Here is a 57,671-nt window from a genome sequence, read left to right on the forward strand (position 1 = left end):
TCAAATTAATTGGATAAACTTTGAACTAGTCAGTCGGTAATACCTCCGTATCCCTTAAATATAATTGATTTTCTGAATTTCAACGTTTCTTTTGTTTCATAAAACGATAATTCTGCCTGAACACCGTTCCGCCATAAAACGTTAAACAAACCAGTTCGTCGGTTCTGTAAAAAATACTAGTTCATAATTTGTAATGAACTTTTTAGGCCTACGACCAAACCCAAGTATCCTTTTTATCGTAAGTTTACCTAGACAAGCATAAATAAACCTGTTGTATCACACTAAGAATACCGCCATTCTGGTTTTTGCCAATTCCGCCCAAACAGAATTGGCACACAAAGCGATTCCAAAAGGCGAACTTTTATTTGAAGGGCTTACCCGAGATACCCTTCAAAAAGTAAAAGCAACAGGACTGCCCTTCTTCCATATTTCAGACAAAGAGCAACAAGGGTCTTCTTTTGGGGAGCGATTCACAAACGCTATACAAGAGGTTTTCCAAAACGGTTTTGAGAATATCATTACTATAGGTAATGACACGCCTCAACTACAAACAGCGCACTTGCTCAAAGCAAATGCTGCCTTAAACGAAGGAAAAACAGTATTAGGACCGTCTTTAGATGGTGGTTTTTACTTAATGGGTATCCATAAATCTAACTTTGACCAGGAAACCTTTAAAAGATTACCCTGGCAGCGATTTAGCCTATTTAATAGAGTTTCGACACTTTTAGACCTAGCGGATAGGATTCTACATCAATTACCTAAGCTTAGCGATATTGATACTTTTAAAGATGTAAAGCGACTCGCATCTTTCAGAAAATCCATTTCGTATACCCTATTATACTTGTTGACGCTATTGCTACAGCTAAAAAAGAAGCATCAAACGGTTATAATTTCTATTCTCTATATCATTTTTCTTCGACGATCTTTTAACAAAGGGTCACCACTACTACTTCATTATTAAGTTTTATTGAAACGATGGACAACTCCATCTAAAGAACTAACACATTCTATACGACTACATGAAGTATTCATTGTTGGCTATAACTATATTTATAGCGACTATTACAATTGCACAAGAAACTATTTCTGGTACCATTACGGAAGCCAATGGCGTACCGATTCCCTTTGTTAATGTACAATTGATTGGCACAAATAAAGGGACCCTATCAAATGATGAAGGAAAGTACAGCTTAAACATCCCCAACTCCTCAGGCGTTTTAAAATTTTCGGTTTTAGGTTATGAAACACAAAATGTTCCTATTAATGGCAAATCTGTTATAAACGTAAGCTTACTGGAATCCTCCGAACAATTAGATGAAGTTGTGTTAACAGCTTTAGGCCTAAAAAGAGAAACTAAAGAACTAGGTTATGTGGTACAAAGCCTCGATGCTAAAGGAGTAACCGAGGTAAAAGCGGTTAACTTTTTAGATAACTTGACTGGAAAATTAGCAGGTGTAACCATCAACCAAGGAGCAACTGGTGTAGGTTCATCATCTAAGATCACCATACGTGGGGAATCTTCTTTTTCCAACAACAACCCTTTGTTTATAGTAGATGGTGTGCCTATTAATAATAATTCCGTCTTCAACTTTACCAATGAGGCGGCAGCAGGTTTTCAAGCCATCGATTTTGGAAACGGTGCCATGGAAGTGAATCCTGATGATATTGCAGCAGTATCTGTTTTAAAAGGGCCCAGTGCCGCAGCACTCTACGGTACACGCGCATCTAACGGTGTTATCGTTATAGAAACCAAAAGCGGTAAAAATACGAAAGGCCTTGGTATTAGCTACAATACCAGTTTTTTTGTAGACTCTGCCTTCCGTTTACCCGATTTTCAAAATGAATATGGACAAGGACAATCTGGCGTATTCGAGTTTGTTGACGGACTTGGTGGTGGAACCAGTGATAACATTACCTACAGCTGGGGACCGCGATTGGACGCAGGCAACTTAATACCCCAATTTGACAGTCCGGTTACTTTAGCCGATGGTACTATGGTGCGTGGAGGAGATACCGCATTATATAGTGGTTTGCCCATTACCCCAACGGAGTTCCGTTCCAATCCTGATAATTTGAAGGATTTTTATAATACTGGGACTACATTCATAAACAATATTGCGATTTCCAACGGATTTGATAAAGGAAATTACCGGCTCTCTTTTACAGATTTACGAAGCGAGTCCATTATTCCCGGGGTAAACCTAGACCGGCAATCCGTAAGTGCGCGATTAGGGTTTATGCCAACAGATAAACTAAGTATCAACTCGGCTCTTAGTTATGTGAATTCGCAAAGCGATAACCGCCCTTCTAACGGGTATGGATCGGAAAACGTTAATTACTCCTTAGTAGCATGGGGGCCACGTTCCCTTAACATAGATAGCCTCCGTGATTATTGGCAACCAGGTTTAGAAGGCGTACAACAATATTCCTATAACTATACCTTTTTTGACAACCCTTTCTTTATATTAAATGAAAACCGTAATTCATTTAACCGAGATCGTGTTTTCGGAAATATATCCGCAAGTTATGACATTACAGACCAAATAACGGCAACCATACGCTCTGGAATGGATTACTCCAGTGAGTTACGTCAACTGCGCCGAGCATTCAGCTCTAATCGTTTTCAAAATGGGGGTTACGCGGAGCACAATGTGTTTTTTAGGGAAATAAACACGGATTTTTTATTAAACTATACCAATCAGTTCAATGATTTCAAGGTTGCTATTTCTGTAGGAGGGAATAGATTAGACCAGAAAGCTTTTACGTCACAGGCACAAACCACAAGTTTAGCACAACCAGGTATTTTTCGCCTCTCTAATGGTGCATCCCCAATTGAAGTCTTCGAGTTTGAATCTAATAAACGTATCAATAGTTTCTATGGCTTAGTAAAGTTTGGCTACAAGGATTTTCTGTTTTTAGACATCACAGGAAGAAATGATTGGTCTAGTGCTTTGGCCACCCCTTTTACGGTAGATAACACGTCATTTTTTTATCCGTCATTTTCCAGTAGTTTTATTGTATCCGAAATACTTAATCTACCTCAGGTAGTTTCTTTTGCAAAACTTAGGGCCAGTTGGGCCCAAGTAGGTAACGATACAAATCCATATCAAACCACAGGTGCTTTTGTGGCACAAACACCTTTTAACGGTCAGCCTACCTTTAGCAATCAAAACATTATTGCGAATCCCAATTTAGTACCAGAAACTACGTCTTCTTTTGAGATAGGTGCAGATTTACGATTTTTCAGTGACCAATTACGTTTTGATATTTCCTATTACAACGCCATAACGGAAGATCAAATTATTTCACTGCCCATTGGAATATCTTCTGGCTTTAACCAACAAGTTGTAAATGGCGGAAAGGTAAAAGCAAGGGGCATAGAAATCATAGCAGGCATTTCCCCTATAATTTCAGAAAATTTTCAGTGGAATAGCACCCTGAATTTCAGTACAAGCAGAGCCACCGTAGAGGATTTACCGCAAGACGATGGTAGACTTACATTGGCTTACTCCAGAATTTATGACAGCCAAAACCAAACGGTATTTTTACAGGTTGAAGAAGGAGGTCGTGTCGGAGACCTTTATGGAACGGGGTATTTAAAAAATGATGCTAGTGATTTTATCCTCACTGATGAGGGCAGATTCATTCCAGATAATACTCTTCAAAAATTAGGGAACTATAACCCTGATTTTATGTTAGGGTTTAGTAATCAATTTGCCTACAAAAATTGGAATTTAGGATTTCTATTAGACTGGCGTCAAGGCGGCATCGTTGTTTCGCGTACAAGAGCTTTAGGAAATGTGGGTGGTCAACTGGCAGAAACCTCTTTTAGACCAGAAGTCGGTATAGTTCCAGAAGGTGTTGTAAATATAGGTACAGTGGAAAATCCAGTTTTTACACCAAATACTGTTGCCGTAAGCGCAGAAAGTTATTACCGGCAATTTTATGATCGAAACCATGAGGAGAACAATACGTATGACGCATCCTTCCTTAAGCTAAGACAGTTTTCCATAGGGTACACATTTGATAACCTCAGCTTATTTAACCAAGATACAAGCTTAAGCGTATCAATCATTGGCAGAAACTTGTTCGCTATTACGGAGAATCCACATTTTGATCCTGAGCAATTAGCTGTTCAAGGCCAAGGGTTTATTAGTGGTGTAGAAGATATGTCTTACGCCACCACCCGTAGTTTTGGTTTTAAAGCAGGATTCAATTTTTAAGAGAAAGAAAATGAAATGTATATATAGTTTATTTGTTGTTTTACTTCTTACAAGTTGCACACAAGACTTTGAGGAAATAAACACGAACCCAAATTCACCTGTAACCATACAGCCAAGTCTATTAATACGGCAGGTCATTTATGATTACGGGGAACAAATGTCCTATGAAGGGTTTACCGCTGGGAATTTATTAGGTCAATATACCACGGCGTTGGATTTTAATCTTTTTGATAGGCATAATTTAAAATCTCCACAATTAGGAGGAAATCCGTGGCCCATTTTTTATAAAAACTTACGAGACAATGAAATCATTTTAAATCTATCCCAAGAAAACGAAACTTTTGCAGTGTATGAAGGACCTGCGCTTATTCTTAAAGCATACATGAGTGCCGGATTAACCGATTTATTTGGAGATGTACCCTATTCAGAAGCCTTTAAGGGAAATAACGGTACAGTAACTCCTGTTTATGACCCACAAGAATCTATTTATATGGATCAGGGTGGAATTCTAGATAATTTAGAAAAAGGAATAGCAGCAATTGAAAATTACAACGGTAGTATTTCTCTAGAAGGGGATATTCTTTTTGAGGGGGATTTACAGGGATGGATTCGCTTTGCAAATTCCTTACGCATTAAACATTTACTACGGATTTCCAATAAAATGGATGTTTCTTCTCAACTACAAGCCATCTTTGAAGCGGGAAACTTTATTGATGACAATACTGAAAACGCCATTTTTGATTTTTCAGATGGGGAACCAAATAACTTTAGGTTGGCCCGTTTGAGAGTTGGTGATTTCAACAACTTTGTGCTTTCTGAAACTATGGCGGAAATCCTTACGGATTTAGACGATACTAGAATTTCCACATTATTTAGGCCGTTCGGCAACAGTGATGCAGGAGAATTTAATGGTTTGTTGAATGGAATCGATGCAACACAAAATGCTGCTACCTTATCTGATTATTCTTTGGCAGGCACCATTTTCCGCGAAAACACGGGGGTTTTGGATGCCAATTTCATGACCAGCATGGAAACACACTTTTTACTCGCCGAAGCTGCACAGAAAGGTTTGATTGCTGCGGACGCCCAAACCCTTTATAACATTGGCGTTTCACAAGCTTTTGATTATTGGCAAGTAGAGCTTCCAACAGATTATCTGACAGGTACTGGAGCCTATACCAACGGTGATGCATTGGAAAACATCATTACCCAGAAATGGATTTCTAATATGATTAACGGATACGAAGGATGGATTGAGTTCCGTAGAACGGGGTTTCCTCAATTAAAAACTATTTCGGCAAGCTTAAATGATAATTTGATTCCAGTACGTATGCCCTATCCTGCAGAAGAAGAGGCGCTAAATAGCACGAATTATAGTGCTGCAGCAGCAAATACAGATGGCAACAGTATAAATATAGCAGTCTGGTGGGACTCGCAAAGCGAGGATTAAGTTATTAAATCGAGTATTGATTTACGAAGTTTTAAAAATGGTAGATATTAAAATTTGGCAATGGGGATTAGTAATAGCATCAAGTTTGGTGTTGTTCTTTATTTCTCCAATGGCCAAAAATACCAGTCAGTTTTTTAAGGCAGTTCAAAAGAGGAAAACCCCCAATACGGTTATGCTTATGGGGAGTTTAATCATCTCTTGGATATTTGCCAAAAGTATTACCAACGCTGCTAATTTAGGACTAGATTATGGGATTGTAGGAGGAGTGGCCTATGCAGGGTACTATGTTTCTTTTGCTGTAGCAGGCGTTATCATTTACAAAATGCGCTTACATGGTAATTACACCAGTATTCATCACTTTCTAAGCTCAAAATTTGGAAAGGGAGCCGTAGCAGTTTTTTCCATTCTTATTGCCATTCGGTTATTCAATGAAGTTTGGAGTAACACTATGGTCATTGGTTCTTATTTTGGGGATATAGGAACCAATTCTTATTACTGGTCCATTTTAGTTTTCACTACCCTTACCCTAGCCTATGTCCTTAAAGGAGGTATGAGCAGCTCTATATTTACAGATGTGTTGCAAATGGGCTTGTTTTCCATATTACTTCTCGTCATTTTAACTGTCATCTTTGGTTCAGAAACTGATTTTACGGTTCATACTGCAGTTCGCTCGGGAGTATGGTCCTTTGATATGGGATTAAATTTGCTTTTTGCCGCAGTCCTCCAATCCTTTAGTTATCCATTTCATGATCCTGTATTAACGGACAGGGGATTTTTAAGCAGTCCAAAAGTGACTTTAAAAAGCTTTGTATTGGCCAGTATTTTAGGAGGTTTTTGTATTATACTTTTCAGTATAATCGGAGTTTATGCGCAATCACAAGGAATGCAAGGCCAGGCCGCAGTTGAAGTTGGCAAAGCTTTTGGGGTAGTAATATTGTTGGTCATAAATTTTATTATGATTACCTCTGCTGCCTCTACTCTGGATTCCACATTTTCGTCCTTTTCAAAATTATTGGCTATCGATTTGAAATTAGGGGATTCGCTCCAATTTGGGCGATGGTCTATGGTCGTTATTGCAGTTTTAGGCACCATTCCCGTATTTTTGGATGCTGAAATACTTTCAGCTACGACCATCAGCGGAACTATGGTTATTGGATTGACCCCAGTTTTTCTGTTTTGGAAAGGAACTGCCCCTAAAATCAGTTTTCATCTCAGTGTTTTTTGTGGGATTTTATTCGGATTTTTGCTCGTTTTCAAAGGATTTCCAAACGCTTTAATATTTACTGATGGAAAATATGGAGATTTACTCTGGATCAATTTCTGGGGAATTCTCAGTTGTATCATACTTTATTTTATACCCAAATGGATGAGAGCATAAAACATATAGGTACTAAAAGCGGAAAGCTATTGCTCTTTGGAGGGGTATATAGTAATCTTCAAGCTTTAAAGCAACTTGTTTCTATCGCAAAGACAGAAGGTATATCACCCGAAAACTGCATTAGTACCGGAGATATTACCGGTTATTGCGCACAGCCAGAAGAAACGATACAACTGTTTCGAGAATGGGGAGCATTGAGCATAGCAGGTAATGTAGAGTTACAACTAGCAAATGATAGTGAAGATTGTGGTTGCGAATTTAAAGCAGGAAGTCGCTGCGATGGCTTCTCCAAAACCTGGTTTCCGTTTACTAAAGGTCATTTATCCCGTGAATCTTTAGACTGGATTTCTGAAATTCCAGAATATCTAAGTTTTGACTATGGTAATAAAAAAGTTACCGTGGTACATGGTAATTATGGAAATACCTCAGAATTTATCTTTAAATCTAACGCCAACAATAGTAAAGAAGAGTGCTTCTTAACTACCAAAAGCGATGTGATTATCGCAGGGCACTGCGGTCTACCTTTTCATCAAACCATAAAAGACAAGCTATGGTTAAACCCAGGCGTTATTGGTATGCCGGCAAATGATGGCACTGCCCGTGTCTGGTATATGCTATTGGAATTGGATAAGGGCAAACTAAATTATACTCATCGGTCTTTTGAATACGACCACTCCACAGCGCAGCAATTAATGTTCAAAAACCATCTACCCGAGGAATATGCCGACACCTTGGGCTCCGGGATATGGGACAATATGGAAATACTCCCTGAGTTAGAAAAAATGGGTCAAGGAATTCCCATTAATTTAGATCATTCACAAAAAGGAACTATAAAACCAAAAATACAGAATAAGATGGCAAATACATATTACGACCCAAAAGACCTAAGAAAATTTGGTAAAATAACCGAATGGAGTGAGGAGCTCGGAACTAAATTTTTCGACTATTATGGTAGCGTTTTCGAGGAAGGCGCACTAACTGCTCGGGAAAAGTCCTTGATTGCACTTGCAGTTTCGCATGTGGTCAAATGTCCTTATTGCATTGATGCCTATACCAAGGATGGCCTGCAAAAAGGAATAACCAAAGAAGAGATGATGGAAGCAGTTCATGTAGGTGCAGCCATTGAAAGTGGAGCGACCTTGGTACACGGAGTACAAATGATGAATAAGTATGATAAGTTGAGTATGTGAATCCCCCTTACTCCCAAAGGGGAGCTTTAAACCTTTCTTATGTTTAGACCTATCAGGTTCTAAAACCTGACGGATCTGAAGAACAAAGAGTTAGTAAAAAGAAAAAATGAATAGTATGCAGTTCAAAGTTGCAGTAGGCAAAAATATATTTTGCTAAAACTGCCCACCGATACTGCTGACTGAAAACTGAAAAAAATGGCTACAAAATCATTAAAAGCAACAGGAAACGAGCTTGCACAAAGCAATACACAGCTCGATATTTTGAACGGAGGTATATTCGCCGATGGTGAACTCCCTTATTTCAAAGACAAGATTTCTGAAATAGGACATTTCCCTTTACGTCCAAAAAAGTTGGAGATTCTACAGCTGAATCTAGGCTATATGTGTAATCAAGTCTGCGAGCACTGTCACGTAGATGCCGGTCCGGACCGTAAGGAAATAATGACCCGGGAAACAATGACCCAATGTTTGGAGGTCATTAAAAATACAGGCGCCCATACTTTAGATTTAACCGGTGGGGCGCCAGAAATGAACCCAGATTTTGAATGGTTTGTAGAAGAGGCCGCAAAAGCAGGTATTAAAGACTTTATCGTTCGTTCCAACCTTACTATTATTAGAGCTAATAAAAAGTACTATCACCTCCCGGATTTCTTTAAAAAACATAATGTGCATGTTATATCCTCCATGCCTCATTGGACAAGAGGTAAAACGGACAAGCAAAGAGGAGAAGGTGTTTTTGATAAATCAATTAAAGCATTACAAGAGCTAAATGAAAGAGGTTATGGCATGCCTGGTAGTTCATTGCGTTTAGATTTAGTTTATAATCCCTCGGGGGCTTATTTGCCAGGTAATCAAGCTGCTATGGAAAAGGACTTTAAAAAGGCATTGAAAGAAGATTTTAATATTCAATTCCATAACTTATTTGCAATTACCAACTTACCCATTGCCCGTTTCTTGGATTATTTGATTGCCTCGGAGAACTATGATGACTATATGTATGCGCTAGTTGATGCCTATAACCCATCTGCCGTTGCCAATGTGATGTGTACCAATACCATTTCCATTAGTTGGGACGGTTGGTTATACGATTGTGATTTTAACCAGATGCTAGATTTAAAAGTGGCCAGTAAGGTAAAACACATTAAAGACTATAATGAGGATTTGTTGAATGATAGGAATATTATCATTTCCCAACATTGTTATGGTTGTACGGCTGGAGCTGGTAGTAGTTGTCAAGGTACGGTGGCGTAAAAAAGCTCCCTAGTCCCAAAGGGGGGAACTTTTACTCCAGTATAAAAATCATATGAATAAACGTAGAACTGTAAATAAATTTCATCAAGAAGCTATCTAAAAACAATTTAACCGACAACGAGTAAAAGGTGGTTTACGTTTCACAAGAATTCCTATTGTCTAAAACTGTGTGTGAAACTTCATAGGAAATTGTACTGGTATTTCTTCCTTTGTTTCTCCTAAGTTTTGCCTTAGGTCAATTTCTATTCCCCGTGCAATGGTAGAAATTGGGACGTCATTCGCCGTTCCTTCAAATGGGTTTTCACCTGTTCTACCTATACGTTCCATGGTATGGAATATCCAAGCTACAATCACATAAAACGGAATAGTGGACCAAACAAAGAACTTTCCTATAAGCGGGCTTTTCTCCGCGATTTCAATACCTATTTCCCCAAATTGAGGGACTAGTGCCAAGGGTAATAAAAGCACGAATACCCACATAAAGAAATGGTTTAGGGTAGCAAATTGCCTGGGATATGGAAAATTCTTTATCCGCTCACTTTGCCCCTGTAACGTAAATAAGTCCTTAAGTACTGCTTCCAATTCCAAAAATGAAAATTCCCAAAGTATGCCCTGCTCCTTCAGCTTTTTTAAGTGATGGGACTGTAAATACAAAAGTGCCGTTTGCTTGTTATCTTTACTCATGACATATGCATAATCCTCTTTGGAGATATAATCTTTTATATCCTCCTCCAAAGTGGAACCTAATTCTGGCGGCTTGTTATCCCACTCCTTATTGGTTCTATGGTTTACAGCCGTTTCCCAAGTTTTTGGCATTCGCATAGCTCGTCTAAGAGCCGTTATCCAAGCAATATGTCTATATGTTAGGGTTTTCATTTCCTGACGTAGCAATTCATCCGACATAGGCTTATCGGTATATTCATTAGTTATCATATCCTGAACGAACATCCCAAAAGTGCGTGAGGTGTTTACAATACCTCCCCATATTTTTCGAGCTTCCCAAATTCTGCCATAAGCCGAGTTATTCTGAAATCCGACCACAAAAGCCACTGCAGTACCTATTAAAGCCAAAGGCGTCCAAGGAATTTTCAACCAGGTCAAATCAAAAAAATGATACAGCGCAACCCAAACAGAAATAATTACTATGAAAAGAAACGTTTCAAAACGGGTCCACCAGGCCAATTGAAAAGCAGAGTAGTTTTTTTTGGTATACATTAAGGTTAGCGTTAGGTATGATTATTCAATAACAAGAGTCCTCTTGCTGGAAAGTTACCCGATTTAGAGATAGAAATCAAACTAGAAAACCATTAACTACTATTTTTAGTCTCCCGTTGTCGTACAATTTTAGCACTTAAACCGACCACTTGGTCGGTTACTCTTTTCTAATTATAGGTAGTACGTCGATATTATACACTTTGACCGATAATTTACATGCATACGTCCAAATATCCTGTTCCAAAATACAATCTGAGGGTTCTTTGTATAGACCACATGGTCGGATTAACCCAAATCTTGAAATTATGGAAAAATCATTAAAACGCATGGCTACCATGCAACGGATGCAAACTAAAGGCTTAGAGTTATTCTATTCAAAAGGATATTATAATACTAGTGTAGATGATGTATTAAAAGAGCTCTCTATGAGCAAAGGAGCTTTCTACTATCACTTCGATTCCAAAGAGGACTTTTTTGTTCAAATTGTGCAAAACCTATTGGCTAGAAAAGTATATAGCACACTTATAGAACCTATAGAAGGTCATGACAACCCTATCCTAAAAATAAGTCAATGTTTTGAAGATGCGCTAGAAACAGCAGTACACAATGAAATGGACTTTGGTTGTGTTCTTAGCAATTTCTTATCCGAATTTAATGGAAGAAACGAAAACATAATGAAGCACTTGAACGATATTCTTTCTATATGGGAAGTGAACCTGGTTTCTACGCTACAAAAAGGAAAATTTAATGGTCACCTGGACCGTCACGTAGATTGCGAGGCAGTTGCCACCTACTTAATGAGCTCGTATTTTGGTATACGAACCCTAATGGCTGGAACATCGCCCAGCGCAAGAAAATATCGTTTTATGGGTCAACTTAAACAATACTTCAGGTTAATTGAGGCAAAACAAATTATGGCATAGATTTAGACGCATACAATACCTCCATGATTTTTTGAATTACTTTTTCCGGAGCTATGGTAACCATGGCCCTATCATAGCCCTCAGGGAATTTATTGCCATAAACTGAGGTCGGTATCAACGGATATTTCTCCCTATCCGATAACAACGCGTTGTTAGGGTCTTGCCCAAAAGGATAGAACCCTGCATATGGATGTGTTACGCCCCAGAGGGTTATCGTTGGAATACCATACATAGCTGCTAAATGTGAGTTTCCGCTATCCATGGCCACCATGAGTTTTAAGTTAGAAATAAGCGCTAATTCTTCCTTGAAACTAATTTTGCCAACTACGCTTATGCAGTTTTCCAGTTCTACTTCCCAGGATTCCAACACTTGTTGTTCCGTTGGTCCTCCTCCAAATAATAAGATTCGATGCGTTCCTAGGGTATTAAGTTCTTTTACGACGTTTTTCATGGACTCCAATGGATACATTTTCCCCTTAAATGCGGCAAAAGGTGCTATTCCAATGTACGGATCTTCAAAAGCGCCAAAAGTCCTTTTTAAGTTCAGCGAAAGATTCTTTTTTGGAAGGACATGTTTCTTACTAGGTTCGATAGGAAAACCCAAGGCTGTAAAAACATCAACATAGCGCAGATGCATTGATTTTAATGGTTTAAACACTTTATTGTTGGCAGCCGTGAGTGCTTTTTTTTCTTTTCTACCCTTGTTCAACTGTAAAACAGGGAAACCCTGAAACCTAAAAAATTGGGATAAAATACTACTTCTAAGGACATTGTGCAGGTCAGCCACGCCACCTAAATTCCTTGATTTCAATTCACGGTATAGTTTCCAAAGCCCTAAGATTCCTTTATGCTTTCCCTTTACCTCAGCTTTATGTACTGTGACATTAGGTATCTGAGCTAGGATAGGTGCAAAAAAAGGCTTGGTAAGTACCGTAAGTTTGAGGTGGGGATATTTTTGGGTCAAAGCAAGTAAAACAGGAACGGTCATGGCCACATCGCCCATAGCAGAGAGTCGGATGACTAAAAGTTCCCTAGCCCCAAAAGGGGGAATACTTACTTCATGTTTTGGCCCCTGTTTCAAAATTAATTATTTTTAAGTGTCAAATAAACTGACAAAACTGGACAGTTGTTTTGCAATCTTTAGGACTTAGGGATTTTTCTTAAAACAGGATTCAGCTCATCATCATTATACATTTTCATCTGCTTATAGACTTTCATGTATTTTTTACCTGATGCTATATCGGCTAACAATTGGTCTATAGCAGTAGATAAATCTACCCGCTGCTCTAATAGTATGTTTAGTTTTGCTTTACACTTTTCTAAATGTCCAGAAGAAGCATCCGTCCGTGTTGCCTCCTCATTCATGTGATAAATCTTCAAAGCCAAAATGGAAAGTCGGTCAATGGCCCAAGCGGGACTCTCTGTATTGATAGTCGCACCGGAAGTAATTTCTACCGATTGGTATTTATTAAGAAAATAGCTATCAATATACTCAACCAAATCTGTCCGGTCCTGATTGCTGAAGTCAATTTTTCGTTTTAAGGTCAACGCTGCATTAGGCTCAATTTCCGGATCACGAATTATATCCTCATAATGCCATTGTACGGTGTCTATCCAGTTTTTTCGATATAACAAATGTTCAATACTATCTGCTGGGTAGGGGTTGGAAAAAGACTGATATACATCATCCTTAACATGATACTTGTCTATACTTTCTTGAAAAATCTCAATTGCTAGTTTGCTGAACATAAGACTACTTTTTTACAAATATAATTCTAATTATCCAACCCAAAGTTTCACTAAAAACGCAAGCAAAGGCACTACAAGACTTAGTACAAGGGCCAATTCCAGAAGGTTTTTCCTTTTTATAGATTCTATATAGTTACAAATAAAAATCACAGACGGGAAGAAGGTAATCATGATGGCAAAAGTACTTTCTGTAAGAACCAATACATTCACCAGCAACCCTATAACAAACGACAACGCGACGAGCCTTATAGTTATAGTTTTACCCGTGCCCGCTTTCCCTAAGGCCAAAAAAGACCAAAATGACAGTATAAGGTTAATGATGATATATGCACTCACCTTAATACTAAAATCCCATCTCGGAAGATAAATAGCAGCATAATCAATAGTAAAAGTATAATGGGATTTTAGAAAATCAGGGTTATTAGCCAGTATCAAAACCATATATGTCACCATAAAATATGAGAAGGTGGCGGAAAAAATTACCAACCAGTTTCTTATGTTCTTTGGCTCGTAAATATAAATGGTCACAAAAGTAAGGAGCATATACAGTATGGCCCAATCATAAAATAGACTAGAAGCTAGAACCCAAAGCGTTGCGTCAAACACCTTTGACTTTATATCTTTTAAGGATTTGATACTTAAAAGTCTCCTGGTTGCCAGCAATAGAAACAGACTACAAAGGATAGCATTACTGTCTGCCAACGATTCTGGAAAAACAACGAACAATAGCGTGTAAAAAAAGATAGCGTAAGAATTTGCTCCTGTTAACTTATTCCTATTTACAATGAAATCAACAACAAAAACGCTGAACAATAGGACACATAAAATTCCTATTTCCAACACCAGTTGGTTGGTCGAAAAATCGGTTTGGAGCAGGTAAATTTGAACGGCCCAATAAAAAAGGAATAAAAAACCCAGTAAAATAATAAAGTTAATAGGTTTTGTTTTTCCAAAAATGCTTGAAATCATCTATGATTTTTATATTTTTGCTGTGTAAATATAGGAATAAGATGAAGTCATTTTTTGAAGGTATTGCCGATTTATTTGTAAATGTATTGTTTGCACCCTTAGATGTTTTACGTTTTATGGAAAGCTGGACACTCTCCAATAGCATCAACTGGTTTTTTATGTTGATAGGGTCCGTTGCCTTTATTTATTGGATGTTACAACTAAAAAAATATAATGATGCGGGTGAGGAAGATAAGTCTAGTACATCTCACTCTTATTTGTAAGGATTTTTATAGAAACTCAGAAGCACCGTTTATACTGGTCATTTATAACCAAGATAAACGGTGCTTTTGTTATTTAACGTTCTAATGGATTATAGGTCGAATCCGATATCTTTTCTGTAATTTATACCATCAAATGAAAGTTTACCTACATTCTTGTACGATAGCTCCAAAGCCGATTTGAAATCTTTCCCAAAGGAGGTGATTGCCATTACACGACCGCCATTTGTAACTGTTTTCCCATCTTTCTGTATTGTACCTGCATGAAATACTAAGGAATCGGTAATCGTGTCAATTCCCGTAATTTCCTTTCCTTTCTTATAACTTCCTGGATAGCCACCAGAAACGGTCATTACCGTTGCAGCAGTTCGTGGGTCTATCTCCAGGTCTACCTCATTCAACGTGCCGTTAGCAACAGCCTCAAACAACTCCACCATATCATTTTTAATACGCGGAAGCACCACCTCTGTCTCTGGATCACCTAAGCGAACATTGTATTCTATTACCTTCGGATTATCCCCAACTTTAATAAGGCCTATAAATATAAAACCCTTATAGGGTAATTTGTCCTTTTTAAGGCCTTCTACCGTAGGTTTTACTATTTGCTGCTCTATCTTGTACATTAGCGCGTTATCACCAAAGGGAACAGGGGAAATAGCGCCCATACCTCCTGTATTGAGTCCAGTGTCGCCCTCACCAATCCGTTTGTAGTCTTTTGCGGTAGGCAGTATTTTATAATTGACACCATCGGTCAGGACAAAAACACTTAACTCGATACCGTCTAAAAACTCTTCTATGACAACGGTTGCACTAGCCGTGCCAAACTTCTCATCTAACAGCATCGCTTTTAGCTCTGTCTTAGCCTCTTCTATGTTATTTAGGATTACTACGCCTTTGCCAGCAGCCAAACCGTCTGCCTTTAATACATAAGGCGGACTCAGCTTTTCCATGAACTTAAAACCTTCCGACAGGGTTGCAGCTGTAAAACTTTCGTACCGCGCCGTTGGAATACGGTGACGCATCATAAATTTCTTTGCAAATTCCTTACTACCTTCTAAGGTAGCGGCCATTTTTTGTGGGCCAATTACAGGAATTGATTGTAGCTGCTGATCCTCAAGAAAATAGTCATGTATTCCGTTGACCAAAGGGTCTTCTGGTCCAACAACTACCATACACACTTCATTGGTCAGCACAAACTGCTTTATCTCTTCAAAATCATTTACACCAATTGGTATGTTTTTTGCGATTTGGGCAGTACCGGCATTTCCTGGCGCTACAAAAAGCTCTTGTAGTTTTTTACTCTGCGTAAGTTTCCAAGCCAAGGCGTGTTCACGACCTCCAGCGCCTAAAATTAGAATATTCATTTGTTTTTTGGATTTTGGCAAAAGTTTTCTTGCCAAGCGTTAATAATTTATCTTTTCGAAAAATTTCTATGTTCTTTCCGTTGTAATTCTTCCTTACTCAACGACTTGAAATAATCGTATACGATTTTAAGTCCTTCTGAACGGTCTACTTTGGGCTCCCATCCCAGCAGTTCCTTTGCCTTTGTGATATCTGGTTGTCGTTGGGTAGGGTCATCTGTTGGCAACGGCTTAAAACTAATCTTTTGATCGGCCCCTGTTAATGCTAAAATCTCCTCTGCGAACTCTTTAATTGTTGTTTCATGGGGATTTCCAATATTCACTGGCTCTACATAGTCGCTAAATAACAATCGGTATATACCTTCTACCAAATCATCTATATAACAGAACGAGCGTGTTTGTACACCATCTCCAAAAACAGTTAAATCTTCCCCTCTTAAAGCCTGTCCCATAAATGCAGGAACCACCCTACCGTCATTAAGTCGCATTCTTGGCCCATACGTATTAAAAATACGTGCAATACGCGTTTCTAAACCATGAAACCTGTGGTAAGCCATGGTAATGGACTCCATGAATCTTTTGGCCTCGTCGTACACTCCTCTAGGCCCAACCGGGTTTACATTGCCAAAATACTCCTCGGTCTGTGGGTGCACTAATGGATCACCATAAACCTCAGAAGTAGACGCAACTAAAATTCGCGCACCCTTTTGCTTCGCTAATCCCAATAAATTGAGGGTTCCTAAAGACCCTACTTTTAATGTTTGTATTGGAATCTTCAGATAATCAATAGGACTTGCTGGAGAAGCGAAATGTAAAATGTAATCTAGATTTCCGGAAACATGAACAAACGTGGACACATCATGATGATGAAACTCAAAATGTTCCGAAGGGAAAAGGTGTGCTATATTCTTTAGGTCCCCTGTGATAAGATTGTCCATGCCAATAACATGATACCCTTCTTTTATGAATCTGTCACACAAATGTGAGCCTAAAAAACCTGCTGCGCCTGTTATTAATATTTTTTTCATCTTACATTCCTCTAGAAAACAGCACTGTTGTTACCGTTTTAAATACTATTCTAATGTCCAAGGTTATCGACCTATTCTTGATATAGTAAAGGTCGTACTCCAATTTTTTGATTGAATCGTCGAGGTTCTCACCATACTTATATTTTACCTGTGCCCAACCCGTAATACCAGGCCTAATTAAATGTCTAGCAGCATAGAAAGGCACACGGTCATTAAGTTGGTTTACAAATACTTTTCGCTCTGGCCTTGGCCCTATAAATTGCATATCACCTTTTACCACAGAAATAATTTGAGGTAACTCGTCTATCCTGAACGCCCTTAAAATTTTTCCAAAAGGTGTAATTCTTGTATCATTTTTTGTTGCCATTTTAGCACCAGTCTTTTCTGCATCCACAACCATGGACCTAAACTTGTAAATCTTAAACTCCTTCCCATGTAACCCTACTCTTTTTTGGGTGTAAAACAAAGGCCCCCTGTTAAACATTAAATTACATAGCCATACAAATGGCGTACATACTAAAAAAACAACCCCCACGACTAATGCTAAAGTAAAATTAATACCAAAGCCAAAAATAGTTTGCAAATACCTAATCTTTTTATTTCTAAGTTGAAGTATTTCATAAAAACTATCGTTATGGGATTGGATAGGCAATGCCTCATAGGTGTTTTCATAAAATGAGGTAAACGATATCACTTCTTTCCCTTTTAGAATACTTCTTAACATCATCTTCTCAATATCTTCTGGGAGATCATTATAGTTCTTAACATTAATAATCCAAGAGTCTATCTTGTCCGTTGCTTTTAAAAAATTCTTTCTTATAAGAATATGCTGATTGATATTATAGGTTAATTTTACCCTATAAAAAGTCTCCTCATCACCACCATCAATAATATTTGTGACATCCTTAACTTCTGACTGATTATCGATATCATATATAAACAAAACATTTTTAGTAGTAGGAAAAATTCTAAAAACATTTACGAAAAAAAGCCGCCATAACGCAACTTCGATAGGTGTCAACAATAAAAATATTAGCAAATATTTTATCCAAAAACTCGCGTCAAAAAGTATCAGAGTGAAGATAAATACAGTTAATACAAATAAAGCGGTAATATATAAAGCTTGAGATACTACGTACTTACGCTTTAATGTTCTTTGTAAATTATAAAAATCTAAAATATAGGATAACGCAAAGAAAGATAAGGTTCCAAAGCTAAATACTACAACATTTAGCTTAAGGGAAATAAATTGTATATCTATAACGTCTTGTACAAAAAAATTGAGACTAGCTATTACTATAAGCAAATCTCCTATTAAAAGAATGAATTTACGTTCTAGTGGGTTTAATATAGAGCGTCTAGCCATTTAAATTATTTTAAACTAATTGTTTCAAAAACGATTGTAATTATTTACGTTAAAAAACTACTAGGGGAATCAATTTTTAATTGAACCTTATCGATTGTGAAGTTTGAAACAACTCATCGAATTATCCTGTTTTACTGCGGTCGTTTTAGTATTTATTTTTATGATAAACACTTACGTTATAATTAAAAATCTAATGCCTGTTGAACGACTTGCTTATCTTTACCATTCCTGTCCTCGATTAGGACACCTATCGTTAGATGTATCTTCTTTTTAATAAATTATCGTCATCAAAGTTAAGTCTTATTTCAATAACAGCTCCATTGTTTCTCTAGTGTTTGGGGAGACTTCTCACGCCTTTCCACCAGATAACCTTATGAAATCATTACTTTCTAAAAAGAAAAATAAACTCTGGAAGAAAAAAAAGAAAACAATACCAAGTTGCCTGCTCAAGATATTTTCAGTTAACATACAAGTTAGCACTAAAATCAAAAACATCAAATATATCAAATTAGCGGTGTCAACAGCCTTTTTAACATAGGCGTAAAAGCAAAATACCAGTACGGCAAAACCAAACATTCCAAACTTAATCAAATAGTCTAAATATTGATTGTGGGTATTAGCATCTTTAGTAGCTAAATAGGGTTGATTATCAAATATGTACTGTTTGTTCAATTCATTACTTATGTCTCCAGTGCCTACACCAAATAAAAAATTAACTTTTAATATGGAGATACTTGAATTCCAAATATGTATCCTATTGGTCTTGTTCCAAGTATCTATGGAATAGGTTGTGCCGTATTGACCATAGTCAAATGCATTTTCCAAATCCCTCTCAAAAAAATAATCATAGTAATTCCCTATATCTTGCTTAATAGCATTAGGTACTTTGTAAACGTAAGTTCCAAAGATCACTATCCCTGCTATTAACAACGCTAAATATCGTTTCTTTCCTCTAACATCAGTTGTTTTATATACATGAAAAAACAACCCAAAAACAAGTGCAAAAATAGTAGCAACGAAAGGCATTTTTGAAGCTAAGGAAAGATTTAAAAAAAGAAATACAAACATGGATATGATCCAAAATACTTTTAGGCCAGAAGATTTTGTCATCCTAAAAAAGTAAAAACAAATAATCGAACAGAAACCTAAATACATAGAAAAATAAGATGGATGTAGCGCTTCTTCCTTGAAAAACTGATTAAACTGAATGAGAATTTCTTTCCAATAATCTAGAATGAATAGGAGCTCAAAATCAAGAAAGCCTACTAAAAAATAGAGATATCTAATAAAGCATGAAGACAAAAAGGCAAAAAAGATATATCGTAAGTCTAGTGCATAATACTTACCCACAAGCGAGAAGAGCAAAGGAAAGAACAATGCCGTTAAAATACGCTCTAAGTATGACCAGCCAGTACCTAGGTCATCCGAAAAAGGAAGCCAAGCAAGCGCAACAAAAAAAATACCGGCACCTATAAAAAATTTCGTCAAATCCAAGCTATACCTTTGCTTCCTAAAGGCAATATCCAACAAAACCCCGGTAAGAAGAACAATTATGCTAATCGTATTCCATTTCTCACTCCATGGTAAAAGGCAAATGCAAAATGCCATTGATAAACTCAATACATCCAATCTGCCTAATATCCCAACACTTTTCATTTTATAATTCTGTGCAAATTTTTAAAAAATACTAATCGATATAAGTGCTAAAAAGCACTGTAGGCTTTCCAGATTCTTCACGTAATAATGCCATTCGTTTGGCTTGCTTTGGAACTTTAATTTTTACTGCTGACACTTTATTGTTAGCTAAGTTTAAACTTAATGTGTTCTGGTTAAAGAGTGGTATTTCATCTAAAGCAAGACCGCCTTCCATTTCTTCAAAAAAACTAAGACTGTAGTTGTACTTGAAAAATTCGGCCTCTAGATTAAACGTAAGATACACCTCAAGACTCTCTTGGCTCAGAAATATATTCAAAGCATTTTTCTCGTTGAAAATAGGAATGGCATCCGTAACCACCAGATGGTTTATAAATGACATCTTATTAGCTGGTACGGCTATCTGCCCTTTGGCATTATTAGGTATTCTTACCTTGTTCTTTACTATTTCGGTGTTTTTTTGCGGGGCTGATTTAATTTGGTGCTTCGCATACCAGGTTCTCTTAGTGCCAATGTATTGTCCAGTACTAAAACCATCTAATTCCCCGTATGAGCCAAGGTCCTTTAGGATATAAAAATTTAAAGAATCCATAACTAGTATATCTTCGTTTTTGATTGAAAGGTTAATGAAGCCATGTTCCTTTCTCGATTCTGGCAAAAGGCCCGAGTCCTTTAAATAAAGGTGTAAGAATAAATCGCCATTTTTATTAAATATTTCCTTCTTCCAAAAACTATAAACCAAAGTTTTGGACTTAGGGAAAAAATTTACTCTTGTCCTTTGGATTTCACTTTTGTACACTTGAACAGATTTCTGGTTTAAAAAATCCGTAATAAATTGATTCGTGGTATCAGATGTTCTTTCACATCCCGAGACCAAAAGGATAGTCAGAAAAGAAACAACGGGACTTAGCCTAAATTTCATAGCACCTAGATTGAAAAACATGCTCCCATGTTAAAAACAATGGATTCATGATTGAATACATAAATCGAGTACGCTAAACTTAAGCCTATCATTACCAAGGTCGCAATCACTTTGTTCTTTTTTAGCGTAAACTGCTGTATGCATCCTACAGCGAGTATCGGAATAAAAATATCGGTATAAAGTACAAGTCGCGAAAACATACCATCAAATCTAAACAACAATAAGGCAGCAACGGAAAAAACAAAGAAAAATGAGTATGCTTTTTCATATGCTACATTGATATTCCTAAAAAACAAGAACAATATATTGAAGCAAATCAATAGTGCTAATTTTATCAAGGAATTTGAGGAAGCCCTTTCAAACGATGAATAAAACTCAAGCTTAGTTGCAATAAATTCAGGTAGCGGGAACAAATTAATGATGTGTACAAAAATCGAAAAGTATCCAATCAAGAGAGCTAGCGATAGAATTAAAATCCGCGTCTTATTCTTGTAATTCAAAAAAACTGATAAAAAAGAGAATAAACTTCCCTTGTGACTAAAAAAGGCCATTGCCTTAAAAAGGTTTGTTTTAGCCCCCGTATTAGCACAAATTCCCAATAACAAAAGTGAGGAGGATAGTCCTTGCCTAATTACATTACCCTGTATGAGATAAAAAGAGGAGCTGTTAAGCATAAAAAATAATGCTAAAAACACTAGGGCCCTTGAGTCTTTAAAAAATAAAAAATAAGCAAGGAAAGTAAGTGTGATACTTAGACTTAACTGAAATGTAATGTAGTCCTCTTTCCCTAAGCCCAAAATGTGGGATATAGGCATTAATCCAAAAAACAAAAAATCTCCTTTCCAAGCGGTCTTAGAGATGAATATGTCAGCGAAGGCAACATTATATTTATAAAAATCCATATAGAGCGGCAAATCAATATTTGCACCATAGTCTCTATTTATAAATACAACAAGTATTAAAATAAGTAATGTGCCTAAAGCAACTGCTTTTAGCACAAATGATTTTTTAAGGACAGAAAATATAAAGAACACCAATAAAGCGCAAGTTGAAATGCCTTGAAGTAGTATTGGTTTATAAATTTCCATTAAACCTTATGGTTTTAGGTTAGACTTGTAATCTTCTCACTAATTATTTCAAAAGGATGTTGTTCTTTATTCTCAAAATAATAGGATATCTCTTTGGAAGCAGAAGATGTTGTGTTTTGCGTTAAAGCGGAGACTAAATCTGACATCGTTGTGAAAATACCATCAGCAGAGTTTTTAAAATATTCAGGGATTTCCTCGTTGTTGATTTCTAGTAGAAACACTTTGCTATTTTCGTTTGCAGCTAATGCAAGTAAAGAAGAATAGTGACCTACATAGTAACCTGATATTGGAAAGTCATAGGTTATCTCACCCCCGTTTTCAATAACTTTTTCAAAAATAGTCTTATCGGATCTTGGGTGAAGTTTTATGACCAATTGTTTCTTAAAAGCATTTGCCAGCTCATCTATTACAGATTTATAATCGGTTTTTTCCATTCTGCCGTCTTCTACAAACGTCTGGGCAATATAACAAACCTGGTTCTTGTTTCTTTCTGCCTTTTTGTTTTTTATAAAAGTATGATAATCAGGGTTGCCTATGGTTGTAAAACTTTCTACAGCACTATAATAATGATTCTTAACAAACCATTCTTTCCAATAATCGCCCCAAACAAATACATGATCGGACTGTACCTCCTCTAATTGTTTCTTTTTATTGCTCTCCAAATACTCGTTAATCTTAAAGGATTTCAAAAAGTCCTTATTAAGCAAATACAAGAAAATAGCTGCTTTACCTTTGAACAAGAACGAAAACATATACTTCAAATAAACTAGCTTTCTATTCATAGCTGAAAAATAGCCTAAGAAGCTTCTTTCCAAAAACTCAGCATACATACCGTGTTGTAGTTGGTATGTACGTATCCCAATTTTTTTTGATCTATAGGTCCAATATAAATCTGTGATTCTATAACTGTAATTAAAAAAACTAGTATTTGAGTTGTCTCTGGCACTTAAGCCCTCGAATTCCTTAGTGACCTCTGCCAGTTGTATTCGCTCGTCGGCCACACTTTTAATTTTTTCATGTTCGGTGAAAGAATCATGAACCATAACAACGTGTTTGGCAATTTCGTTACCAACCAAATATTTAGCTAAGGGAATTACGTATCTATTAAAATTAGAATAATGAACCTCATATATTAAAACCCTATCTATCATAAAATCTTATTTCTTTTTAACAATGATACAAGAATAATCATATCCAACAATGCTTTTACAATAAATGCAATATAATGAAACTCTATTGCTCTATAAATGCCTAAAAAAAGAACAATAATAAGGTAAATAGATGTCGTGCCCAATAACCAAATACTCACTATTTTAATTTTTCCTATAGCTTGTAAAGGTCTAATTAAAAGAATTGTATAATTGATCATCAATGCTCCAAAAAGCAAGTGAAATGCATTTTTATATATAAAATCTGAAAAACTTGCTTTTAACCACCATTTTAAAATATCTTCTAAAAGGTAATTTGAAAACAACATAATAAGAATAAATAAGCCACCCACTCCAACCAACTGTAACCTTAAGCTCTTTTTTATTCTAATCAAATTCTTTTCTTGATACCATACCGAAATCGCGGAAAAATAAACCAAAGATATAGTACCTGTGATAATCGCGACCCTATTGAACAAATCCAACATTGTTACCTGATCTGAAATAATATTGGTGTCAAAGAAAATAGGGTAATAGAACCGATCAAAGAAAAGTACAAATGCTGATGCTAAAAAGAAAATACTAAACCAGAACGTTTCTTTTAGAAAGCCTACTTCAAACTTAAAGACCAGCTGTAATACATTCCAATTTAATGGCCCGTAGATTTCGAACGAGAGCTTTTTCTGATATTTCTTTATTCTATAAAAATATAAAAAACAAAGCAGTACGTATACCATGAAAAGTGACATTGCAATGCCGCTCAGTGAAATTTCGGAAAAGTAGACATAGGCGAAGGGTATTAAAAATAACATTGCCGCCGTTAGCGCCCTAGCAATTGCCAAAAAATAAAAGTCGCTGAAAGACTCCAACAGAGACCTGTAAGGAATAAGGATGAACGCCATTAAAAAAACGCTCAATATAATAAAGAAGAAAGTATAATCGGTGACACTTTGCAAAATACTAAAGCTTTGTGACTTGTACGCCACATACAATATGATTTGAAGAATTATAAAGAAAACAGAGCCCAAGAGATAAGAAAAGGAAACACACTCTTTTAATTCTTCCTTAATTCTATGGTTCTGCTTTAGTCCAATTATTTCGGAAACTCTTCTATTTAAGGTTGGGCCAATACCAAAAGAGAAATAATTGGATAAAAAAATTAAACTTATCCCTATCGAATATTTTGCCCAAGAATCCTTTCCCATAGTTTCTATCAGATATGGTGTGAGAATAAGGGCTGCCGCTATAGGCACTATTTGAAAGCCGATATTGAATAAAGCTTTTCTAAATACTATCTTAGATGTGTAACTATTATTGGACATGGACTAACTATACATATTGATTTAGCATATTTGCTTTTTACAATGTGGTTTCAAAATATTTCTTCCCTTTTGGTTTAAAATGTCCAACTTTTATGTATTTAACTTGATAATCAGGAATGATGTTATTACCGTAAAAAATAACCTTTCCGTTCTTGAACAAGGTAAGCTTCTTGCCCTTAACGTCTAAATTCTCAAAACCATGAACCCTCCTACTTGCAGGAAGATTGTTTATGTCTTCAGGGAACACATGAAAAAAGTACATACTTTCATTATCACTCAATGAATCGAATTCTTTACGAATAAAAATTCTCTTGCTTTTAAAATTGTATTCTAAATGGTAGCCCTTCTCGCTGATGGTGACATTACTCTCACTCATCCCCTGGTTAGTATTGGAAAAGTTAAACAAATCTTGGTGTATCGAAATTGGAGGTTGACTCCATTCTGTAGAGAAAATATTACCATTTACGATGTTATATTCTTCACCTAATCTTGCTCCTACACTTCTAGTTATATGATGTTTATCAAACAATGCAAACTGGTCATGGGACCATAGTTGACAATTAAGGTAATCGCACATTAAAGGTTTAAAATCGACCCATCTTACTTTGGCCCCGAACGTATCGAATAGTTTTTGAATATAAGACAAGTCTGTAATATTTGAATACAGCTTGCTTTTATTGCCTATTTCCTGTACCCTAGCGGTAAAAATCTTTTCTTGGTAAATATGTTTACGAGCTTCCTGTTCGTTCTCCATTTCCAATCCGGTTACATATATAATCGGTTGAACTCCTAATCTTAGTGCTTCGTTTACCATCCAAAAATGCCAATCAATCTCAGAATCGCCCAGTTTCATCATTTTTGGCCTTACCCATAACACTAAAAATTTCTTGTCCTTTAGTAACATCCTGTAAAAATCCTCGGCTCCTGAGTGGCTATATATTTTCGGATTACTTTCATGTAAAACATGACCTACTAGACTTTTATCTTTTAATTGATTATTTATAAATTTTTTAAATGCATGAAAATGTGAATTCGTCAAAATAAGCACCTCTGCGGATTTGATGTCCAGTTCGTTAACACCATGGCTTTTTAATCTTGAACGATAGTCCCCTACAAAATACTCGGAACCCTTATATTTTTTTCTTAATTCTTTAGAATGTGGGCTGTTTCTTATTCTTAAATGCGGGCTGTTTTCAAAACTGAACTTATAAGATGTGTTGTCTATTTCCGATTCATTATAAAAAAAAGAAGGAGTTGACTTCTGCGCCTCTAACAAAATAACCGAAGATAGTAACGGAAGTATTACCCAAAAAACTAATGATGGACCAAATTTGAGAACAAAACGATATCTAAATATATTTTCTACGTACCTCCAGCTCAAATAGGATAAAGGTATCATAACAATGACCAAAAGTGATATTTTGTCAAATAGCGAAAACGAATCCATATCGTATCCAATCTCTACTAATGTGGCAATAATAATCCAATGCCATAAGTACAAGCTATAAGATATTTTACCTATTAACCTAAGCCAATTTAGTTCTAAAACTGCCCTCGCCCTTGAAAATATATGATTGTCTTTACCTAGGTATAAAAGAAATGCCGTGACCAAGGAAACCATCAAGGCGTTAATCCCTGGCCATAAACTACTATCGCCGTAATAAAACGAAAGGTAAAAAATTGCCCCGATTGCAATAATGTAACTAAAGTTTACTTGAAATTTTGAAGGCAATGGAGGCAAGTCCCTGTAAAACACTGCTAGCATAGAGCCTGTAAAAATTTCAAAAAAACGAGTATGCAATAAGTAATAATTGGACTTGGCCTCCGTGGTAAATTCAACAAAGTAAATACTAACGGCAATAGAGGAAAGCCATATCATTATTATCAATATCTTCCTTGAATTAATACTTTTAATTTTCCAGATGAGAAAAAATAGAATCGGCACCACCAAATAAAATTGTTCCTCGACACCTAAAGACCACGTATGCAACAGTTGGTATCGCTCCGCCGAAGCATCAAAATAACCATGAGAAAGATTAGCTGCAGCATAATTTCCTAGACCAACAACAGCAAAAGGAAGAAAATCGAAATAATTCTTTAGTGCATCGGGAAGAAGTACAAATGCATTAAAAATCGATAATAACAGCAGTATAACAATCAGGACCGGTGCAATTCTCTTAATTCTATTAAGATAAAAACCTTTAAACGAAAAGGTGCTCTTAGTTAATTTTTCAGTGATGTTGAACGTAATCAGAAAGCCTGAGATTACAAAGAAAATGTCTACTCCCAAGAATCCTCCTGTAAAGCCATCTATATTCATATGGCAAAAGACTACCAAAAGCACGGCAATAGCCCGCAGACCATCAATGTCTTTTCTATACTTCATTTAATATATGGGCATCTATGGATGATTTGTTTTTATAAAAAGTAGTATGTTCTAATCAAGTAAAGGGCTTTTTTTAAAGTTCAAAAGTAATCAATAGTGATTACATATACCCTACTCGTTTATTTGAGTTAAAAAGTAAGTAATGACTGCAGTATATATTCAAAGATAGCTTCCCTTTAGAGTCTTTCTATTTATATATTTGCCTTTTAGCATTTATAACATGAAAAAACAACACCTTTTAATCCTATTACTGTTTCTTATTCTCGGAGTGTTCTTCTTTTTATATTTTGAATCTGATAGCTTAAGTCAAGCGGTAAGCAATGCTCAACGAAGGAAAATCAATAAGACTTCCCAAGAGTTTTTAGATTTAATACGTCCTACGGTCTTTAATATCGAAGACTTTGGTGCTTCCATTGACAGGGAAGACAACTCAGGTGCACTCCAAGCAGCTATAGATGCTGCCGTAGTAACAAGTACTGAATTACGGTCAGATAATAAATGGGATATTTATGTAGGTAAAGTCTACATTCCTTCTGGTAACTGGAGATTTGAAAAAGGGGTGTTATCAAGTATTGGTGTTGAAATCTACGGTGATGGTGTTGGAAAAACATATTTAGATTATCACGGTGATGGAACTTTCTTAGATTTTAGTTCTCCCGAAGAAAAGTTCGATTTGAAAATCAATGACCTATTTATAAGACAATATCATCCCAATTCTATTGCGTTGAATTTAAACCAAGTAAATAGGAACAGCGGTATATCAAACCTTATTATCGAAGGTGGAGGAATTGGAATACAACTGGAAAACTGTTATACTACCAGCTTTGATTCGTTTTTTATTTATAATGCCTCTCGTTTCGGAATCATAGGATACAACTCTACCAACACGGATTTTAAGAATTTTAAAATAGAAAACTGTACCGTAGGAGCAAAATTCACCAAAAGCAGTACAAATTCCTCCACAGGTTTAAAACTGTTCGGAGGTGTAATTCAAGGTTGCCGTAATGAGGGATTATTGTTGGAGGATTTAACAAATTTTTCGTCCTACTCTACTTTTTTTGAGGGAAATGGAAGAAATAGCGGAAAGTCTCAGATCCGAATCACAAGTGACTTAAGCGGTGATTTTGACAATGACCTTATCGCTTTTTACACCCCTTTTATAACCGGAGGTTTTAGTGCATCCGAAGGTCAAATCGCGGTGGATGTCGAAAACACAACGAATTTTGTTTTCAAAGAAAGTTTTATTAGAGCTAACAACAGGATTTTAACGGGTATTCGCGTTGGTAAAAATGTCATCAATGCCGAAATTATTAACTCTAAGTTCAGTGGCGTCAAAAATGATTTTGAGATAGTAGAGGCAAAAACAAATTTGATTCTTGATCCAGAGATGAAACTAGGCCGTGGATATGGACGGCAAACCTTAGGGCTTGGTTCAGAGAGCGGTAAAACCAACAATAGACACTATATGGAAAGTTACCAAGGTGTTTTTGGAAACCTAAACACTGGCAAAGTAGGTATTGGAAGTTTTAACGGAAAACCTAGTGTACAAGGTTTTGGCAGTGGAAGTGGCTATGATTTCTTTACCAATCCAAAGGTTGGAAACCACATATCCGCACAACAGGGTATTACACAAATGGCAGGAGTTAAATTTGGCACTACAATAACCTCTTCCAATGTAGAAACGAATAAAAAACTACGCAATGTGTTAGTTAATACCGATGAGGGAAAGCGCTTTGTGAAAATTAGCGCTGGTGAAGAGGAAATTAGCAGAGAATTGGTTATCAAAAATACGGGTGTAAATTCAAACGTTCTGGAAATACAGTCAACCTCAAAGATGATCAATAATAAGAAAACTTATGAATTATTAGATGGCGAAGCTATAACTGTCGTTTACGACGGCAATCAGTGGCAGGTTATTTCTAAATACAAGCCTTAATATAGCTTCAAATTTTATTTTAACAGATCGATAAGATTCTGTACCGCCATAGTTCCTTGTCTTTCTACACTCTGAAAGGTCCTAGAGCCTACATGAGGGGTTATAATAACATTCTCAACACCTTTTAGCACCTCGTTGTCCAACATGGGTTCGTGCGCTAGGACATCGGTCAAATAGCCTCTAACCTTCTCTTCCTGTAAGCCTCTAATTAATGCATTCGAATCTACCAGCCTACCCCTAGAGGTATTGATTAGTATTGGATTCCTTTTTAATTTATTGAAAATAACTTGTTCGTTAATCATATGTTCCGACTGCGCTGTGTGCGGTACATGCAAGCTAATTACATCTGCGTGTTCATAGATTTCGTCTAAACTGGACACAAAATTAATATCGCTATGGGAGGCTAGAAAATCCTTATCCTTGAAAATATCATAAGCCAACACGCGCATACCAAGTGCCATCGACTTTTTCGCGAGCTCCTTACCAACAGCGCCCAAACCAACGATACCTATTGTTTTTCCTTGAATCTCATGACCGACCCAGCGTTTCCAACTTCCTTCCTTTGTAGAATTATATTGTAAATGTACATTTTTCTCAAAGGTGAATAACAGTGCCAATACATGTTCGGAAACCGAAACTTGATTTACACCCGGACAATTGGTAACCGGTATACCAAGCTTTTTTGCAGCATCCAAATCAATCCTATCCAATCCTACGCCATACTTAGAAATATATCTGAGCTTTCCTTTAAATCCCGTTTGTAAAACTTTTTCCGTATACTCATCGTCACCGCAAATAACTGCATCATAGTTCCCTATTATCGGTAATAGCTCATCTTCCAATATTGGGCCTCTAAGAGTGTCCAATTCATAGCCTTGCGCCTTTAATAGTTCTTGGTGCTGTCCAGGGGTGTCCTGAAACGAAGTTGAGGTGAGTAAAACTTTCATTACTATAACATTTTTTGTTCTATCAAGACCTTTTCCAATTGTTCAAAACTTCTAAACTCTAAGCCCTTATAATCTGTAAAAAGATTTTTGTTCTCGTCGTTATGTCGCAATGCAAAGTGCAGTTTTGAGAATTGGGCTGCATCCATATCTGTTGTAGCATCACCCAAAAACAAGGTCTCCGCTCTATTTAAATCAAATCTGTCCAACAAATACTCGGACCAATATCTTTTATTTTCAGGAGAACCATGTACACCCTCAAAGAAATGGTCTATTGCTCTTGCTTTAGCTATTTTTTTTATTTCTGTTGTAGGAGTTCCTGTGATTATCCAAAATCGTAAGGTCTTGGCATACTTTGTCAAAAACCCTAAAGAACCGGGAACCTCTTTAGAATCTATAACTTTTTGCAATACCAGTTCAGAAAACCTATTGGCCATATCTTCCAGTTCAACATCACTCAGTTCCTTGTCGAAAAACTGTTTTTCCCAATGCCTAAACTTCTCAAATCTTGAAACTCCACCATGATTGATATGATAATCGACGACACTTTCCGCTATAGCATCGCCATGAGGAAGGTACATTTCGCGAAATGCATCCGTCTTTGCGCTCACCGATTCTGCCAAAACCCCATCAAAATCAAAAAAAATATTCCTTATTGGCATTCGTCCTTTTCTAAAAACTACTATTCATTATTATGTACCGCTCTAATGCATTCCAATAACCCTTGGCCCATGTCTATATGAGGATTGGCGGTCAATTTTTTACTAACACTAGGTTCAAATGAGTATGGTGTAAATTTATAATGATTTTGATATCCAGAATCTTCACAGTTTACGTCTACCTCACCATTTAATATTTCTTTTATCATTTGGAATAGCTCCAAACGTTTCATCCGTTCCGTTCCTGTAAGTATAACATGTAGGTTTAAAAACGAATCGGACTCTATAACATCTACAGACAGCTTTGCAGCATCAGCAGCATGTATATACTCTCGTATTTCCATACCATCACCATGATGGTCTATTTTTTTTTCCTTTACAGCTCCTTTAACAAGATTATAGATGTAATTATTATCATATGCCCTTTGAGAATAAACCGACCCATATCTAAGAATTACAAAAGGTAAATCATATTTTTTATTATACTCTTCAATGATTTTTTCGGATGCTAATTTACTTATCCCATAAAAGGAACCCTTGTTGCTCATTGCATAAGCGCTACTAGCATACACGAATTTTTCAATCTTATGCTTTACACATTGCTCTAGAATGTACATATTGCCGATTACGTTCAAGTTCATCGTTTTTAAAGGAAACCTAATCGCATTGTCTAAATTGGCAAAACCTGCTAAATTATAAACGATATCAAAATTTTCTTTTTCAAAAACAGATGCTACCTGTGTTTCGTCAAAAATATCACAAGATGTATAATTTACTTGGCCTTTAAGCTCCTTGTCTTCAGAAATATCCGCAACGGAGACGTCAAAACCCCTATTTAAAAGTTCTTTTACTAGATAATATCCTAAAAATCCGAAGCCTCCAAAAACCAGTACTTTTTTCATTATTTAAGATTAGACTTTAATAGTTCCATTTGCTCTCTAGCCTTGTCGCCTAAAAAGAAAAAATCCAAACTAAATGCGAGAAAATTATAGTGCATATCTAGCTTATCTATGACCTTTTTATAATCAGATTCAATAACATGGAAACCTAAGTTTTTGGATTTTTCTAAAGTAATCTTATCAATTTTTGCCAAAACCTCCTTAACATCATCATCATAAAACATTCCAGGTTTTCCCATGGATGCCGAAAGATCATAAGGTCCAACAATAATACCGTCAATACCTTCTACATCTAAAATCTCCGCTAAATTATTTACTCCTTCTATATGCTCTATTTGGGCTATCACAACAGATTCTTCTTGAACCCACTTATTATACTCATTAAAAGCAACACCGTAATGCTGTGCCCTTGAAAGACCCACACCTCTAGTGCCATGTGGTGGATATTTGACCCAAGAAACGGCTTGCTTTGCCTCTTCTGCATTCTTTACCATTGGAACTATAATGCCATTGGCACCTGCATCCATAACTCGTTTTATTATTACCTCTTCGTTTTTGCTTACCCTTACCAAGGCTTCCATTTGATTGGCCTGTACATGACCAACTAGGTTTTGTAAGGTAGAAATATCTATTGCGGAATGTTCTAAATCAATAGTAAGCCATTCGAAACCCGCAGATGACATTATCTCAACTATGGATTGATGGGGTATAGTTAACCATGACCCAAATGATAATTCTCTATTTTTAAGTTTCTGCTTTAGATTGCTCTTAGTGTGTAAAAAGTTTTTCATCTATTTTAATTACGATTTTCTTAATGGTTTCTGTTGTATTATCCAGAGCATATTGGCATCCGTGAATGTCCTGAGGAAAGAAAACGGCCATTTTACCTGGCCTTAAGCGCAAAGCTACATTTGATTGCTTTGTACCCTTGTAAAACTGGCAATCCTTTTTGCTGTCATACGGTGACGTGATTTCTACCTCTGCCCTATCGTATATGCCAATACCTTCTCCCCCTCTTAAAATTATCTGTATATCAACTTCTCTTTTATGCGATTCTATAATGGTTGGAGCAATCTTTGTTTCGTAACTCATTACTTTATAGTAGCACGAATCGTTTATTCGATATTCTCCATTAGGTGTATTCGTGGTAACTTTCGAAATCGTATCCAATACTTCCCCAAAGACTCCGGTACTTTTAAAATAGGTTGCCCAATTATCAATAGTGTCGAATATCATCGGAGTATTTTGTAAAGAGATTCGGCCATAATAAAATCGTGCAGTTCGTCTATATCGATTGCCTCTATCTTATCAATTTCGAACATAAGCGCATTTTTACCTATACGTTTACCCCCTGAGTTTTCAAACGATTCTTTGGAAAAAATATACAAATTGGAATTCTCTTCATAAATAGGAGGTAAATCTTGGGTCCTAATTAGTTTAACCGGATCATGGTTTAAGGGGGTGCCATCGCAACCATATAATCTTGTCTGCATTCTCGTTACCGAAAAAATAGAGTCATACGTGTCTTTTCTTTTCAACAACGTCTCTATTGCATTATCTATGGTTTCCGTTTTAAGTAAAGGATTGGTACTATGGGTCTGCAGGTAATAGTCCGAATCTACTTTATTAATATCATATGCGATAACCTTATTCATTGACACATGGTCGCCGATAATTTCTTGGGGCCTATCGATAACTATTACATTTTGATTGTAGTTATCGGTAATGTCTTTAATGATATTTTCACTATCAGTATTTACGACAACTTTTTCTATGTATTTTGAAGCTAGCAAACTATCTAAAACTCTATGGTACAATGGAGAACCATTAAAATTCTTAAGATTTTTATTTGGTACTCTTTCAGAATTACCCTTCATTGGCAATAGCGCAGTAATTTTCATTTAGTTGTATTTCTTAATTAGGTATAATCTTATCTCAAATGTAAACCTTAGAATTCGCTTAAAGCTATTCTAGCCCTTATTTTAAGGTTTTATTCAAAAATACAATAATTACTATTCTGAACAAGCTGAACATTTTACTCCAAGTCTATTTTTAGTTAATAAGCTAACTACTAAAATAATATGATCAAAAAACCCAAAATGTAAGTTGAACATCAAGTACCAGTTGGTTTTAATTTAATCAAGTTGCATCAAATATTCACCATATCCGCTCTTTAAAAGTGGCTTCGCCAACCTATGAAGCTGTTCTTTAGATATATAACCCATATTATAAGCTGCCTCCTCAATAGAGCCAATTTTTAATCCTTGGCGTTCTTCTATTAATTGTACAAATTGTGACGCTTGCATTAGAGAGCTGAACGTACCTGTGTCCAACCACGCAATTCCTTTGTCCAAAACACTTACATGAAGTCTTCCTTGGTTGAGGTATTCTCTGTTTATATCTGTAATCTCTAGTTCTCCCCTTTTACTTGGTTTTATCTTTTGGGCAATTTCTATTACTGAGTTATCATAAAAATAAATGCCTGGCACTGCATAATTTGTTTTGGGCTTAATGGGTTTTTCCTCTATGGAGATTACCCTTCCGTTTGTGTCGAAATCAACAACTCCATATCTATTTGGATTTTGAACATGATAACCAAAAACAACCCCTCCTTTTGGATTATTATTTGCCTGTAACAAAGCCGGAAGACCTGATCCATAAAACAAATTATCACCCAAAATTAAGGCAACTTTATCATTACCTATAAAATCACGCCCAATTAAAAAAGCTTCGGCGATACCGTTTGGTTTTTCCTGTATAGCATACTCCAATTTACATCCTAAAGAACTTCCATCTCCTAATAGTTTTTTAAATATCTCGGTATCGTTAGGTGTAGTTATAATTAAAATATTTCGTATTCCTGATATCAGCAATGTCGAAATAGGATAATAAATCATTGGTTTGTCATAAATTGGCATAAGCTGTTTACTTATTGCCAAAGTTAACGGCAATAATCTTGTTCCGGAGCCTCCCGCTAATACTATTCCTTTCATTATTCTATTTTAGCATATTTGTTAATATACCAATTAACCGTTTTGATTAGTGCGGTATTAAAATCTTTGCTAGGTGTCCATCCAATTTTTGATTTCGTTTTAGAGGAATCAATGGCGTACCTGAAATCATGCCCCTTCCTATCTTCTACGAAAGAAATCTGCTCTCTATAACTTCCAGATGCTTTTGGTTTCAAGCTGTCCAATAAAGTACAGATCCTGACAGCTATGCTTAAATTTGTATGTTCATTACCTCCGCCAAGCACATATGTTTCTCCGGATGTTCCTTTATGAAATATCTGATTAAGACCTTGACAGTGATCCTCAACGTAGAGCCAGTCCCTAATATTTTTGCCTTTTCCGTAAATAGGGATATCCTCGAGATTTAAAGCTTTCTTAATAACGGTAGGAATTAACTTTTCGTCATGTTGTTTGGGCCCAAAATTATTAGAGCAATTACTGGTAACCACATTAAGACCATAAGTATGATGATAACTTCTAACAAGAAAATCAGCAGAGGCCTTTGAAGCACTATATGGACTATTGGGAGCATATGCGGTCTTTTCGGTAAAAAAACCCGTATCACCTAGGCTACCAAATACTTCATCGGTAGAGATATGATGAAACCTTTTGTTTTTGTATTCCGATACCCAATATTTCCTAGCAACCTCTAAAAGAATAAATGTACCTTCTATATTGGTTTTAATAAAGCTGTCAGGTGTTTTTATAGAATTGTCAACATGGGACTCTGCTGCGAAATGAATTACCGAGTCTATCCCATACTCATCAAATATACTGCCAACTAAATTTTTGTCGCAAATATCGCCAATGATCAACTTATGTCTCGAAGACTCTGCTAGGTCAGCAAGATTAGATAAATCCGCCGCATAGGTAAGCTTGTCAAGATTAATCACTTTATACTCTTGATTGCGTTCCAGAAAATATGGAATGAAGTTGCTGCCTATAAAACCGGCTCCTCCAGTAACTAAAACCGTTTTCTTTGTTGGAGAAGCGTTCATTTTAAAGGAGTTCAAATACTTTTTTGTTCAAATACTTTACAAACGAAATAAGAAAGAATGCGCCTATTAATATTGCAGGAATAAGTACAATGTTCTTTCCGAAAAAAGCCTTTTGCACTTGTTGGGGTTTTCCAAAATTGATTACTTTAATCGGCTCTGTACGCTCCTCTAATTCTACTTTTTTGGTCTCGATATCCTTTATTAAGGTGTTTTTAAAGTTTAGAAGTCCTGTAATGTTTACTGTTTCTTGGTTATCAAGTATGATACGTTCACTACCGGAAACTTCATCTGTTTGTGCTAATTTTTTTGAGTAATTAACAATTATCTCATCTACTTGCGCCAACAAATTTTTATTTTGATTAATTCGAGACTCTGCATTAGCTCTATATATAGCGACAAGACCGTCAAAGTACTTGTTGGAGTTTATATATGCCATAACTTTTTCCGCGAAGTATTGCCCTTGTTCTAGGTTTTTGTAGTAAAAGGTTATTCTATGGTTAAAAGAGCTTTTATTTTGAAGTTCAGCCCTAACGATATCCGCAATAGCCTCTGTATCTTCAAATGATTGTAACAATTCTAAGTACTTTATGTCACTTTCGCCACTATCATCGCCGCTAACTCTACTTATGGTGATTTCTAGGCCATTATAATCCGTAAAACCAACTCCTAATGAATTGAAAAAAACAGTATCTTTTGCTTCTATATTTGCTTGTATTTCCGCGACAACATCGTAAAGGTAATTTTTGCTTTCCAATTGAGGTTTAACAATAACCTCAGTTTTAATTTTTTTAGAAATAATTTGATTAAGTCCATACCCTATTCCCGCGCCAAAAACAATTAGTAGTAAGAGAATAAGTACATTTTTTTTAAGATAAACGAAGACTTTTAAAAACCCCATAAACAGTCTGTTGAGACCATCTGCTATCATTCGGAACAATTGCCCCAAATCTATCTCATCCGAACTATTTTGGGGATTATTTGGTTGCTTATCTGCCATAACACTATGCGTTAAATATCTGTTTTAAAATTTTATCTGTTATCAAATACGTAGGTTTCACGCCCGTAGTTCCCAAGCCTCCGGAGGCCAATGTACTTCCGGTTTCCAAAGGATTGTCCGAAGCATAATAGGCATACCGTACTTTCACGTCTTCACGTATGCTTTTTCTAATTCTAGAAGCCGATTGTATTGCTTTTTGATAGTGTACCCCTTCCATTTCCAATCCAATTACGCTCCATGTAGACCTGTGAAAAAACTGTAAAATGTCCTTGTTCTGTAACGACGTACCCAACACGGTAACCATTGTGCCTTCAAAAACCTTTAGGCCATTTCCTTTAAAATCCGCTGCACATAACTCGTTCTTAAACGGATAATTATCTGCCGTACCCTCAAAAATATGCGCAGAGGGTATCATTAAATCTCCCTTTCCACCTTCGAGAATGCCTGCTTTTCCCATAATAGATATGGAAGCCACGTTCAGAAACACCGATTTTTCCTTTGCATCACCAAATGGCTTTAGCAATTCATCAATAGTTTCATAGGCCTGCTCCCCAAAGGCATAGTCCATGACAAATATAATTGGTTTTTTTTCATTCGGTTTTTCCTTTATATCGTAACAACATACACCAGAACCAAACTTAGCCGTATCAAAAATCTGCACATCTATATTAGTTCCAGATGTATCGTCCAAAGAAATCATCCCATTTTTATCAGCTACTTTTTTAACCTTGTTGCGTAGTTGCTCGTTCTCGGAGCTGCTTAACGCTTCATAAATGGCAAGTGAACTGGCGTCCTTAAACTCGGAGGAAAGCGCGTTCTTGGCAAATAGGGAATTCATAACACTGTGCATGTTGGCCGATATGATATGGATAGGCCTATCCAAAAGCTTATGCGCCTTTAATGTCTCCTTAATGTTGTCTGCCCAACGTTCTCCATGTATGTGATGGCCTAGTCTTTCTCGCAACAGAGAACTGAACGTAATCGTTCGTTTCTCACCTGTTATTTCCTCTTCTAACGATAGCTTACCTAGCCAGTATATTATTTTAAGGAAACGTTCGGGGTTTTCGTCCGTTCTGAACTTTCCATATATTTCAAGAATCTCCTGGAAAGACCTTCCTAAAATATTAGCAGTGTGAATTAAGGCTATTTCCCTTTCTTCCTGATTTATTTTGTCTTTTTGAATGGTTGCTTCCAGTTTGGACCAGTCACGTATAGTTCTTTCGGTATCTGGTATATGAACTCTCTTACAGATTTTATCGGACTCTATGAATAAAAAAGTTAAGTGAGTAAGTATGTCATAAATATCAGATCTGCCTCTGGTAATCTCAATATTCATCTGTTCGTCATCGATTCGGTAACAATTTCTTCTTCGCTTTGGGGGTATTATAGCTTCCATGTGCGAATTACCAAAGCCTTCATCTGTGGTAAGATTAATGAATTTGCACTGTTCTATACCGGCCGGCAATCGTTCCAATACATATACGAGTCCGTTTAGCTCCGCTTTCTCCTCTGCAACAGAACCATATATTTCTGGTCGTAAGGCTAATAATGCATTTTTAAGTGCTTCACCGGAAATACCGTTCGGTTTATAAAAACCTCTATTAAAAAGATGCCGCATGGTGATATACAATCGCTCAATAGCATTCGTAGATTCTTGCGCGCGAGATGGTGATGTTGTTTTTCCCATGTTAGGATTTCAAACGAAATTACGATTAAAATTTAAGTTTTATATGCTTGGTTTATTAAGCTAACCTGTAGTCTACTAATTTTTCTGCCACGTTCCTGTCATTGGAAAGGCGTTGTACTTTGTTTTGTCCACCCAACTTCCCAATCGATTTCATGTAATCCCTGAATCCTCCTGTTTTAATAGGGATGATTTTCAATGTTTGCAATATTTTTCCAGATATTAAGTCATTATAATAACTGTTCTGAAGCTGCATAGCTTTATCTAGTGTTTCTGCAAAAACAAGCATGTCTTCCGGCAACTTTTCAAATTCTATAAGCCATTCATGATAGGGTAGTTCATTGTTGTCCGGAGTTATTTGAGGCGCTACTGTGAACTCGTTTACCCTTGCATCGATTTTTTCTGTTGCTGTTAGCATGGCTTCTTCTACTTCTTTTGCAATAACATGTTCACCAAAAGCAGAGATAAAATGTTTTATTCTTCCTGAAACGATTATTTTAAAAGGACTCAAAGAAGTAAACCGAACGGTATCTCCTAAATTGTATGCCCATAATCCGGCGTTGGTTGATATAATCATCACATAATCAACATCTTTCATTACATTTTCTAACGTAATTCGATTTCTACTTTCTGAAAAAAATTCATCTGCCCTCACAAATTCATAAAATATACCTGAATTAAGAAGTAATAAAAGTCCTTTATCCTTTTGGGAGTTTTGATATGCGAAAAATCCCTCGCTGGCGGGAAATAATTCTATACTGGCCACCTTTCTTCCAATCAAGTTTTCAAACTTTTTTCGATAAGGCTCGTAGTTTACCCCGCCATAGATAAATAAATTAAAATTCTTAAACAGGTCTCCAATATTCCGGTTGGTTTTTTCTTGTAGCTTCTCAAAATACATTTGTACCCAAGAAGGAATTCCGGCAATTACCGTCATATCCTCATTAATGGTCTCTTCCACAATAGCATTTACCTTGGTTTCCCAATCGTCTATGCAGTTTGTTTCCCAACTGGGCAACCTGTTTTTTTGCAAATAATTAGGGATATAATGCGCAGCAATACCGGAAAGTCTGCCCAATTTGACCCCGTTCTTTTCTTGGAGCTCTGGACTACCCTGCAAAAAGATCATTTTTCCATCTACAAAACTTGCATTTCCGGTTTCATGAATATAATTGAGCATGGCATTTCTCGATGCTTCTATTTGATATTTAATGGATTCTTTGGTTATGGGTATATATTTAGCGCCAGAGGTAGTTCCCGATGTTTTAGCAAAATAGACTGGTTGCCCTGGCCAAAGAATGTCTCGTTTGCCTTCTACTACTAGTTCTACATAAGGCCGTAATTCTTCGTAATCCCTAATGGGCACCTGTTTTACAAAGTCCTCAAAAGAGCTAATCGTATTAAAATCATGGTCTTTTCCAAATTTGGTGCTTGCAGCCTTTTGCAGAAGGTTGCTGAAGACGTTTTGTTGTGTTTGTATTGGATTGTTGACCCACTTTTTGGTCTTGCCATATATATATCGTGCGAAAACTTTAGCAGCTAATGCTTTTAGGGACATAGTATTTAGTTAAAATCGATGAAGTCTAACGGATTTACAGGATTCCCGTTATCCCAAAGTTCAAAATGAAGGTGTGGTCCGGTTGTTAGTTCTCCTGTATTGCCTACAGAAGCAATGACTTCTCCTGCACGCACCACGACACCTTGTGTCTTGGCAAGGGACCCATTATGTTTATAAACAGTTAGCAGTCCATCTTCGTGCTCCAAGATAATCACATACCCAGTTTCCGCAGTCCATTCCGAAAAGATTACGGTACCGTTCGCCGCAGCCTTTACGGGCGTATCCATGGGAGCGGCAACATCTACTGCAAAGTGCTTCTGCTCTGCATCAAAAGCCATGGTAACGCTACCGGTAATTGGAGGGAAGAGGACCATATCTTTTTTGTCCGAATTTCGTTCGAACAAATTGTACTTGTCTTCCAAAGCCACCTCTGCTCGCAACAGGGAATCCTGTCTAGTAGGTGTTAAATCAATGGATGTGGGGTCTATTTTAAATTGTTGAAATAAGGAATCCCTGTTAACTTCATTATTCTCTATATCTCCTTTAAGAACCATTCTAATATTATCCAAATACTTATTGGTATAGTTTAAGGTTCTAACAAGCGAATCTGTTTTATATGTAAGGTCTGTTGCCTGTTTTTTAAGTTTTGTAGAGGAATAACCAGGGATGTACTCCCTTAAGGGAGTAAAGGCAATTAATAATATGGTTAAGCCTATTAGGGCAATCATGAAAAGAGAGCCTGTTACAAAAACGTTGAGCCTGCTTAATTTAAACGAAATTTTTTCCTCAAAAGTACTTTCATTAAGTATTACCAAACGGTACTTATGAAGCAGTTTTCGCTTAATTTCCTTTCTTTTTTTCTTCCTCCTGGCCATTGTAACAAAGATAAACTTAGAAATGATACTACGAGCAATTCACTAAAAAAATAAACATGTTGGGACCCCCATTGTACAATGGCATACCTAAAAGGACATTGAATTCCTTTGTCAATTTTCTATTTATTCCTGTGCGTGTTAATATTTAGTAACATAAATTAGTTTTTCATATCTTCGTAGTATTCTTAAAAGATAATGATATGACATTTTCAAATATAATGTTGGCTATTGGGCCTTGGCAAATAGCCATTGTGGTGTTGGTTGTGCTTTTGCTTTTCGGAGGAAAGAAAATTCCTGAATTAATGAGAGGGTTAGGCAGCGGCATAAAAGAATTCAAAGATGCTTCAAAAGAGGATGAGCAGCTAGACGAGAAGAAAAAAGAATAATCTTTTAAATATATTACCTCCAAAAATCTATACCATAATTTATAATTGTGGTTTTTTTTGCTCCAAAATTAGCGGTAAATGTTTTGCCTTTGTTTCAATTCCTTAAAAACGAATAGCATATTAGTGCTTTACAGGTCTACAATTCGTGTATCAAATTTAAACTTTTTAAAACTTTAAAATCACATTTTTCAATAGTGAAATCTCGCACCACAACAAATAATACCAAAAGGTATATAATTGGGTTAGCTTTGATTCTTCATGCCAATTCAATACTATTAAAATACCCATAAATCATTTTCACATAGGTACACTACAGTTTACATAGCTTTCACAACAAAATATAATCCGACTTCTACATAACTGGTATTTTCGTATAACAGTAGTATCAACAACCCAGCATAACCGACCATTGTTGACGTTACTTTTTAATGACAAGCCATTATCATGAGAAAATTTTTTAGCGCTTTTATCTTTGTTTTTTGCTTCGGTGCCGTTGCGCAAAGTTTTCAAAGTACAGAAGCTACACCCCAAAATCCAGTTAAAGACACTTCTGAAATAAACCAGGATGATAATGTTGCACCTAGCGACCACGATGCTTTTATTATTGAAGCTTTAGAAAGAGGTATTCCACAACGGACCTTTGAAAATCTGCCAAATGTAAAAAATGGTTATTACTTGGTGTCCGGTGTTTTTAGCAAACCCAACAAGCTGGATAAACAGGTAAGGAAGCTTACTAAAAAAGGATTTGGCTCTGGATATTTTAAAAATGAGGAAAATGGCTTACACTATCTTTATGTAAATAGTTATGACGCTTGGGAGAATGCAATAAAAGACCACCAGACTAAATTTGACAATAATTTTAAAGATGAAGTTTGGATTCTTTACATTACAAATAGTCTCCCTGTAGAGGAAGTGGCATCCGATAAAGCGGACGCAGAAACAAGCAGCCAAAAACAACAGAAGGTTTCTAAGTATGCAAATGCAACTTCATCGGCTAAGCTTATTAAAAGAGCAGATGAGTATTTTGACAAGATGTGGTATGCAGAAGCTTCTGAACTTTACGAACAGGCTTTGCAGGACAAGAGTAATTATTCTTTTGAAGTGTTGGAGAAGGCAGGTGATTCACACTATTTTAATACCAACATGGAGCAAGCGTATAAATGGTATACCATTTTGTACGAAGAATATGAGGAAGAAATGTCCGCGGACAACATATTTAAATACGCACATTCCTTAAAGGGAAATGGGAAATACGCAAGGTCAAAAAGACTTATGCGATTATATAATAAAAAGGTAAAGAACCAAAGTGAAATCTCTTCCTTTGTTCAGAAAAATGAAGTTGTCCTAGATGAAATATTGAACAGCGCTAAAAATTTCGAGATTCAAAACCTAAGTATCAACTCTCAATATTCAGATTTTGCCCCTATGTTCCATAATGAAAACGAACTTGTTTTTGCTTCTGCAAACGACTCTTCCTTTTTGACTACCAGAAGATATAAGTGGGACAATCAACCATATTTAGATTTATATGTTGGAGAACTTAACGAAACTTCTACAGATATTAAAAATGCCGTAAAATTCTCCAAGGAAGTTAATACAAAATATCATGAGGCGGGAGTAACGTTCTCACCTGATAATAAAACGATGTATTTCACCAGAAACAATTATGGCAAAAAACTTAAAAGAGATAGTAAAGGAATTAACCATTTGAAAATTTACCAATCAAAAAAGGTGGAAGGCGAATGGACCATAGCCACCGAGCTTCCTTTTAATAGTGATTCATATTCTACCGGTCATCCAGCACTAAGTAAAGATGGCAATAAGCTTTATTTTGTTTCCGATATGCCAGGAAGCATTGGTGATTCGGATATTTTCGTGGTCGATGTTTTAGAGGATGGCAACTTTTCTTCTCCCAAAAACCTTGGGCCAGAAGTAAATACAGAGCAAAAAGAAATGTTCCCTTTTATCAATGGTGAAAAACTCTACTTTTCATCTAACGGCCACACTGGGCTGGGAGGGTTAGATATATATGAAGCTACCTATGATGAAGAGCGTGGGTTTTCTGAAGTAAAAAACCTTGGAAAGCCAATTAATAGTAATAAGGATGATTTCTCTTATATCATAAACGAAGAAACTAAAAAAGGGTTTTTTGCCTCCAACCGCGACGGTGGCAAAGGTTTTGATGACCTGTATTCCTTTAAACACCTTATGGTAGAAGAGATACCTGTAAATAATAATGCCATAGCCGGTATCGTAACAGAACTGGTTACCGGTGATGTTATGCCCAGAGCCCTAATAGAACTACTAGATGAAAACAATGTTAAGCTGAAAGAAATAGAGACAGGTGAAAACGGTAGCTTTATTTTTGAAGACCTAGATGCGGATACCAAATACATTTTAAAGACGAACAAGGAAACCTATTTTGCGAACGGACTAGAAGTTGCAACTCTCGAAAATGACACTATTAATGTTAACGTTGCCCTTAAGAAACTTAAGCAGATGATCGCGGTAGAAGATGGCATACGTAAGTTGAAGACTGAAATGATTCATTTTGATTTTGACAAATCATATATTAGAAAGGATGCAAGTAAAGAATTGGACAAGCTCGTGGAGGTAATGACCGAATATCCAAGTATGGTTATAAAAATCGAGTCGCATACGGATTCTAGAGGTAGTGCAGTCTATAACGAATACCTCTCCGATAAAAGAGCTAAGTCTACCAGAGCCTATATTATTTCGCAAGGCATTGATGCAAAACGTATAGAAAGCGCTATAGGCTATGGAGAACAAAAATTACTAAATGAATGCAATGGAAGGGTTGCCTGCCCTGAGGAAAAGCACTACCTGAACCGTAGATCTGAATTCATTATAGTTAGCATGTAAAATAATAAAATTTTCAAGTTTTAAAACCGTCGATGTCTACACCGGCGGTTTTTTCATTTAAAAAACTCGCTAAACTGCGCCAAACTAAAAACAATTATTTTGTCTAGAATAAAGAATCGCGAAGAATTCTATATTTCCTTTCAAAACTAAAATATAAAAGGAACGAAGTAGTAGTTAATCGAATAAAATAGCAATTCAAGGATTCTTAAAAATACGCATTGCGCTACATAGAAGAAATATGGGTTTTGTCTAATCTATTCACGGCCTTCCTAAATTAAATTGATATTTGGTTCTTAAGAACATAAAACCCTCGATTATGGAAAGAATTCTACTTATCAAAGAAATTTATATTGAAGCATTTAAAAATTGGAAGTACATCATTTTAAAAAATTATTTTAAAATATTCGCGGCTGTTTGTTTTGCCCTAATTGCAATCACGATTTACGCTTTCGTTTTTAGGGTGTCTACTGGATTTGCATTCGGTAATCTTTAAAACGATAGAACAAATAAAAAAAGCTTTAGGGAGTTCCTAAAGCTTTTTTTTATGTAATTGATATGGCCCCTTATCAGGGGTTGTTGAATTTCAAAGTTTTGAGTATGGCCTCCAACTCAAACATATAATCCCTTTTCTCAGTCGCAGGAGCAAATGTAAAGCCCTCTAGTACTAATTTTCTATTGTTGGGCTTGTCGTTGATTATATAGGTTAAAAAAGGACCTGCCATTGGATATCCAGACATTTCCCAAATTCCCCTAACCTCAGCTGCTTTGTTACCAGAAACCTGTGCAGGGAAGACATAAGGCGAAAATGCTTTCTCGGTAATCATATAATTTTCCTTACCCGGTATTGGCTCTCCCGGTATAAAAAGCTTGCCGATCGAATCTCGCATTTTTATAATGTCCTGTACAAATGTACTATCGTTATCAAAAGTATCCCAAGGAACACTATACGCGATAATATTCATCGTTCCCTTTTGTATTTGCCTATCGATCCAAACAAAATTATCCTCTTCTCTTCCTACTTTATAAATTGATGGAACGTTTAGCGTAATACCTAAGTGTTGTTCTAAGGCCTTCTCTTTATTTAAAGACTGTAAAAATCGTCTCTGGGCTTCTTCTATCTCTTGTTTCTTAAATGTCTCAATAAACTCTGGGGCTTTTTCATTAAGGTTTTCTATAATCTCTGCTTTGTTTCTCCCTTTAAGTACTCCCACTTTTTGCGGTTTTGCGTACATATTGGACTTCATGTGCGCTATATCCAAAGAGTCTTCCATTACATAAAGCACATTTCGGGTAGTTCTCACGGCTCCGTTAAATACCTGGGGCGGTACTTGAGTAATACTAAAAAGCGCTTCGTCCCAAGTAAGTCCCAAGGCGGGTGCTGCAAAATTTTCACGGAGTCTGTCCCCTACTTCGCTCTTCCATAATTCATTTTCTATAACTATGGTAAGCGTATTATAAGCTCCTATGGAATTGGGTAAATAGTCTTGCTTTTTTTCTTCCTTACAAGACGATAAAACAAGACCTGCAACTAAGCTTAATGTGAATAACTTTTTCATTTTTGGACTTTGGTTTAAGATGAACAATCGCACAATTTTAATTTTGTACCTGGTTTTAGATTGTTACCGCTAATACCGTTCCATTTTCGTAAATTATCTATACTAATTCCAGGATATTTTCTAGAAATCGTCCAAAGAGAATCTCCGGTCCGTACCTCATGTATCCTACTGTTGCTGGCTACAGCCGTTTTAGAAGGGGTACTTTTGGGTTTTACAGGAGCATTTACATTCCTTTTGGGATATATAGTTAAACGCTGTCCGATTCGGAGATTATTACTCCTAAGACCGTTCCATCGCTTTATTTGACTAACTCCTACTCCGTAACGTTCGGCTATTTTTCCTAAAAAATCTCCACTGCGTACTTTATAACGTATCCTGTTCTCTTCGGCTTGCTGTGCAAGTTGCGGCAAAGGGCTTTCCTTACTTTTCAACTCTTTTTCTACATGCGCATAAATAGCTTCTTCATTTGCAACGAATTTACCCATAACATCCCAAGGCAAACGCAACGCATTCGTTTCCCCTTCTATATAGGGTATGGCATCCAGCTTATATGACGGATTCAAAAGAGCAACCTGTTCTTTCTCGATTCCTGTTAATTTAGATATCTGATCGAAGGTTATTAGACTTTTCACATGTATCGTGTCCGTTTCAAAATAATTTCGTTCCGCCTTTTTTCCACGTATTCCATGCTCCTCGGCATATTCAAAAATATACATAGTAGCCAAAAATGCAGGTACATAACCAGCAGTTTCCCTTGGCAAATAGCTTCTTAAGTTCCAATAATTTCTGTATCCGCCAGACCGTCGGATTGCTTTGTTGACATTGCCAGGCCCTGAGTTATAGGCGGCCAATGCCAAATCCCAATCTTCGTAAATACTGTATAGCCTATTTAAATATTTGCAAGCGGCCTCTGTAGATTTTATAGGGTCACTGCGCTCATCAACATAGCTGTCTATTTTCAGTTTCATCTCTCGGCCGGTACCATACATAAACTGCCATAGCCCGGTTGCACCTACACGTGACCTAGCTTTGGGATTTAGGGCAGACTCTACAATGGCTAAATATTTCATTTCCAAAGGAATATCATGATTATCCAATTCTTGTTCAAAAAGCGGAAAATAAAATTGGCTCGCTGTCATCATGCGCTCCATTAGCCCGCGCCTTCTTGTCAAAAACGACTTAATAACGCTTTCCAAGGAAGGATTGTAGGCAACGTTAAAAGGTGTTTTCCTATTTAGTCTTTCCAAACGGAGTTTAAGTGTATCCGTGTTTAATTCCACTAAAGGGACTTCGGTAGTAACCGTATCGAGATGAACCACGTCTTCGTACATTTCGTCAAAAAGAGAAGCGTTCTGTAGTAGCTCCTTCATCCAAAGACTATCGAACTTAGCAGCTGCCTTGTGATCTCTTAAATCATACTGTGTAGAGTCATTTCTCTTAAAAAGCGATACCGGTGCGTCAGGCAAAAAACTAGTCTCTAGTTTCAGTAGCTGCTTGGATACATCAGCCTGAGAAAGGCTATCTGTTATTGTCTGGGATATAGGCTCAACAGGTGAGGTTACTGGAACGGAATCCTGTTGCTGGGCGTTAACGCCTAGAATTACCGAAAATAAACCTACTAAAACTGTATTTTTTGATATTGGGTTGTACATAGCTGACGAAAGTTTACTAGCGGGGACTAACGAAAATCGTACATTTTATCGATAGAATAAAATATTATTCCTTAAAATATATAAAATTCGGAAAGCCCCGTTTATCGATAACGTCCCTACTATGCTAATATTGCCGCGATACCCGGTAGAGTTTTACCCTCTAAGCTCTCTAGCATTGCGCCACCACCCGTAGATACATAACTTACCTTATTTTCAAATCCGAACTGTTTTACTGCAGCTACGGAATCTCCACCGCCTACCAATGAAAAAGCACCATTTTGCGTAGCTTGGTCTATAAAGTTGCCTACTGCGATAGTGCCTTTGGCAAAACTTTCCATTTCAAAGACGCCAACAGGGCCGTTCCAAAGAATTGTCTTGGCACCAAGAATAACGTTTTTAAAATTCTCTAATGTTCTAGGGCCAGCGTCAAGTCCTTGCCAGCCATCTTCAATCTTGTCAACATCTACAATTTTAGTGTTTGCCGTATTACTAAAATCATCCGCAGCAATCACATCCACAGGAATATGAATATTTACCCCTTTATCCTTAGCCTGCTTTAAAATCTCCATCGCCAATTCCATTTTATCATCCTCGCAAATAGAATCTCCCACCTGGCCTCCTTGAGCCTTGATAAACGTGTAGGTCATTCCACCACCAATAATTAGGTCATCTACCTTGTCTAAAATGTTTTCTATAATCGTAATCTTTGAAGATACCTTTGCGCCGCCCAATATAGCCAAAACAGGTTTTTCACCAGTACGCATGACCTTTTCTATTGCTTTGATTTCTTTGGCTAACAAATACCCAAAACACTTTGCATCTTTAAAGTATTTTGCAATAATGGTAGTTGAAGCGTGTGCCCTGTGCGCCGTACCAAAAGCATCATTTACGTATATATCCCCTAATCTTGATAATTGCTCAGCGAACGCCTCATCTCCTTTTTCCTCTTCGGCATGGTATCTTAGATTCTCCAACAACAATACTTCTCCGCTTTGAAGTTCTGCAACCGCCTTTTCTGCATTCTCTCCAACACAATCATCCACAAACTTTACTGCAACCCCAATCACATCGGAAACCGCTGCACAAATATGTTTTAAGGACAACTCTGGGTTTTTTTCGCCTTTTGGCCTTCCTAAATGACTCATAAGTACTGCGCTACCCCCATCTTCCAATACCTTTATAATCGTAGGTTTTGCAGCCTCTATCCTATTCATATCGGCAACTTCAAAATTCTCGTTTAACGGGACATTAAAATCTACACGTATCAATGCCTTTTTGTTTTCGAAATTATAATCGTCCAGTTCTTTCATGAGGTTTTCCTTTTAAATAAGGCACAAATGTAAAGATTAATAGAGTGGGTATACAACTCTGTTACTGTAAATTTGTAGTAAGAACCTTAATTCTCCACTGCATTAAAAACACTTATATTTGAAATTATGTTTTTTAAGGATATTCTAGGACTTTCCCATATTAAGAATCATTTGACCATGAGTGCCGATGCCGGCAGAACACCTCACGCCCAATTATTCGTAGGACCAGAAGGTTCCGGCCTTTTGCCTATGGCCTTGGCCTACGCACAATATATAATTTGCAACAACACTAACAGTGAAAACGAAGGTGGAGAGATTGCGTGTAACCTAAAATTTAATTCATTTTCGCACCCGGATATGCATTTTGCGTTTCCTGTCGCAAACTCGGACAAGGCAAAATCGCATGCCGTAAGTGATAATTATATTCAAGAATGGCGCAAATTCATGTCAGAGCAGCCTTATGGAAATCTATTCGATTGGTACAGGCTTATAGAGATTGAAAAAAAACAGGGACAAATAGGGGTAGACGAAGCGCAGAATATTTTAAAAAAACTCTCCTTAAAATCCTATGAAGGGGGTTACAAAGTAATGGTTATCTGGATGGCTGAGCGCATGAATATCGCTGCTTCAAACAAACTTTTGAAGCTTATCGAAGAGCCGCCCGACAAAACTATTTTTTTGCTTCTGTGCCAAGATGAAGAACAAATTATCCAAACCATAAAATCTCGTTGCCAGGTGTTACATTTTCCACCGTTGGCCGAAGAAGCCATAGTTTCTGGTCTAATTGATAAAGGTGCTACCAAAGAAGAAGCAATGCGTATTTCACAAGAAGCCAATGGGAATTTCAATAAAGCACTGGACCTGTTTCATAACGACTCCGAGGATCTGGTCTTTGAAAAATGGTTCGTACAATGGGTGCGAAGTGCATTTAAGGCAAAAGGTAACAAAGCGGCCATACACGAACTCATTCTTTGGAGCGAGGAACTGGCAAAGACTGGCAGGGAAACACAGAAAAAATTCTTGCACTATTGCATTATGGTGATGCGCCAAGCGTTATTGCTGAACTATGGTACAGGAGAGCTGGCCTACATGAAAATACACGTAGATGGTTTTCAATTGAAAAAATTTGCGCCATTCGTACACGAAAACAATATTTTGCCTATTGTTGAAGAGTTGGAAAATGCTATATACCATATAGAAAGAAATGGTAATGCCAAAATCATCTTTACAGATCTGTCTATTAAATTAACCAGGCTGCTACATAAAAAAACCAGTCCGTTGCAACCCAATGGACAATAACAAACAATCCTTTTTTTACTAAAAATATTTGATATGGAAAATCTCTTAAAACATGCCACAGAACTACTATTGTTGTTGTTTCTTGTCATTACCTTCTTACAAAGCGGTATAGATAAGGTAACAGACTGGGGCGGAAACCTAGGTTGGCTACAAGGACATTTTTCCGAAACGCCTTTGAAAAATTTGGTTCCCGTTCTTTTAGGGACTGTTCTTGTTATCGAAGTTGCCGCTGGTGTACTTTGTCTTATGGGAATAGTTCAACTCTTGCTGTCACAAGACCCTACCTTGGCCTTTTATGGTGCCATTCTTTCCTGTATTGCGCTTCTAATGTTGCTATTTGGGCAGCGGATAGCCAAAGATTATGAAGGTGCTAAAACCATTGCTGTTTACTTTATTCCAGCTATTTTCTTAGTTTTTCTTTTGCAGCGCTAATATAAAAGTATATCTGCCAAACTACCGGACTAATAAAGCCGTTATTCCCGGCATTCTGAGGTAATCTAAATTCTTTTTAAGAAATCTAGCAAGCTACTCCATGGCAAAAACAAAAAATACCGAAAAAAAGGTATTGGAGGTATGGAGTGCCCAGAAGCTTCTGGGCAACCGTTGTACAAAAAATACCAATACCAAAAAAACCCTCCTAAAAGGAGGGTTTTGGAGGCATCGAGCGGATTCGAACCGCTGTACAAGCTTTTGCAGAGCTGCGCCTAGCCACTCGGCCACGATGCCAAAATTGATTGCAAAGGTACTGCCTTATTTCAAAGTTTCAAAAAGATATAATCACCTTCTTTTCGATTTCAGTACAATAGTCACTTTATCAACATCTCCGTTAATGGGAGGGTTTATTTTAGAGACCGCTATCGTTGATTTTTTCACCATTGGAATTTCAGAAAAAATTCTATCGCTTATCCGTTTCGCTACATGTTCTAGAAGTTTCGATGGTATGGCCATCTCTTCCTCCACTATTTTATTGATGTGAACGTAGTCCACGGTATCAATAAGCGCATCGCTTACAGCGGCTTTGGAAAGGTTTGTTTTTACAAGAACATTAACAAGGTAATCGCTCCCAATGGTAGTTTCTTCGGAAAGGCAGCCATGATGGGCATATACCCTAATATCTTCAACTCGTACAATTCCCATTTATCAATCTAAATTTTGGCAAAACTAAAGGAAAGAAACCAAAATCTAATAGGTACACCTACAATTACTTATCCCTTGGAACAAATCAACGCCTAAAGTCACTACGTGTGTTCCGCTACTGTAACCTAAAATTTCATTTAGAATAACTTGATAAGAGTAGCCGAAGTAAAAGTTATTTTTCTTAAGCCCTACGATGGGTGCAATGTATAAAGGGTCACCAATTTGATCATTAAGAAAACGATAAGTTACCCCAGCGTAATAATAATCCTCAAAATCGTACCAACGGAACTTTACGTTCAAATCCGTTACCGACCTACCATCACTTTCAAATAGTTGAAAGAAAATAGACGGCTCTATCTCTAGGTTGCTGTTTTTACTTTTACTGTATCTATAACCTGTATACAAATAATAATTTCGCAATGTGTTTGGCTCAAAGATTGGATTGAACGCCGAAAGATCTTTCTCCAATAGGTTGGATGCGTTAGCACTAATATAGAATTTATCATACCGGTAAAGCAATCCAACATCAAAGTTATGATTTGTAGTTGCCCTATCGTCGGTTACGCTGGGATCTAACGCATCAAAATTTTCTATGTCAATTCTAAACTGGTTAAAATTATAAGATATACCAAACGATAAAAACTCGTCTTCATACCGGTCTAAGGTTAAATGGTGCGCAAACGAAATTCTAGCACCGCGCTGTTTGGTCTGTCCGTTACTGTCATTATACAACAAAGCACCAACACCAGATTTTTCGCCAACACGCATATCTGCCGCCAAGGACTGGGTGTCCGGAGCATCCTTAACACCAACCCATTGTGTAAGTCCGTTAACCCTTATTTTTACATGATCTCCGATACCTGCATAGGTAGGTGACATCACAAAAGGGTTATCTGCTAGATATTGAGACAACTGGGGAATGGTAAGTTCCTGGCCCCTTAGTGCAAAAGCTCCTATAAACAAAGCAAGCACCAATATTTGTTTACGCATATTCTTTAGGTTAAGCATTATCTATATAATGTAAAATGTCCTATTAATTCTCTATTGTCTTCAATGCCATTGAGCCTTACCGTATACCAATAATCACCTGTAGGCAACTCGGAATCATTGTATAAACCGTCCCAACCCGAATCATTGGCACCCATTCGGTATACCTCCCTACCATAACGATCAAATATTATGATTAGTATTTCAGGGAAGGTTTCCATGTTTCTAGGTATCCAAAAGTCATTTTGACCTGTACCGTCCGGTGTAAAGAAGTTGGGGAATTCGACGTCTATAAATTCCATAAAAATACTCGCTTGCACTTCGCATCCATTCTCGTCGACTACAGTAACTACATAAGTATCTGTCCTATAAATCGTGAAAATATTATCGGCTCCTATTTCCCTGTCACCTAGGTAGTAAGTATATCCTGGCCTACCACCAATAACATTGGCCGTTATCTGATTGATGCCGTTTTGTTCCAAGGTTAAGGTCAATGGATCAAAGGCTTCTATTTCAAATTCAAATGTTTGAATACAACCATTGGAATGTGCAATAGCTATGTAATGCGTCCCAGGAGCCGTATTTCTAAAATCTGGGTTCAATTGCATATCCGCTGGGTCTGTTGAATTCAAAGCGTACAGCACATCCCCTAGCACTGTTTGATCTTCTAAGGTGATGTTTACGTAGTTATCTGGAGTATCTCCGTTGCATTCATATATCGGTGTAACAGTCGCATTAAGGTTAACCCCGGGCTCAATATCTACAACAAGATTAATTTCACAATCGTTTGCGTCTCTTACAAATACCAAATAATTGCCACTTGCCAACCCAATAAATTCCAATTGGCCTTCTACGAAATCTGCTTCGATATTGGAATTTAAAGAGGTGCGATAAGGAGCGGTTCCACCTGAAACAGTAAGGTTTATATACCCATCGGCACTACCTGCACACACTTCTGGTGTGGTTGTCGCCAAAACTTCAAGCATCGTGGGTTCGGTAATGGTATATGTTAATTGTTCAAAACAACCGTTGGTGTCCTGTGCTATCACCGTGTAATCACCGGGGCTTAAATCTGTAAATGTATTTACACTATCAAATTGATTTAAGTTTGGTGATATCGCATATTGATATCCTCCGGCACCACCACTTAATGTTACTGTTATACTAGCATTGTTTTCTCCAAAGCAGGAAACATTAACAACATCGTCGGTATAGCTTAACGGAACTGGTTCCGCAATAACCACTTCTTGTGGTGCTACTGTACAATCTTCACTGGTCACCTCTACATAATACGTTCCTGCTGGTAATCCATTAAAAATTCCTTGTGATTGTGGTCCGCCAATTCTAGATGCCAAACTCAAAGAAACATCGGTGTAAAGCGCATATTGATAATTTCCTAATCCGCCATCTGCTGTTGCTGTAATGCCCGCAGTACTGTCACCTGTGCAGTTTACATAGGCAGCTGTGTCATCAACCGTTAAAGTCAATGGCATTATAGGATCTTCCGTAATTTCATTCGAAGCGATAGAGGCACAACTAAAATTATCCCGTACAAAATAGCTATACGTTCCTGCCACTATATTGTCGAAAACATGTGTGTTCGGTCCGTTCAACATATTCATTGGAAAGAAGGTAATACCGTCTTCACTATAACTATACGGTCCGGTTCCCCCAATAGCCCTAAGTTCTAGTTGTGCCAAATTAGTACAGGTCAATTCGCCTGTCCTAAACAATTGAGCAAAAACTTCTGTAGGTTCAATTATTTGTACTCTTGGCGTCTCGGCACTACAGCCATTGTCGTCATCCAAAACGGTAATGCTGTAATAGCCCGCTCCTAGATCGGTAAACGTATCTGAAGCTTGTCTCGGTGTCGTCTGTAAAGGTATAGTCGAAATCATATCGGCATACACATTCAATCTATAGCCGTATGTTGCAATAGCAATTCTAGGAGCTATTGTAGCTGTAACAGATGCCGTATTGTCCCCAAAACAGGATAGCGTTGTAGCAGCAATAGTTGCCACGATGTCATCTGGTCTTATAAGGGTTATGGAGGCCGTTTCGGTACAACTGAAAGAATCGGTTACCGTAAAGGTGTAATCTCCTGCAGCCAGTCCGTTGAAAATATAAGCAGATACATTCGCCTGTGTTCCGGATTGACCTGTTGTTGTGTTAATCCAATCTAGAGTGTACGGCCCCTCACCTCCTGTTGGAACAACAGAGATGCTACCCTGATTATTTGAACAGCTTACTCCTAAAACTTCAACTGGAACAACCGCTATTGGAGCAGTAGGTGCTAAAACTGTAATTACATTAGAATTCTCTACACAGAATGGTGCCTGAGTCTGCGTAATTCTAACATAATAGACACCTCCTTGCAAATTGGTAATCGGAGGTAATGCCGTAGCGGTGTTTCCAGTCCCAGATTGACCTACTACCGGGTTGTTTGCATTATCAAATACTTGATAATTATAAGTGCCCGTATAGTTTGAGATTCCCACACTAAAACTACCATCATCCACGCCATTGTTCAAGCATTCTTCGTCCGTTAGCTTTGTTGCCGTTATTTCCATTAATTCGGGCGCATCAATCGTATGTACTATTTCAATAATACAATTGGTGTCCAGATTTGTAACGGTAACTCTATAGTTACCGGCTTCTAGTGCAGTGAACAATCCATTTGTATTCGTTGATGTATACGTCACATTCATCCCATTTAGCACAAATTCCAAATTTGGCGTGGCAGTTGAAGGATTCACGGTTACTCCAACTTGGATGCTGGCATCATTCCCTGGGTTGCAAGTAAGTTCTGTTACGCTTGTTACAGTTGCATCGGATATTTCAACAAATGGGTTGATGGTTTCCGTTAGGACGGGACTTGCACATCCCATGTCATCAAACGCCGTTATTTCATAAACACCACCAGCATAGTTACTTTCTAAGTAAGTATTATTAGCACCATCTTGAACCGTTGTACCGGTCGTGGTATTTACGAATCTAAATCTCACAAAATTATTGGAACCACCTGTTAAACTTGGCATATCTACAGAAATACTTGCCGAATTATCGTTGTTTCCTATGGTGCATGCGAACTGTTCCGTGGTTGCAGTAAAGTTTGAAATCACGTTTGGTTCAGTAATTACCTGGGTAATATCCCTTGTGCACCCGTTTGGAGAAGATACTCTAATCGTATATGTTATTCCCGCAACCGTACCTTCTAAGCCTGAGAAAACTGCTGTTGCATTTGTGCTGCTAGTTGCCACCATTGGGAATGTTGCACTACTTCCAGGTCCGGATATAATGGTAAAGGTGTAGGGGCCAATTCCGTTATCGGGACTTGCACTTACCCTAATAGTTCCGTCGTCGGCACTGTTACAAGTGACATTCGTAAAATCATCAATGTTTATGTTCGGAAGAACGCTGGGTTCCAAACGTTGGGTGACCATTGTACTACACGTATGACCCGTGGCCGTATCCGTTACCGTAAATACATAATCCCCCGGCGTGATAAGGCCAACAAAAACACCTGTCGTGTTTGTATCATCGGCTGGGACTGCCATCAAGGTGCCGGGATATCTAACCTCATAATCAAATGTACCGGAACCACCTGTTTGGCTTATGGTGATTTCGCCACCGGAATTACAATCTATAGTTTTAACGATATCCGCTCTTGGCGCTATCACATCATATAAAATTTCTGCTGACGTTGTCACCGCACACGCCCATTGATCTGTAACCCTAACTTCATAGGAACCGGCACCCAAGCCTGAAAAAATTCTAGTTGGCTGTGGCACTCCAAAATCAACGCCATTCAGTATTAATTGATAGGTATAGTTGCTGCCTTGACCTCCGGCAACGTTGATTACCTCTATCTCTCCAGAGAAGTCGGTACAGTTACCTTGGTTTATTTGGAGGTCTGCCGTTATTGGGTTTGGATCGCTTAGGTTCACATCTGGCAAGCGCTGCATACAATCGTTCTGGTCTTTTATCCAAACTTGATAATCCGTTCCTGGAGTCGGAACACCTGATAAGCCAACAAATCGTGGGTTCGTTACAAAACTCCCTGCCACTGGTGCAGGATCTGTAGCCGGAGCCACAAAATATGTATATGTACCCCAACCGCCTTGCGCGTCTATGATCTCGATTACGCCATCATTAAAGGCACATGTAATTGGTTCGATCTGTGTATTCCCTGTTATTGGACCGTTTGGACCAGCAATGCTAAAGAAATCGGTTACCGTACAATTAGGATTACTATCCTGAACTATATCTACCCTATACTCACCTTCCCCTAAAGCAAATGGTGTCGTTGGGCCTACATTCGCTGAAACACCGTTTGCACCTACTAGAAGAACGTCGTCTCCTGTAGCCACTGTGCCTTGAGAATTGTATACCTGCCATGAGAACCCACCTGTATAAGGGTTGACAGGGTCATTTATAGTAAAGCTCACTGAACCATCGGTTCCGTCACAAACAACATTTTCTACGGTTGCCGTAATCTCAAAATTATTAGGTTCGCCCACGGTATGGGAAATGGACACCACACAATTGGTATTTACATTTCTCACTTCAAACGTATGGTTGCCCATAGGTAATCCTGTAAATACATTCGTTGCCGCAAAAGCATTTGGCAATAGCCTGAACTCGTAGTTGGCCAATCCAGCAGGCGTGCTTGAATCTGTAAGTGATCCAAAAGCGTTTATGGTGATATTTTCCCCTGCGATACAAGAAATAACCTGATCTACGTTAATCGTTGCCGGTAATATCTCATCAAACGGAGCTATGCTAGCGGCAGCTGTTCCTTGACAACCATTGTCATCAAAAACCACAACGGTGTAATTGCCGCCTACCGTATTTGTCTCGATATAGGTGTCATTTGAACCATCTTGTACGGGTGTCACCAAATCTAAATTATTAAAGAACTGGTAACGTACAAACGTGTTTGAACCTCCCGTTACGCTTTGTACCGAAATACTGGCGTTATTGGTATTGTTTCCTGCGGTACATGCAAATTCTACGGTAGGATTCATGGTAACCGCTATCGCTGCAGGTTCTGCTATTACAATAGGAGCACTTGTAGTGCTACAAGCATTTGTAGCGTTTGCCGTAACTGTAACTACGTATCCTACTCCTGTTGAAGCCGAAAGCCCTGTGAACGTTGCACTTGTATTTGTCGTACTTGTTGGGTTAATGCTAATTACCGCACCGTCTAAAGAAGTAATTTCAAACGTATAAGGACCAATAGCATTATCTAACGCTGATATTGTGATTGTCCCATCATTATCGCCGATACAAGTTACATCGGTACTATCAACAGTGCTAATAATAGGCTGCACCACGTCCGGCACATTAATAATAAATTCTCTATTACAAGCCGCGGTATTAGGCGAATTGGAATCGTAAATAGTAATGGTATAATCTCCAGGTAAAGGCGCTAAATAGTCGAAATTGGTGCTAGGCACGCCAGTTTGTACAACTGCAGGTACGCCAGCCGTATTTGTAATACTATATTCGTAGTTACCGGAACCATCCAAAATCTCAATGCTGATGATGGCCTCGGGCGTTGGTGTACAATCCAGTACTTTTGTCAAGGTAGCACGAGCGGATAAAACAGGGTCAACCGTAAATGCAGTCATGGTGGCGATACAACCATTGGCATCGGTCACATAAAAATCATAGTCTCCCGGGGTAACGTTCGTAAACAGACCTGCATTGTCCAAGAACGTTGTCGGGGCAGGGTTTCCTATTGCCACCATTGCATATCGTAGGCCTCCGGCAAGGGAATTGCCTACAACAGTTACACTGATCGGTGACGAACAGTTGTCCTGTGTTACCGAGGTAATGGTTGGATTGGGCGATAAAGACAAGTTTACCGGGTTTAATACTAACGGACAGCTAAATTGATCGTAAAGCGTTACCGTGTAACTTCCTGCTGGGGAGTTTACGGGAATTTCAATAGGGTTGTCCGTAGTTCCTGTTTGGGTAAAACCTGAAGGCCCCGAAACATCATAGGTATATGGT

General features: G+C 37.4%; 45 protein-coding genes, 1 tRNA gene and 1 pseudogene (1 of these 47 only partly in view). 15 read left to right on the forward strand and 32 right to left on the reverse strand.

What is annotated here, in order from left to right; genetic code table 11:
- The first annotated feature begins 271 nt into the window (after positions 1-271).
- The 7 genes and pseudogenes from MS6x_RS09930 to arsS all read left to right on the forward strand — a co-directional run bounded on the left by MS6x_RS09930 (position 272) and on the right by arsS (position 9,492).
- A complete protein-coding gene (locus MS6x_RS09930; protein WP_482601550.1) occupies positions 272-961 on the forward strand; it encodes a TIGR04282 family arsenosugar biosynthesis glycosyltransferase in 690 nt (229 codons plus the stop codon).
- Positions 962-1,019: 58 nt separating this feature from the next.
- A complete protein-coding gene (locus MS6x_RS09935) occupies positions 1,020-4,223 on the forward strand; it encodes a SusC/RagA family TonB-linked outer membrane protein (protein ID WP_482601552.1) in 3,204 nt (1,067 codons plus the stop codon).
- A gap of 10 nt (positions 4,224-4,233) precedes the next feature.
- Entirely contained in the window at positions 4,234-5,673 is a 1,440-nt protein-coding gene (locus MS6x_RS09940) for a SusD/RagB family nutrient-binding outer membrane lipoprotein (protein ID WP_482601554.1), read from the forward strand.
- Between the two features lie 37 nt (positions 5,674-5,710).
- Positions 5,711-7,051, forward strand: a complete 1,341-nt coding sequence (locus tag MS6x_RS09945; RefSeq protein ID WP_482601556.1) for a sodium:solute symporter — start codon at positions 5,711-5,713, stop codon at positions 7,049-7,051.
- Positions 7,036-7,671, forward strand: a pseudogene (locus MS6x_RS09950) (metallophosphoesterase family protein); the annotation flags it as partial. The gene MS6x_RS09945 and the pseudogene MS6x_RS09950, both read left to right, overlap by 16 nt.
- 234 nt (positions 7,672-7,905) lie before the next feature.
- Complete coding sequence (locus MS6x_RS09955) at positions 7,906-8,241, forward strand: arsenosugar biosynthesis-associated peroxidase-like protein (RefSeq protein ID WP_482607157.1); 336 nt, start codon at positions 7,906-7,908, stop codon at positions 8,239-8,241.
- 195 nt (positions 8,242-8,436) lie between these two features.
- The gene (gene arsS, locus MS6x_RS09960; RefSeq protein WP_482601558.1) at positions 8,437-9,492 is read left to right on the forward strand and encodes an arsenosugar biosynthesis radical SAM (seleno)protein ArsS; all 1,056 of its coding nucleotides are present in this window, start codon (positions 8,437-8,439) and stop codon (positions 9,490-9,492) included.
- Positions 9,493-9,651: 159 nt separating this feature from the next.
- Here the strand turns inward: arsS and MS6x_RS09965 are convergent, their stop codons facing one another.
- Entirely contained in the window at positions 9,652-10,707 is a 1,056-nt protein-coding gene (locus MS6x_RS09965) for a bestrophin family protein (RefSeq protein WP_482601560.1), read from the reverse strand.
- Between the two features lie 305 nt (positions 10,708-11,012).
- Between MS6x_RS09965 and MS6x_RS09970 the strand changes: the two genes are divergently transcribed.
- Positions 11,013-11,630: a TetR/AcrR family transcriptional regulator gene (locus tag MS6x_RS09970; RefSeq protein WP_482601562.1), complete on the forward strand. Its 618-nt coding sequence runs from the start codon at positions 11,013-11,015 to the stop codon at positions 11,628-11,630.
- On the opposite strand, the gene MS6x_RS09975 is transcribed toward MS6x_RS09970, so the two are convergent.
- The 3 genes from MS6x_RS09975 to MS6x_RS09985 are packed head-to-tail and all read right to left on the reverse strand — an operon-like array spanning position 11,620 to position 14,348.
- Positions 11,620-12,711 carry a glycosyltransferase family 9 protein gene (locus MS6x_RS09975; protein WP_482601564.1) on the reverse strand — a complete coding sequence of 364 codons (1,092 nt, stop codon included), beginning with the start codon at positions 12,709-12,711 and terminating at the stop codon, positions 11,620-11,622. The genes MS6x_RS09970 and MS6x_RS09975 overlap by 11 nt on opposite strands.
- 59 nt (positions 12,712-12,770) lie before the next feature.
- Complete coding sequence (locus MS6x_RS09980; RefSeq protein ID WP_482601566.1) at positions 12,771-13,379, reverse strand: DUF4254 domain-containing protein; 609 nt, start codon at positions 13,377-13,379, stop codon at positions 12,771-12,773.
- A 30-nt stretch (positions 13,380-13,409) separates the two neighbouring features.
- The gene (locus tag MS6x_RS09985; protein WP_482601568.1) at positions 13,410-14,348 is read right to left on the reverse strand and encodes a hypothetical protein; all 939 of its coding nucleotides are present in this window, start codon (positions 14,346-14,348) and stop codon (positions 13,410-13,412) included.
- Positions 14,349-14,389: 41 nt separating this feature from the next.
- On the opposite strand from MS6x_RS09985, the gene MS6x_RS09990 reads away from it, so the two are divergent.
- Positions 14,390-14,611 carry a DUF6341 family protein gene (locus MS6x_RS09990; protein WP_482601570.1) on the forward strand — a complete coding sequence of 74 codons (222 nt, stop codon included), beginning with the start codon at positions 14,390-14,392 and terminating at the stop codon, positions 14,609-14,611.
- A gap of 89 nt (positions 14,612-14,700) precedes the next feature.
- On the opposite strand, the gene purD is transcribed toward MS6x_RS09990, so the two are convergent.
- The 9 genes from purD to MS6x_RS10035 form a co-directional block, all read right to left on the reverse strand.
- Positions 14,701-15,972: a phosphoribosylamine--glycine ligase gene (gene purD / locus MS6x_RS09995; RefSeq protein ID WP_482607158.1), complete on the reverse strand. Its 1,272-nt coding sequence runs from the start codon at positions 15,970-15,972 to the stop codon at positions 14,701-14,703.
- A 47-nt stretch (positions 15,973-16,019) separates the two neighbouring features.
- Complete coding sequence (locus tag MS6x_RS10000) at positions 16,020-16,997, reverse strand: UDP-glucuronic acid decarboxylase family protein (RefSeq protein WP_482601572.1); 978 nt, start codon at positions 16,995-16,997, stop codon at positions 16,020-16,022.
- A 1-nt stretch (position 16,998) separates the two neighbouring features.
- Entirely contained in the window at positions 16,999-18,018 is a 1,020-nt protein-coding gene (locus tag MS6x_RS10005; protein WP_482601574.1) for a sugar transferase, read from the reverse strand.
- A gap of 693 nt (positions 18,019-18,711) precedes the next feature.
- The gene (locus tag MS6x_RS10010; RefSeq protein ID WP_482601576.1) at positions 18,712-20,019 is read right to left on the reverse strand and encodes an O-antigen ligase family protein; all 1,308 of its coding nucleotides are present in this window, start codon (positions 20,017-20,019) and stop codon (positions 18,712-18,714) included.
- A gap of 31 nt (positions 20,020-20,050) precedes the next feature.
- Positions 20,051-20,938, reverse strand: coding sequence for a hypothetical protein (locus MS6x_RS10015; RefSeq protein WP_482601578.1), 888 nt, complete (start codon positions 20,936-20,938; stop codon positions 20,051-20,053).
- 5 nt (positions 20,939-20,943) lie between these two features.
- Positions 20,944-22,026, reverse strand: a complete 1,083-nt coding sequence (locus tag MS6x_RS10020) for an EpsG family protein (RefSeq protein WP_482601580.1) — start codon at positions 22,024-22,026, stop codon at positions 20,944-20,946.
- Between the two features lie 14 nt (positions 22,027-22,040).
- Entirely contained in the window at positions 22,041-23,177 is a 1,137-nt protein-coding gene (locus tag MS6x_RS10025) for a hypothetical protein (protein ID WP_482601582.1), read from the reverse strand.
- On the reverse strand, positions 23,174-24,496 hold the full coding sequence (locus tag MS6x_RS10030) for an MATE family efflux transporter (RefSeq protein ID WP_482601584.1): 1,323 nt from the start codon (positions 24,494-24,496) through the stop codon (positions 23,174-23,176). The genes MS6x_RS10025 and MS6x_RS10030 overlap by 4 nt, the downstream gene beginning before the upstream one ends.
- Positions 24,497-24,533: 37 nt before the next feature.
- On the reverse strand, positions 24,534-26,882 hold the full coding sequence (locus tag MS6x_RS10035; RefSeq protein ID WP_482601586.1) for an acyltransferase family protein: 2,349 nt from the start codon (positions 26,880-26,882) through the stop codon (positions 24,534-24,536).
- A 220-nt stretch (positions 26,883-27,102) separates the two neighbouring features.
- On the opposite strand from MS6x_RS10035, the gene MS6x_RS10040 reads away from it, so the two are divergent.
- A complete protein-coding gene (locus MS6x_RS10040; RefSeq protein ID WP_482601588.1) occupies positions 27,103-28,818 on the forward strand; it encodes a glycosyl hydrolase family 28-related protein in 1,716 nt (571 codons plus the stop codon).
- A gap of 14 nt (positions 28,819-28,832) precedes the next feature.
- Here the strand turns inward: MS6x_RS10040 and MS6x_RS10045 are convergent, their stop codons facing one another.
- From MS6x_RS10045 to MS6x_RS10100, 12 genes are all read right to left on the reverse strand, one after another.
- Positions 28,833-29,765: a phosphoglycerate dehydrogenase gene (locus MS6x_RS10045; protein WP_482601589.1), complete on the reverse strand. Its 933-nt coding sequence runs from the start codon at positions 29,763-29,765 to the stop codon at positions 28,833-28,835.
- A gap of 2 nt (positions 29,766-29,767) precedes the next feature.
- On the reverse strand, positions 29,768-30,424 hold the full coding sequence (locus MS6x_RS10050) for an HAD family hydrolase (RefSeq protein WP_482601591.1): 657 nt from the start codon (positions 30,422-30,424) through the stop codon (positions 29,768-29,770).
- A 20-nt stretch (positions 30,425-30,444) separates the two neighbouring features.
- Entirely contained in the window at positions 30,445-31,323 is an 879-nt protein-coding gene (locus MS6x_RS10055) for an NAD-dependent epimerase/dehydratase family protein (protein ID WP_482601593.1), read from the reverse strand.
- Positions 31,323-32,111: an HpcH/HpaI aldolase family protein gene (locus tag MS6x_RS10060; RefSeq protein WP_482601595.1), complete on the reverse strand. Its 789-nt coding sequence runs from the start codon at positions 32,109-32,111 to the stop codon at positions 31,323-31,325. The genes MS6x_RS10055 and MS6x_RS10060 overlap by 1 nt, the downstream gene beginning before the upstream one ends.
- A complete protein-coding gene (locus MS6x_RS10065) occupies positions 32,089-32,556 on the reverse strand; it encodes a NanQ anomerase/TabA/YiaL family protein (RefSeq protein ID WP_482601597.1) in 468 nt (155 codons plus the stop codon). The genes MS6x_RS10060 and MS6x_RS10065 overlap by 23 nt, the downstream gene beginning before the upstream one ends.
- Positions 32,553-33,221 (reverse strand): acylneuraminate cytidylyltransferase family protein, encoded by a 669-nt coding sequence (locus MS6x_RS10070; protein ID WP_482601599.1) that lies wholly within the window; start codon positions 33,219-33,221, stop codon positions 32,553-32,555. Before MS6x_RS10070 ends, MS6x_RS10065 begins: the two co-directional genes overlap by 4 nt.
- Positions 33,222-33,455: 234 nt before the next feature.
- Positions 33,456-34,313 (reverse strand): glucose-1-phosphate thymidylyltransferase RfbA, encoded by an 858-nt coding sequence (gene rfbA / locus MS6x_RS10075; protein ID WP_482601601.1) that lies wholly within the window; start codon positions 34,311-34,313, stop codon positions 33,456-33,458.
- On the reverse strand, positions 34,313-35,329 hold the full coding sequence (gene rfbB, locus MS6x_RS10080) for a dTDP-glucose 4,6-dehydratase (RefSeq protein ID WP_482601603.1): 1,017 nt from the start codon (positions 35,327-35,329) through the stop codon (positions 34,313-34,315). The genes rfbA and rfbB overlap by 1 nt, the downstream gene beginning before the upstream one ends.
- 1 nt (position 35,330) lies before the next feature.
- Positions 35,331-36,326: a hypothetical protein gene (locus MS6x_RS10085; RefSeq protein ID WP_482601605.1), complete on the reverse strand. Its 996-nt coding sequence runs from the start codon at positions 36,324-36,326 to the stop codon at positions 35,331-35,333.
- A 4-nt stretch (positions 36,327-36,330) separates the two neighbouring features.
- Positions 36,331-38,013 carry a DUF6909 family protein gene (locus MS6x_RS10090; protein ID WP_482601607.1) on the reverse strand — a complete coding sequence of 561 codons (1,683 nt, stop codon included), beginning with the start codon at positions 38,011-38,013 and terminating at the stop codon, positions 36,331-36,333.
- A gap of 55 nt (positions 38,014-38,068) precedes the next feature.
- A complete protein-coding gene (locus tag MS6x_RS10095; RefSeq protein WP_482601609.1) occupies positions 38,069-39,568 on the reverse strand; it encodes a GH3 family acyl-acid amido synthetase in 1,500 nt (499 codons plus the stop codon).
- Between the two features lie 5 nt (positions 39,569-39,573).
- On the reverse strand, positions 39,574-40,443 hold the full coding sequence (locus MS6x_RS10100) for a M23 family metallopeptidase (protein ID WP_482601611.1): 870 nt from the start codon (positions 40,441-40,443) through the stop codon (positions 39,574-39,576).
- A gap of 200 nt (positions 40,444-40,643) precedes the next feature.
- Between MS6x_RS10100 and tatA the strand changes: the two genes are divergently transcribed.
- The 3 genes from tatA to MS6x_RS10115 all read left to right on the forward strand — a co-directional run bounded on the left by tatA (position 40,644) and on the right by MS6x_RS10115 (position 44,205).
- Positions 40,644-40,829 (forward strand): twin-arginine translocase TatA/TatE family subunit, encoded by a 186-nt coding sequence (tatA, locus tag MS6x_RS10105; protein ID WP_482601613.1) that lies wholly within the window; start codon positions 40,644-40,646, stop codon positions 40,827-40,829.
- Positions 40,830-41,273: 444 nt separating this feature from the next.
- Positions 41,274-43,712 carry an OmpA family protein gene (locus MS6x_RS10110; protein ID WP_482601615.1) on the forward strand — a complete coding sequence of 813 codons (2,439 nt, stop codon included), beginning with the start codon at positions 41,274-41,276 and terminating at the stop codon, positions 43,710-43,712.
- A 316-nt stretch (positions 43,713-44,028) separates the two neighbouring features.
- A complete protein-coding gene (locus MS6x_RS10115) occupies positions 44,029-44,205 on the forward strand; it encodes a DUF6747 family protein (protein WP_482601617.1) in 177 nt (58 codons plus the stop codon).
- A 73-nt stretch (positions 44,206-44,278) separates the two neighbouring features.
- Here the strand turns inward: MS6x_RS10115 and MS6x_RS10120 are convergent, their stop codons facing one another.
- From MS6x_RS10120 to MS6x_RS10130, 3 genes are all read right to left on the reverse strand, one after another.
- Positions 44,279-45,268: a DUF4837 family protein gene (locus tag MS6x_RS10120; protein WP_482601619.1), complete on the reverse strand. Its 990-nt coding sequence runs from the start codon at positions 45,266-45,268 to the stop codon at positions 44,279-44,281.
- Positions 45,269-45,282: 14 nt separating this feature from the next.
- Entirely contained in the window at positions 45,283-46,920 is a 1,638-nt protein-coding gene (locus tag MS6x_RS10125) for a LysM peptidoglycan-binding domain-containing protein (RefSeq protein ID WP_482601621.1), read from the reverse strand.
- Between the two features lie 119 nt (positions 46,921-47,039).
- Entirely contained in the window at positions 47,040-48,230 is a 1,191-nt protein-coding gene (locus MS6x_RS10130) for a phosphoglycerate kinase (RefSeq protein WP_482601623.1), read from the reverse strand.
- A gap of 126 nt (positions 48,231-48,356) precedes the next feature.
- Here MS6x_RS10130 and MS6x_RS10135 point away from each other — a divergent pair, with 126 nt between their 5' ends.
- On the forward strand, positions 48,357-49,529 hold the full coding sequence (locus tag MS6x_RS10135) for a DNA polymerase III subunit (RefSeq protein WP_482601625.1): 1,173 nt from the start codon (positions 48,357-48,359) through the stop codon (positions 49,527-49,529).
- A 33-nt stretch (positions 49,530-49,562) separates the two neighbouring features.
- Positions 49,563-49,961, forward strand: coding sequence for a DoxX family protein (locus tag MS6x_RS10140; RefSeq protein ID WP_482601627.1), 399 nt, complete (start codon positions 49,563-49,565; stop codon positions 49,959-49,961).
- Between the two features lie 220 nt (positions 49,962-50,181).
- On the opposite strand, the gene MS6x_RS10145 is transcribed toward MS6x_RS10140, so the two are convergent.
- From MS6x_RS10145 to MS6x_RS10160, 4 genes are all read right to left on the reverse strand, one after another.
- Positions 50,182-50,255: transfer RNA gene (locus MS6x_RS10145), tRNA-Cys, on the reverse strand.
- Between the two features lie 51 nt (positions 50,256-50,306).
- Entirely contained in the window at positions 50,307-50,666 is a 360-nt protein-coding gene (folB, locus tag MS6x_RS10150) for a dihydroneopterin aldolase (protein ID WP_482601629.1), read from the reverse strand.
- Between the two features lie 45 nt (positions 50,667-50,711).
- Complete coding sequence (locus MS6x_RS10155; RefSeq protein ID WP_482601631.1) at positions 50,712-51,656, reverse strand: PorP/SprF family type IX secretion system membrane protein; 945 nt, start codon at positions 51,654-51,656, stop codon at positions 50,712-50,714.
- Positions 51,657-51,673: 17 nt separating this feature from the next.
- Positions 51,674-57,671: the end of a T9SS type B sorting domain-containing protein gene (locus tag MS6x_RS10160; protein ID WP_482607159.1), read on the reverse strand. The gene runs 8,693 nt beyond the window's last position; the window shows 5,998 of its 14,691 coding nt (coding positions 8,694-14,691); its start codon lies beyond the right edge, outside the window — the gene reads right to left on this strand; its stop codon occupies positions 51,674-51,676.

Source organism: Maribacter sp. MS6 (assembly GCF_056839185.1).

Coding starts and splice junctions, on each gene's coding strand:
- MS6x_RS09935 (WP_482601552.1), top strand. CDS start 1,020: ATGAAGTATTCATTGTTGGCTATAACTATATTTATAGCGACTATTACA.
- MS6x_RS09940 (WP_482601554.1), top strand. CDS start 4,234: ATGAAATGTATATATAGTTTATTTGTTGTTTTACTTCTTACAAGTTGC.
- MS6x_RS09945 (WP_482601556.1), top strand. CDS start 5,711: ATGGTAGATATTAAAATTTGGCAATGGGGATTAGTAATAGCATCAAGT.
- MS6x_RS09955 (WP_482607157.1), top strand. CDS start 7,906: ATGGCAAATACATATTACGACCCAAAAGACCTAAGAAAATTTGGTAAA.
- arsS (WP_482601558.1), top strand. CDS start 8,437: ATGGCTACAAAATCATTAAAAGCAACAGGAAACGAGCTTGCACAAAGC.
- MS6x_RS09965 (WP_482601560.1), bottom strand. CDS start 10,707: ATGTATACCAAAAAAAACTACTCTGCTTTTCAATTGGCCTGGTGGACC.
- MS6x_RS09970 (WP_482601562.1), top strand. CDS start 11,013: ATGGAAAAATCATTAAAACGCATGGCTACCATGCAACGGATGCAAACT.
- MS6x_RS09980 (WP_482601566.1), bottom strand. CDS start 13,379: ATGTTCAGCAAACTAGCAATTGAGATTTTTCAAGAAAGTATAGACAAG.
- MS6x_RS09985 (WP_482601568.1), bottom strand. CDS start 14,348: ATGATTTCAAGCATTTTTGGAAAAACAAAACCTATTAACTTTATTATT.
- MS6x_RS09990 (WP_482601570.1), top strand. CDS start 14,390: ATGAAGTCATTTTTTGAAGGTATTGCCGATTTATTTGTAAATGTATTG.
- purD (WP_482607158.1), bottom strand. CDS start 15,972: ATGAATATTCTAATTTTAGGCGCTGGAGGTCGTGAACACGCCTTGGCT.
- MS6x_RS10000 (WP_482601572.1), bottom strand. CDS start 16,997: ATGAAAAAAATATTAATAACAGGCGCAGCAGGTTTTTTAGGCTCACAT.
- MS6x_RS10010 (WP_482601576.1), bottom strand. CDS start 20,019: ATGAAAAGTGTTGGGATATTAGGCAGATTGGATGTATTGAGTTTATCA.
- MS6x_RS10015 (WP_482601578.1), bottom strand. CDS start 20,938: ATGAAATTTAGGCTAAGTCCCGTTGTTTCTTTTCTGACTATCCTTTTG.
- MS6x_RS10020 (WP_482601580.1), bottom strand. CDS start 22,026: ATGGAAATTTATAAACCAATACTACTTCAAGGCATTTCAACTTGCGCT.
- MS6x_RS10025 (WP_482601582.1), bottom strand. CDS start 23,177: ATGATAGATAGGGTTTTAATATATGAGGTTCATTATTCTAATTTTAAT.
- MS6x_RS10030 (WP_482601584.1), bottom strand. CDS start 24,496: ATGTCCAATAATAGTTACACATCTAAGATAGTATTTAGAAAAGCTTTA.
- MS6x_RS10035 (WP_482601586.1), bottom strand. CDS start 26,882: ATGAAGTATAGAAAAGACATTGATGGTCTGCGGGCTATTGCCGTGCTT.
- MS6x_RS10040 (WP_482601588.1), top strand. CDS start 27,103: ATGAAAAAACAACACCTTTTAATCCTATTACTGTTTCTTATTCTCGGA.
- MS6x_RS10045 (WP_482601589.1), bottom strand. CDS start 29,765: ATGAAAGTTTTACTCACCTCAACTTCGTTTCAGGACACCCCTGGACAG.
- MS6x_RS10050 (WP_482601591.1), bottom strand. CDS start 30,424: ATGCCAATAAGGAATATTTTTTTTGATTTTGATGGGGTTTTGGCAGAA.
- MS6x_RS10055 (WP_482601593.1), bottom strand. CDS start 31,323: ATGAAAAAAGTACTGGTTTTTGGAGGCTTCGGATTTTTAGGATATTAT.
- MS6x_RS10060 (WP_482601595.1), bottom strand. CDS start 32,111: ATGAAAAACTTTTTACACACTAAGAGCAATCTAAAGCAGAAACTTAAA.
- MS6x_RS10065 (WP_482601597.1), bottom strand. CDS start 32,556: ATGATATTCGACACTATTGATAATTGGGCAACCTATTTTAAAAGTACC.
- MS6x_RS10070 (WP_482601599.1), bottom strand. CDS start 33,221: ATGAAAATTACTGCGCTATTGCCAATGAAGGGTAATTCTGAAAGAGTA.
- rfbA (WP_482601601.1), bottom strand. CDS start 34,313: ATGAAAGGAATAGTATTAGCGGGAGGCTCCGGAACAAGATTATTGCCG.
- rfbB (WP_482601603.1), bottom strand. CDS start 35,329: ATGAACGCTTCTCCAACAAAGAAAACGGTTTTAGTTACTGGAGGAGCC.
- MS6x_RS10085 (WP_482601605.1), bottom strand. CDS start 36,326: ATGGCAGATAAGCAACCAAATAATCCCCAAAATAGTTCGGATGAGATA.
- MS6x_RS10090 (WP_482601607.1), bottom strand. CDS start 38,013: ATGGGAAAAACAACATCACCATCTCGCGCGCAAGAATCTACGAATGCT.
- MS6x_RS10095 (WP_482601609.1), bottom strand. CDS start 39,568: ATGTCCCTAAAAGCATTAGCTGCTAAAGTTTTCGCACGATATATATAT.
- MS6x_RS10100 (WP_482601611.1), bottom strand. CDS start 40,443: ATGGCCAGGAGGAAGAAAAAAAGAAAGGAAATTAAGCGAAAACTGCTT.
- tatA (WP_482601613.1), top strand. CDS start 40,644: ATGACATTTTCAAATATAATGTTGGCTATTGGGCCTTGGCAAATAGCC.
- MS6x_RS10110 (WP_482601615.1), top strand. CDS start 41,274: ATGAGAAAATTTTTTAGCGCTTTTATCTTTGTTTTTTGCTTCGGTGCC.
- MS6x_RS10115 (WP_482601617.1), top strand. CDS start 44,029: ATGGAAAGAATTCTACTTATCAAAGAAATTTATATTGAAGCATTTAAA.
- MS6x_RS10120 (WP_482601619.1), bottom strand. CDS start 45,268: ATGAAAAAGTTATTCACATTAAGCTTAGTTGCAGGTCTTGTTTTATCG.
- MS6x_RS10125 (WP_482601621.1), bottom strand. CDS start 46,920: ATGTACAACCCAATATCAAAAAATACAGTTTTAGTAGGTTTATTTTCG.
- MS6x_RS10130 (WP_482601623.1), bottom strand. CDS start 48,230: ATGAAAGAACTGGACGATTATAATTTCGAAAACAAAAAGGCATTGATA.
- MS6x_RS10135 (WP_482601625.1), top strand. CDS start 48,357: ATGTTTTTTAAGGATATTCTAGGACTTTCCCATATTAAGAATCATTTG.
- MS6x_RS10140 (WP_482601627.1), top strand. CDS start 49,563: ATGGAAAATCTCTTAAAACATGCCACAGAACTACTATTGTTGTTGTTT.
- folB (WP_482601629.1), bottom strand. CDS start 50,666: ATGGGAATTGTACGAGTTGAAGATATTAGGGTATATGCCCATCATGGC.
- MS6x_RS10155 (WP_482601631.1), bottom strand. CDS start 51,656: ATGCGTAAACAAATATTGGTGCTTGCTTTGTTTATAGGAGCTTTTGCA.